Below are 40,969 nucleotides of genomic sequence, written 5' to 3'. Positions count from 1 at the left end.
CCAACCGAGCTGGAAGACCTTGCTGACCAATATGCGGACCTGCAAGCCATGGGCGTTGAAGTATTCGCAGTGTCGACCGACACGCATTTCAGCCACAAGTCATGGCATGACAGCTCGCCAGCGATCAGCAAGATCAACTACCACATGCTTGGCGACCAGAACCACGTCATCAGCAACAACTTCGGCGTATTGCGCGAAGGCCAAGGCCTTGCCGACCGTGCGACCTTCGTCGTTGACCCAGACGGCGTGATCCAAGTTATGGAAATCACCTGTGAAGGCGTTGGCCGCAACGCGGTTGAACTCGTCCGCAAGATCAAAGCTGCGATCTACGTGCGCGAGCACCCCGGTCAGGTTTGCCCTGCGAAGTGGGAAGAAGGCAGCGAAACGCTTGCGCCTTCGATCGACCTCGTCGGTAAGATCTAATATATATTCGGGTGCCGCGTTCTTTAGCGCGGCACCCACCCCGATAGCCGACCAATTTAGCCGCCATCCGTCGCGGCGTGACCGTGCTTGTTTGAAAGAGACCCAAGATGCTTGATGCTGCCACCACTGCCCAGTTGAAAACATATTTGGCAAACCTGCGCACCCCTGTTGAGCTCGTCGCGACACTCGATGACAGCCCCAAGTCTGCGGAAATGCGCGCGCTGGTTGAAACCGTCGTCGAACAGTCAGACCTGCTGTCCGCGCGTTTTGATGGTCATGCAGATCGCGTACCTTCCTTCGCCATCCGCCGCGCCGATGGTACTGCTGAAACGCATTTTGCAGGCCTGCCATTGGGGCATGAATTCACATCTTTGGTTCTCGCGCTGCTGCACATGGGCGGACACCCGCCCAAGGAAGAAGCCGACTTGCTCGATTCGGTGAAGGCGCTTGAAGGCGACTTCCACTTCGAAACTTTCTTTTCGCTGTCGTGCCAGAATTGCCCCGATGTCATCCAAGCCATCAACATCATGGCCGCGCTCAATCCAGGCGTTAGCCATGTGGCAATTGATGGCGCGATGTTCCGCGACGAAGTTGAAACCCGCAAGGTCATGGCCGTCCCTGCCATTTACCTGAATGGTGAACCCTTTGGCCAAGGCCGTATGGACCTCGCGCAGATCATGGCCAAGCTGGACACCGGCACCGTTGCCCGCGCTGCGAAAAAGATCGCAGCCAAGGAGCCGTTTGAAGTTTTGGTCGTCGGCGGCGGTCCAGCCGGCGCAGCGGCCGCGATTTATGCGGCGCGCAAGGGTATTCGCACCGGCGTTGTCGCTGAACGATTTGGCGGTCAGGTGCTCGATACGATGGGCATTGAGAACTTCATTTCGATCCAGCACACCGAAGGGCCAAAACTGGCAGCACAATTGGAACAGCATGTCCGCGAATATGACGTCGACATCATGAACCTTCAGGCCGCGACGGAGCTCATCCCCGCTGCCGAAGGCGGCTTGCATGAAGTGAAGCTCGCCAGCGGTGCAACGTTAAAGGCGCGGACGATCATATTGTCGACAGGTGCGCGTTGGCGCCAAATGGGCGTTCCCGGTGAAGAAGAATATCGCAACAAGGGCGTGGCATATTGCCCGCATTGCGATGGTCCATTGTACAAGGGCAAGCGCACCGCCGTCATCGGCGGTGGCAACTCCGGCGTTGAAGCGGCCATCGACCTTGCGGGCATTGTGTCACACGTAACGCTCGTCGAATTTGACTCGCAACTGCGCGCAGATGCGGTGCTGCAAAACAAACTGCGCAGCCTGCCCAATGTCGACATCATCACGTCGGCATTGAGCACGGAAGTATTGGGCGACGGCGAAAAGGTTGAGGCACTGGTCTACACCGACCGTCTGACCGGGGATTCGCATCGCATCGACCTTGAAGGCATCTTCGTACAAATCGGGCTGGTTCCGAACACCGAGTGGTTAAAAGGACCGCTGCAGCTTTCGCCCCGCGGGGAAATCGAAATCGATGCACATAACGCAACGAATATCCCCGGCGTTTTCGCCGCTGGCGACGTAACGACCGTCCCGTATAAGCAGATTATCGTCGCGATGGGCGAAGGCACCAAAGCAGCCCTGTCTGCGTTCGATCACATCATCCGGCATTGATGGTATTGCCGCTGCGAACCGGGAACACGCGTTCTCGGTTCACGGCGTCGGGATAATGTTTCGCCTTTAGAAGTGCTTTTGTCGAAATCTGCTGTTAATGTCTCTTAACTTCAGTCATCACGCGAACTTCGATATCCATCTCCCCTCACCGGTGAAAAAATGCGCAAGCTACTCATTCTGTCGTTGATGCTATGTGTCGCTGCCTGTGGCGGCGGTGAAGAAAAACGCGACCGCCCTGCGCCATTGGTCACACTGGGTGCCGCAACGGAGCATGTCTTTTCGGACCGCTACGTTGCCGTTGGCACTGCAAACGCCAATGAGCAGGTTTCGGTTCGCGCGCCAGTCACTGAACGCATCACGCAGCTTGGTTTTTCGGACGGCGACTATGTGCGGCAGGGCCAGATGCTCGCCGTTCTGGCGCAAGGGCAGGAAACAGCCTCACTCGCCAGCGCGCAAGCGCGTGCGCGCCAAGCCGATCAGCAACTGGCCCGGATTAGTGAGCTTCACCGCCGCGGCTTTGCAACCAACGCCAATCTTGAGGCGCAAACCGCATCAGCCGCATCGGCTAAAGCCGCTGCCAATGAAGCGCGCGCGACGATTGGCGACCGCGTTGTGCGTGCACCCTTTTCCGGCCAAGTATCGCTGCGGCGCATATCGGTTGGCGCAGTTGTCAGCGCTGGCGACGAAATTGCCGCCATCAGCGACCTGAGTGCAATTAAACTGGATTTCACGATACCCGAAACGATGTTGGCGAACGTCCGCGTTGGCCAAGACATCAGTGCGAAGGCTGCGGCTTTCCCCGATTATGTCGCTTCAGGCAAAATCATTGCGATCGATCCCGTGGTGAACCCGCAAACGCGAACCGCCACGCTGCGCGCGATATTGCCGAACCGCAACGGACAGTTAAAACCGGGAATGTTGCTGTCGGTCACGATCACATCGAAAACGCGCACCGCCCCCGCTATCCCCGAACTCTCGCTCGTCCGTGAAGGCGATGTGAGTTTTGTCTACACGCTGGATGCTGATCAAAAGGCGAAGCGTATTGAGGTTAAGACCGGCACACGCGACGGCAATCTGGTCGAAATCGTCAGCGGAGTTAAAGTCGGCGACAAAATCGTAACCGAAGGCGTCGTGAAGCTGTCGGATGGTGCCAAAGTGCGCACTGGAAAAGCCAAAACTGGCGAAGCCCCCGCAAAAAATAAATGATGCAAGGTTGAGATGACACTTTCCGACATCTCGGTCCGCAGACCCGTATTCGCAGCCGTAATTGCGATTCTGATGGTGCTGGTCGGCATTGTCGGCTTTTTAAGCTTACCCGTGCGCGAATATCCCGACACGGAACCCCCGATTGTGTCGGTTGGAACCGCCTATACCGGCGCTGCCGCCAGTGTCGTCGAAACGCGGGTGACACAGGTGCTGGAAAATGCGCTTGCCGGTATTGAGGGCATTCAAACGATTACGTCCCGTTCGCGCGACGGGCAGTCCGAAATCACCATCGAATTCGCGCCGGGCCGAAGCGTCGACAGCGCTGCGAACGATGTCCGCGACCGTGTCGGCGGGGTGGCGGATGATTTGCCCGAAGAAGTGCTCGCGCCTGAAGTGCGCAAGGTCGATGCCGATGCATCGCCGATATTGTTTCTCGTGGTGTCAAAACCGGGTTGGTCGCGGCTTGAACTCAGCGATTATGTCGACCGCAATCTGGTAGACCGCTTCTCCGCCGTCGATGGCGTCGCGCGTGTGTTTGTGGGCGGCGAAGCGCGGCCATCGATGCGTATTTGGCTGCAGCCAGACCGCCTTGCGGCATTGGGCCTCACGCCGCTTGATGTGGAAAATGCGCTGCGCAGCCAAAATGTCGAACTGCCCGCCGGTCGCTTGGAGTCTACTGATCAAAACGTAACCCTGCGCGTCAGCCGACCATTTGGGAATGAAGCCGAGTTTCAGCAGCTTATCGTCGCACGCGGAGCCGACGGTTCGCTCATTCGTCTGGCGGATGTGGCGCGCGTCGAAACCGGTCCGGAAAATCCCTATGCGGCATTCCGGTTGAACGGCGAATCTGCGCTTGGCATGGGCATCGTTCGCCAGTCGGGCGCGAACACTTTGGCCGTCGCCGAAAGCGCAAAGGCGCTCGCCGAACAAATCAAAGGCGATTTACCGCAGGGAATGACAATTACCGTTGGGTCGGATGACTCGCTGTTCATCAGCAAGGCGATCAGCGGCGTGTGGACCACCTTGGCAGAAGCGGCGGCATTGGTGGTCTTGGTCATCTTCCTGTTTTTGGGCAGCTGGCGCGCAACGCTTATTCCGGCGATCACCGTGCCCATCTGCTTGCTCGCGACCTTTGCGGTACTGTGGATGTTCGGATTTTCCATCAACCTGTTGACGTTGCTAGCGCTCGTGCTTGCGATTGGGCTGGTCGTCGATGACGCCATCGTCGTGTTGGAAAATGTCTATCACCGGATCGAACAAGGCGAGCCTCCCCTTGTCGCCGCGGTGACGGGCACGCGGCAGGTCGCTTTTGCGGTCGTATCAACCACCATCGTCGTCTGCGCTGTTTTCGTGCCCGTCATGTTTCTGGCAGGCCAGACCGGCCTTTTATTCCGCGAGCTTGCCGGCGCCATGATCGCCGCTATCGCCTTTTCAGGCTTTGTCGCGCTCAGCCTTGCGCCGATGCTGTGTTCGAAGCTGCTCAAGCAGGAAAAGCGCGGACGTGTTGCATCTTGGGTAGACGATAAATTCCAACGCATGGAAACGCGCTATTCGGATATGTTGTCCCGCGCGATTGCCAAGCCGTTGGCGGCGATTCTTGGCGTCATGGGCTTTTTAGTTGTTGCAGGCCTTTTGTTCACGACGCTTCAGTCCGAACTCGCACCAGCCGAGGATGTGGGCGTCATAAGCGTCAACATTGCAGCGCCAGAGGGCACTGGCTACAACGCCATGGACAAATATATGTTGGATGCCTCCAAACCGGTTTTGGGGCTGCTCGAAAAGGGTACGGTTCGGTCCATCATTCAACGCACGCCTGGCGGCTTTTCCGCAAGTGATGACTTTAACTCGGGCACCTTCCTTATCTTCCTGAAACCATGGGAAGAACGCACAGAGAAGACCGAAGATGTCGTCGCACAGGTCAATAAAATACTTGCCGATCTTCCCGCTGTGCGCGGCAATGGCGCGGCGCGGTCGTCTATTGGACGCGGCCGGGGTCAGCCGCTGAACTTTGTCATCGCCGGATCCACTTATGAATCCCTTAGCGTTGCGCGTGACCGGATATTGACTGCGGCGCGCGAAAATCCGGGCATTGTGAACCTCGATTCCGACTATAAGGAAACGAAGCCGCAGATGGAGATTCTGGTCGACACGGCACGCGCTGGCGACCTTGGCGTATCCGTTGCCGACGTCAGCCAAGCGCTGCAGTCGCTCTTGGGGTCACGCCGCGTCTCGACTTATGTGGATCGCGGTGAAGAGTATCGCGTGATTGTTCAGGCCGATGCCCAAAACCGCGCAACGGCGGAAAATTTGGCCGCTATCCAGCTGCGGAGCCGCGATGGTTCCTTGGTATCTTTGGCCAACCTCATCACATATAAAGAAACCGCCGGTGCGCGCGACCTTGGCCGTTATAACAAGCTGCGCGCCATTACGCTGTCTGGCGGATTAGCACCTGGCTATTCCATGGGGGAAGCGCTCGCGTTTCTGGAAGAGCAAGCCGCTGCATCGCCAGAAGTACTCGCCGTCGGCTATCGCGGTGAGAGCCAAGCGTTCAAGGAAACGGGCGGTTCCATCATCCTCGTGTTCTTCCTCACAATCCTGTTGGTCTATCTCGTTCTGGCGGCGCAGTTCGAAAGCTTCGTGCACCCTGCGACGATTATCACCACCGTCCCACTGGCCGTCGGCGGTGGCATTATTGGACTTGCGCTGACCGGGATGACGCTCAACCTCTACAGCCAGATTGGTATCGTCATGCTCGTTGGGCTTGCGGCAAAGAACGGCATTTTGATCGTCGAATTTGCCAACCAGCTGCGCGATGAAGGTTTGGAAATTCTGGAATCGATCCAGCAAGCTGCAGCGCGCCGTTTGCGGCCAATTTTGATGACGTCGATCGCGACTGTATTTGGGGCAATCCCGCTGGCTATTGCGGGCGGCGCGGGCGGTGCGGCACGGTCTTCTATCGGGGTGGTCATTGTCTTCGGCGTAACGCTCGCCACGTTGATCACGCTTGTCCTCATCCCGCTGATTTATGCGCGGCTTGCGAAATATACGGGATCGCCAGAAGCGGTCACGCGCCGTTTGAAGCAGGAACTGGCTGAACAGGAAAAAGGCGCAGCCTGACGGTTACCGCATGGGGCTCACAATGGGCCCATCCTTTGACGCTGTGATTTTGTCACTTCTTAACATGTTGGGCTTAGATGGCCACCTGCACAGGCGCATTCACTGCAGGAACCCGACATGCATAAGAATATGGTTATCTTTGGCACGCGGCCAGAAGCCATAAAATTATTTCCTGTTGTCAATGCGTTGGCGGCTTACTCTGACATGCACACTGAAGTTATGGTGAGCGCGCAACACCGCCAAATGCTGGATCAAGTGCTGACCATCAGCGGCATCGCTCCGAATTATGACCTCGACCTTATGCAGCCCGGGCAGTCGCTTGATGCGCTCACGGCGCGCTTGTTGGAGGCGATTGGCCGCGTGCTCGATTCCGCAAAACCCGACCGCGTGATTGTCCAAGGCGATACCGCAACCGCCATGGCTGGCGCGCTCGCCGCTTATTATCGCCAAATTCCGGTGAGCCATGTCGAAGCGGGTTTGCGCAGCAGCAATATCTACCAGCCATGGCCCGAGGAAGTGAACCGCAAGATTATCGGCTCGATTGCGGATCAGCATTTCGCGCCAACCGCTGTGTCTGCGGCAGCGCTTACCGCAGAGGCGGTTTCGCCTAAAAACATCTACGTCACCGGCAACACAGGGATTGATGCGCTGCACTGGGTAACGGATCACATCGCGCAAAACCCGGCATTGGCAGCAAACCTTGCGCCATATGAAGAACGGTTCCGCGGACGCAAGATCATTGGCATCACAACGCACCGGCGGGAGAATTTCGGCGATGCCATGAACAATGTCGCATCGGCCATCCGGGCCATTGCGGCGCGGGACGATGTGGCTTGCATCTTCCCCTTGCATATGAACCCCAACGTCCGCGCTGTGATGAACGCCGCTCTGGGTGATTTACCCAATGTCGCGCTGATTGAACCGCTGGACTATCCGAATTTCGCCCGCCTGCTGTCGATCTCGCACATCATGTTAACCGATAGCGGCGGCGTTCAGGAAGAGGCTCCAGCGCTTGGCAAGCCAGTGCTGGTGATGCGCGACACCACCGAGCGCCCCGAAGGCGTCACAGCGGGCACAGCCAAGCTAATCGGCACTGATAAAGACCGCATCATTTCGGAAATTTTCACGCTTTTAGACGATGATGCCGCTTATTCAGCCATGGCCCGCACGCACAATCCATTCGGGGATGGTCACGCAAGCCAGCGCATAGCGGAGATCATCTACAATGCGCGTCGACAATAAACCTGGCTATTGCGCGGTCGGCTGAACATGCCGACGCAAGACTTGTTCCTGTCATGATAAAGGCATAAGGCGCGAACAATCGGCAGTCGCCTCCAAAAGGGTATCGTAATGAAAATCGCAATGATCGGTTCGGGCTATGTTGGCCTTGTATCTGGCGCATGTTTTGCAGATTTCGGGCATGAAGTTGTCTGTGTCGACAAGGACGAGGGCAAGATAGCGCGCCTGAACGCTAATATCATGCCGATTTACGAACCGGGCCTTGATGCTTTGGTCAAGACCAATGTCGATGCCGGCCGCTTGAGTTTTTCAACCGATGTCATGCAATCGGTCAAAGGGTGCGGCGCAATCTTCATCGCCGTTGGCACACCGTCACGCCGCGGCGATGGCCATGCGGACTTGAGCTATGTCTATGCTGCAGCCGAAGAATTGGCGCGCGCAATTGATCCTGGCACGGTTGTTGTAACGAAGTCCACGGTTCCTGTGGGCACAGGAGACGAGGTTGAGCGCATCATTCGCGAAACCAGCCCTGACCTTGAATTTGCCGTTGTTTCAAACCCGGAATTCCTGCGCGAAGGCGCGGCCATTGGTGACTTCAAACGCCCCGACCGTATTGTCGTGGGCAGCGATGTCGAATGGGCTCGCGATGTCATGCGCGCGATTTACCGTCCCTTGTTCCTGAATGAATCGCCCTTGCTGTTCACCAGCCGCCGTTCGTCGGAGCTGATCAAATATGCCGCAAACGCATTTCTCGCGACCAAGATCACCTTCATCAACGAAATGGCGGATCTGTGCGAGAAACTGGGTGCCAATGTGCAAGACGTCTCGCGCGGCATTGGCTTGGATAACCGCATTGGGCCAAAATTCCTGCATGCAGGGCCGGGCTATGGCGGCAGCTGCTTTCCAAAAGACACGCTGGCATTGCTCAAGACCGCACAGGATAATGAAACCCCCGTCCGCGTGGTGGAAGCTGTCGTTCAGGCCAATGACCTGCGAAAGCGTGCCATGGGCCGCAAAATCATCAACGCCTTGGGCGGTGATGTGCGCGGCATGAAGGTTGGGTTGCTTGGCCTGACGTTCAAACCCAATACCGACGATATGCGCGATGCCCCGTCGATTGCGATTGTCCAGACGCTGCTGGATGCCGGCGCCATCGTGCACGCCCATGATCCCGAAGGCATGGAGGAAGCCGCCAAAATCTTGCCCGACGTGGTGATGACGGCCAGCGCCTACAGCGCAGCGCAAGACGCGCATGCCGTGGCGTTAGTCACGGAGTGGGACGCCTATCGCGCGCTAGACCTTCAAAAGCTGCACGCGGCCATGGCAGGTGACGTTCTGGTCGACCTGCGCAACATCTATCGCCCGGAAGAAGCGCAGGCCGCAGGGTTCAATTATGTCAGCGTTGGCCGCTAAGCCAACGGCCTTAATTTACCTGCCGGTCATATCCCACCCAATAAGGTGCGCGTAAATCCTTGCGCAAAATCTTGCCCGATGCGTTGCGCGGCAGGGCTTCGATGACATCCACCGAACGCGGTACCTTGAACCCTGCGATGCGTTCGCGGGCCCAGTTCATCACGCTTTCAACATCAACCTGCGCGCCGGGTTTGGGCACACAGACAGCCTTCACCGCCTCGCCCCATTTGGCGTCTGGCACGCCGATAACGGCGACTTCCAACACATCGGGGTGGCCATAGATCGCGCTCTCAACCTCCGCAGGGTAAACATTTTCGCCACCCGTGATGATCATGTCTTTGACGCGGTCGTGAATGTATAAATAGCCGTCTTCATCCAGATATCCGGCATCGCCCGTTTTAATCCAGCCCCCGTCGGCGACCGTGCCTTTGGTTGCATCAGGCAAATTCCAATAGCCGATCATATTGTTCGAAGACCGCGTCCACACTTCACCGACGTCGCCCACCGGCATGTCATTGCCTGCGCCATCGACAATGCGCAGATCAACGCCGGGCAAAGGCTTTCCGGCCGAGCGCATTCGCTTGTTGCCATTGGGGTCATGGTCTTCGGGCGGCAGCATGCAGATTGTGCCGGTCGTTTCGGTCATGCCATAGACTTGAATGAACTGCGCGTTGAACACATCCATAGATTGCCGCAGCAGCTCGAGCGGAATCGGCGCTGCGCCGTACAGAATATATTTCAGACGGCTGTAATCGACCGAGCGGCAGCGCGGGTGATTGACCATCATTTGCAAGGCAGCAGGCACAATGAACAACCGCGTCGCGCCGCCTTTTTCAATCGCGTCAAAAACCGCATCCGGCGAAAATTCAGCCTGAACCAACCCCGGCAAGCCAGACGCAAGTGCCATGATGCCAAGCCCCGTCCCGCCAATATGCGCGCAAGGCATGGCGATAAGGACGACTTCATCATCCTCCCATTTGGTATAGGCATGTTCGGAATCTGCCGAGTGCTTGCGCAGGGCAAACAGGTTGCGGTTCGACAGCACCGCGCCCTTCGGATTACCCGTCGTCCCTGAAGTGTAGAGCTGCAGCGCGGCATCATCGGGGCCAGCAGGTTCAAACGCAGCGCGCGGTGTCGCGTCGATCATCCGTCGCGCGTCATCTTCCGCAATGACACGCTCAACACCCGGAATGTCTTCGGCAAGCGCCTGAACGCCCGCGTCAAACCCCTGCCCCGCGAACAAAACGCGCGCGCCAGTGTCTTTCGCAATATACGCCCATTCAGCAGGGGCAAGCCGCCAGCCAATCGGCACCATGACGATGCCAACGCGTGCCGCGCCGTAAAATAACGAAAAATACAGGTCGCTGTTTTTGCCAATCCAAGCAATGCGGTCGCCTTTTTTAAGGCCCATAGCCATCAGCATCGACGCGATTTTCGCAGTGTGCTCTTCAAGCCCGCCATAGGTAAAAGCGTGGTCATCTTGCGATAAAGCGGGCCAATTGGGGCGGTCCTTTGCCCAAAGGGTCAGAAACCCGTCAAAGGTCAGTATGTCAAAATCGGCCACCGCCATGTCATCTCTCCCAAGATCGGGCCGCGTTTGGCAGAGGCCCTGATGCTTTTTGTCGAGAGATTATAGCCACATGTCAACAAACTGATTACGTCTCGGCTTCCCCCTTAGAATGCGAGGATTCTCTCATGCCGAAAATGTTTCAACTGACTGCTATGCTATTGCTGACAGGGGTCAGCTTGCCGGCGGCGGCGCAGAATGAATCCAAGCGTGAAATCGTTGTCACGGCGCGTTCATTGAAGGACACAGAGGCGGATTTAAAAGCCTGCCTTGCGCGCAAATGCCCACCTGATCAGGATATTAAAGCGACGCTGGCGCATGCGGAAAACCAATTTGTCGAAGGCGATTATCGCGATGCGCGTGCGACTTTGGCCAACGCCCTCGGCCGCAATCGCAAACATAAAGAGCAGTTCCCGATCGAAGTTTCCGATCTCCTGCGCGCAAATGGCAATGTGGCTGCACATTTGGGCGAATCCGATATTTATCGGCTGTCCGTGCTCGATATGCGCGACACTTTGAAGGGCGCGCTTAAGCCGAATGACTTTCGTGTCTTCGGCGCGGAAATTGAAGTCGCGGATTCGCGGTTGAAGCTTGGCTATCTGGAAGAAGCCAGCGACAAATATCTGGAAATTGAACGGCGCGCGCTTTCCGCCGGCCTTCCCCAAATTGCGGCGATTGCCCGTCTGCGCGACCTGTCTTTGCGGGTGCAGCGCGCGGAAACCGAGAAGACGGCATTTCGCCGCAAAGACGCCACCGAAGCGATTGACCTATTCTTGAAAGAACCCACCGACGGGGCCGAGCAATTCAAGATTGTGGCTGAGGTCCTAAAATCACGCATGGACCGCAATGGCGGCAACAACGAAACCACCGACAAGCTGATTGCGCGCTATGCGGCGATGGGTGGCACAGAACGGCCCGTTCTGCTGCATTCCAAGCCGATTGAAATGAACGAGGCACAGGCCGCCCGCGCGATGGCCGGTGGCAGCGACCTCAACCGGATCGGCACACAGGTCGTTGAAAAGCGCTGGGTCGATATTGGTTTCTGGATTGGCGCCGACGGCAAGGTCGATGAGCCCGAAATATTGCGCAACCAAGGCGGGACCGATTGGACCGACGTTGTTCTAAAATCGATTAAAACGCGCATTTATGCACCATTAAAGGCGGAGAAAGACGGCGCGACGCCCGGCATTTATGCCATCGAGCGTTATTCGCTCACCGCGCAATATGAAAATGACGTGACCGGAACACGTATCCGTCAGCGCTCACCCATCGCCAGAATCGAGCGGACTGATTTGACTGGCTAGGGTCAGGACCTATTAAATGCATCATCGCGGCGTCAAAATGGCAAAGATATCGAAGTAAAATGTCCGCCGCAGGCAGTTGTTCTGCCTGCAATGGCATTTTGTTTTGAGATCGAAGCCATTTTGGCGTCCTTCGGATTTGAGCCATATTGTCCATTGCTGCGTTGGCAAACTTGGACTTAGAACCACTAAGTCCGGCGCTTACCGCCTCGCACTGAACAATATAGCCTCAAACCGCGAAGGTGCATTTAATAGGTCCTGACCCTAAGCCAATTACAGCGCCGATATCATCCGTTCGGTCGCCTCGGCGGCCAGACGGGCGGCGCGTTTTAAATTGGCCTCAAAATCGCCCGAGCTGTCGCCATTGGCATTGTCGCTCGTTGCCTTGATCGCGGCCCATGGCACGTCCATGCGGGCTGCCGCTTGGGCAACGGCGGCGGTTTCCATATCGATGATGTCGCAGCCAAGGACGCTGTGCAGTCGGCTGCCATGGTCGTCGCTTTCCATGAAGCAGTCATTTGTGATGATCCGCACTTTCGGTAGGCCCGTCTCTGGCATGATTGCGGCGTGATAGGGTTCGGCATGCGCCTCCCCTATCGGCCATGACCCTGCCCGATAATGCACAAATCCGTCGGCACGCGAGGCACCATAATCGCCCTGCACGGCTTGCGTGATCTGGAAACAGTGGCCGTCATGGCCGCTCAATTTCCCCGCAGTGCCGACCACCAAAAGCAAATCCGCATGATAATGTTCGACCAGCATCATCGCCGCCATTGCCGCATTCACCTTGCCAATACCGCTGCAGGTGATGGCGATATTGCGGCCACCGGATTGGACCTGACGGATCATGAAACCGTGCAAGGGCTCACTATTGGCGCTTTGGCCGGGGAACAACGCAGCGGCTTCGGCATCCACGCCGGTAATGATGCCAATGGTTTTGAACATGCTGCGTCCTTTAGAAAATTTCCAACGGGGAAGCCCTTAGCGCAGCATTAACGTAATTATGATGACATAAACGCTCGCGCGGCCAAATTAATGGCTGGCGGCAATCATGTCTTCGATACGGACGAACTTCTCGCGCGGGGCGCCGTCGCGGGCACGGGCAATCTCTGCCTCTTCAATTTTCTTCCAGTCGCTGAATGTGACAATGTCGACCTTGCGCAATGCCAGCAGCGCATCCAGACCGGCACGACCATCTTTGTCGACGCTTATGGCCATATCCTCCGCCACGCTATCAATGATATTGTAACCGTCGGGCCGGTTCGTACCGATGGTGCCGGACGGGCCACGCCGGGCCCAGCCGACGCAATAGAGGCCCGGCAATATCCTGCCGTCCAGATTGGCAAAGCGACCGCGGCCATGCTCATAAGGCACGCCGTCAATGGGCGGCGTTTGATAGCCAATGCAGCTGATGACCATGGAACAATCGATGGTGTAGCTTTCGCCCGTGCCGATGCTGCGATACTGGTCATCCAGCCGCATGCGCTCCACGCGGATGCGCTGCACTTTACCATCGCCCTCAATCGCAATGGGCGCAGCAAAAAAGTCGAAATTGATGCTGATGGCTTTATCCGCGCGAAACGCCTCTGGAATGGCGGCGAATTCGCGCAGATGGGTGACGGACTTGCGAACGCCGGGTTCCAACAGCGCATCTTCGCCGATGTCGGGCAGATCATCCTTGTCAACGCGCGGTGTTGCCCGCTGCAAATGCGCGAGCTCGCCCAGTTCCTTGGGCGTCATCGCAATTTGGTGCGGGCCGCGCCTGCCCAAAATGGTGATGTCCTCAACACCCGAATGATCAAGCCCATCGAGCGCGTGGCTGACAATGTCGGAGCCGTCAAATTCGGTGCGCGTTTTGGACAATATGCGCGCGACATCCAGTGCCACGTTGCCATTGCCGACAATGACGACATGCCGGCCATCCAATGGCGGCCTGAGGTCCGCATAATCAGGGTGGCCATTATACCAGCCGACAAAGGCGGCGCTGCCAAAAACGCCGGGCAGATCTGCGCCAGCGATATCCAGCGGACGATCATTCGGCGCGCCGGTGGCGAGAATGACCGCGTCATATAATGTCTGAAGCTCGTCGATGCTGACGTCTTTGCCGACGGTCACATTGCCGACAAACCGGACATTGTCGGACAAAGCGACTTTTTCATAACGGCCCGCCACCGCCTTGATCGACTGATGATCGGGGGCGACACCAAAACGGATGAGGCCAAAGGGAACGGGCAAGCGGTCAAGGATATCGACCCGCACATCATCGCCAAATTTCTTTTGCGCGGCTTCGGCTGTGTAATATCCCGCCGGACCGGAACCGATGATTGCGATATGCCGCATGCCCTACTCCCCGTCATTGCCTGATTCGGCAGGCTAACGGGTCAGCGCCAAAAAGAAAGCGCGACCTTCACACAGAAGATCAGGCGGCTTTGCGCGCCTTGCGTGCGTCGCGGTCAAGGAAACCCCGGATCGCCTCTATGCTCTCTTCCACATGGCTGAGCAGGAACAAATGCCCGCCATTTTCGACGACGAACAACTCACTGTTCGGAATGAGGAAGTTCAAAAACTTACCATTGGCAAGCGGAACGATCTGGTCATCATCGCCCATCATGATGAGCGTTTCGGTTTTCAGAAATGGCAAAAATGGCGCGCTGGTCCATCCCATCATCGCCATCAGCTGATAAAAATATCCCGTCTTCGACGGCGGCGTAATCCGGCCAATATGCTCCGCCTTGTTGCCCACCATACCGCCGTACAGCGTCTTGAAATGCTTCGCCATGAAATCGGGGTCTATATAGCGGCGCGGGTCAGCCATTTTGACCAGCGCGGCGGGATTACCCGGCACCATCAACATGCCAGCGCTTGTTGCGACAAGGATAAGCTTGTGCGTGCGCGCTCCATTCTGCAGCGCAAATTGCTGCGCCATCGCCCCGCCCCAGCTGACGCCCATGACATCGACCACGGGCATGTCAAACCGGTCAAGCAACAGCGCCGCAATGCGCGCCATCAATAAAGCGTTATAGGGGACCACCGGATCGGGCGAACCGCCAATGCCGGGCATATCAAAAGTGATGAAATCGCGATCATCCAACAGCTCGGCCATCGGCGCCATAGCCTCAATATTCGCGCCAATGCCGTTGAAGAACAATATCGGCAGCTTCTTCGTCGCCTTCGACGCCCGCCAAACCGCAACCCGCAATGTGCGACCGTCAACGGTCTCCATGCTGAAATTTGGGGCGCGGTTTTTGGTCATATGGGTTCCCCTGCCGCGTTTATCGCCGGCGTTGCGCCGAGTTTAGCGCATGGACTCCGCTGTGCAAGGAAGAAAGAGCCGTTTCGGCATCGTGACGACGTTGCGGCTGCGGCGACGCCCCCTCACTCCAAAACATACAGCCCCGGCGCGGCTTCCATTGCTGGATGGGCCTTGCTGCCGAGCGTACCGGGGGCGGCGACTTCTGCGCCTGATCGCGCGTGGAGCCATTCCATCCAATGTGGCCACCAGCTTCCGGCAACTTCTTCGGACCCTTTCATCCATTCGGTGACGTCGGCGGGGGTCTTGCCGTTTGAATGTTTCCAATATTTCGCCTTGGGGTTACCCGGCGGGTTCAGGATCGCCTGCATATGGCCAGCCTGGCTCAGGATGAATTCGACATTTTTGCTGCCGAACAATTGTGTCGAGCGATAGCATGCGCGCCATGGCGTGATGTGGTCCGTCGTTCCGCCCAGAACGAACAGGTCGCCCGTCACCTTGGTCAGGTCAAGCGTATGGCCCGCAATTTCGAACGTGCCCGGCGCGGCGTAGGCATTTGCCTCAAACAGCTCCAAGAAATCACCCATCAGTGCCGACGACAGGTTGGTCGCGTCGGCGTTCCAGAACAGGATATCGAACGCTGGCGGATCATCGCCCAGCAGATAATTGTTGATGACATAGTTCCAGATGAGGTCATTTGGTCGCAACCATGCAAAGCCGCGCGCAAGGCTGCTGCCTTCAATCACGCCTTTCTTCGCCGCGCGTTGCCGTGCCAGCGCGATGCCATTGTGCGACACAAGGCTCGACGCCTCGGTATCGCCGGGCTTGGGTTCAAGCACGCATACCATCATGGTAATCGCGTTGGCGCGGGTGTCACCCATCGACGCAAGCTTGGACAGCAGGACGGACATGGTCTGTCCACCGGAACAGCCGCCCGAAATATTGACCTTATCGCTGCCGGTAATTTCGCACACGACATCCAGCGCCTTGATGCAGCTTTCGATATATTCGGCCATGCCCCACACGCCCATATCGTCGGTGGGGTTGCGCCATGAAATCATGAAGGGCTGAATGCCGTGGTCGGTCTGCCATTTGATGATCGATTTTTCCGGCGACAGATCGTTGATATACATTTTGTTGATCTGTGGCGGGATAGTCAGTTGCGGCGTCGCAAACACCTTGTCCGTGGTGGGCGCATATTGGACGAGTTCGAAACGTTCGTCGCGATAGACCACGGCCCCTTTTGCGGTTGCGACATTCTCGCCAAGCTTGAACGGTTTTTTGTTCACCTGGCTCACCATCATGTCGTTGTGAACCATGTCGTTATAGGCGTTTTTCAGGCCCTTCACGAGGCTGAGCCCGCCGGAGTCCACCAGCCGTTTTTGCGCGGTCGGATTGCCGATCAGCGTGTTGGTCGGTGACATCGCATCAATGATGATCTGCGAGATGAAATTGGCACGGTCGCGCTCAAGTGCGTCGAGTTCCAAATCCTCAATATAGCTTTTGACGCCCTTTTGCACCGCGAGATAATATTGCGCGCCCGCCTTAAAGAACGGGTTAAACGTCCATGCCGGGTCCATGAAACGCTTGTCCTTGGGATCCGGCGCAAGGTCTGACTTTCCGGTGATGATTTTGACGACATCTTCGGAAAAGCTGCTGGTTGCCTTCCACGCCTTGTCGGGGTTGGCGGCGGTCTGGCGGAGCATCAGGCCAATGGCGCCGATGAAATCCTCTCGCGCTAATCCTGCTAACGGGCCAAGCGCCATGGTTGCATCATTGGCGGCGTCAAACGCGCCTGCAACGCCGGAAAATGGTGCGCCTTTCTTTTTAGCACGCTTTGTTCCGGTCTTTTTTCCAGCTCCGCTGCCTGCTTTTGTCGCCATCTGCATCTCCTCTTCCCAAGACGAAGAATTACATGCCCCGCGGCCTGCGTCAATCGCGCATCAACCCGATGGAAAATGGCGCAAAAATCGCTTATACCGAGTGCGCCAGAGCAGAGTACGCATTGTGAACAATTGAAAACAAGCGCTTCTAAACTGGAGGACGGCCGCCGCGCATCTTAATGCGCCCCTTAAGGAGCAACAGTATGAATGCCCGATTTTGCTTTGCTGAATCCTCAACAGGCCGCCTTTCGACGCCAATGGGCAGCGTCATTGGCCAATCCAGCGCACTGATTTTTCTGCGATGACCACAGACATAAAAAAGCTGGAGGGCTTGGGCAAATTGCTGAAGGCTGCAGGCGTTAAGCCCGCTGGCGCTGAGGCGATGGTCCGCGACCATATCGACGAAATTCAAACCGACGCGCGCCAACATCATGCCGAACTCATCGCAACGGTGAAGGCGCTGAAAGAAGAGCTGGTCGAACTGCAGCACAATCATGCATCGTCGGTGTCCGAAATACGCATGGCGACCGATGTGATGCGGCACGAAATAGAAGCGCGCAGCGTTGCGTTCGGCCGAACGCTCCAAATCGCCAAATTCGTGCTCATTATCGTCGTGGCTTTGCAGGTCATCCTTCTTGTGAGCCTACACACGACCACGGGCAGCGACCTTAGCCACTTCATGCCTGCGGCTGAGACATCGAACGACGTGCAAGCCCCTACCCCGGCGCCCAGTCCCCAGGGCGCAGCTACGAAATGAACGAATGATATATATTATGTCCGCTAAGCGACCTTTCCGATTTCCTGAAACACGCAGCCTGATTGGTGGCCTGTGCCTTGCGGCCGCGATCACGGGTATCACGGTGACCGCCAACGCGAATGACCCACGCGCCGAAAAACAAACTGCGGGAAAGCCAAAAGCAGAAAAGCCAAGCACGACAAAAACGGCCCCGGTTAAACCAAAAGCCACCAAAACCGAGCAGAAAAAGCCAAATGTCGCAAAGCCAAGCGCGTCGACATTCACGATCCCCAGCCTCGAAGACAAACCGACCAACGCCCAGACCAACGCTCAGTCCACTGCGGACGAAACGCTGCGCAATGACATCGACACGCTTTGGAAGAAATTCCCCGGTCGTGCGGGCATCGCCATTTACACGCCATTTTCGGATGACATTATCGGTCGGCGGCACACCGAACGCTTTCCACAGCAAAGCGTCTCCAAAATGTGGGTCGCGTTGACGATTTTGGAACAAGAAACCGCGGGCAAGCTGTCGCTCGACAAGAAAATACGCGTGAGCCGCGATGATATCGTGGTGTTTAGCCAGCCGATCAAACAATATCTCAGCGACAAAGATTCCTTTGAAATGTCCGTGCGCGAATTGCTTGCCCACGCCGTCAACGCCAGCGACAATCTTGCAAACAGCGTCCTGATCCGCGTCGCCGGCGGCCCGCAGGCGATCAACCAGATGCTTGACCGGCGAAAGGTGCAATCGATCCGTTTCGGACCTGGCGAAGTGCTTTTGCAAAGCGCGATAGCAGGGCTGAACTGGCAACCTGAATATCGCAAAGGCAATGCCTTTAAGGAACAGCGTTCGCGCATTCCCATGGAAAAACGGCGCGCAGCGCTCGACAAATATCTGGCCTCACCCTTGGATGGCGCTGCGCCGGGCACCATCGCGCTTGTGCTAAAACGCTTTGGCGAACGCGCGCCTGATGATCCGGGGGCAAAGCTTTTGAAACTGATGGCGGGGACCTATACCGGAAGATCACGCCTTCGTTCAGGGCTCGCCCCGGGCTGGAGCCTCGCCCACAAAACAGGGACGGGGCAAGTATTGGGTTCGATTTCGACCGCACTTAACGATGTCGGGGTGATGAAAGCGCCTGATGGTTGTCGGTATCAGGTCGCCGTCATGATTGCCGAAACACACGCCGGAAGAGAGGTCACAAACGGCCTCATGCAAAATGTGGCGCGCGCCGTGGTGCGGCATCACCGCCAAATCCACCCCAAGGCCGAAAAGACGTCCTAAAGCGATAGCTGCCCAAATGTGCCTTCTGCCGAAAGGTATAAGGAATTCAGCGTGTCAAATAATCGCTTGCATGAATATTCGCTCCATTTTGGAGCGACCAAAACGTGCATCCGTGAATTTTGTTCCATAGGACGCGTAAAGTTCACATTAGTTCACAATATAATTGTTACAAAAGTTACATTTGTGGCGTAAAACCAAGTGGGGGTTCGGTCCACTATTTAAGGCATAGTAATGAAGAAATTTCATATAGCTGTGGTAGAAGACGACTTAGCCTTTGCGGCGGAGATGGAGGAATTTCTGGGGGCGGCCGGCTATACGGTTTCCATCTATGACTCATCGCAGAAATTTTTGGCGGCGTTGCGCCAATCGGAATGCGACCTTCTCATCGTCGATTGGTCGATTCCCGATTTATCCGGTATTGAAGTGCTCGAATATATCCGGAAGTTTCATCCGGATATGCCAGCCATCATGCTGACCGCACGCGCGGAAAATACCGACATTGTGCGCGGGTTACAGGCCGGTGCCGACGATTATGTTTCCAAGCCAGTAGATCCCGACGTCCTTGCAATGCGGATCAAATCGCTGTTGCGCCGATCCAAAGGCGACGTGAAAAACGTTTCGGAAAACGTCATCCTCGGTCGCTATTTGCTGCGTCCATCGGCGTCCACGATCTACCTTGGCGACGAAGAGATCGTGCTGCCCAAGCGTGAATTTGACATGGCGATGCTGTTTTTCAAAAATCCGAACCGCCTTCTTTCGCGGCAATATTTGGCAGCAAAATTATGGGGTAAAGTTATCGATTACCAATCGCGGACGATTGACACCCATGTCGCACGGTTACGCAAGAACCTAAAACTCGACCCCTCATGCGGCATCAGCCTGAATGCGTTGTACGGTTTTGGATATACCTTGCAGGCCGATGTGCACGCGATGAGCGCCGCGCACGAACACACCGCCATTTCGGCTTAGGCACACAACCGCGCCGCTAGCCACGCCCGCCGCGTCGGCACTTGCGTCCCTCGGTCATGGCGCTACAGCACGCGAAATGAGCATGATTGAAATCGTCGCCGTTTTGCTCGGCATTGCCAACATCGTCCTGATTATCCGGCGATCGGTTTGGAACTTTCCCGTGGCGATTGTCATGGTTGCTTTATATTTCATCATCTTCCGCGACGCCAAATTGTACAGCGACGCCGGGCTGCAGATCTTTTTTGCGGGCATCAATCTTTATGGCTGGTGGAGCTGGAACCGGAATAAGGGCGAAAGCGGCGTGATTTCCGTCCGCAGGCTTCCGGCAACGGGCTATGCGTTGTGGATTGCAGGTTCGATCATCGCCATTTGGGCATGGGGCGCCATCATGCATGCCGAAACCGATGCCAGCTATCCTTATTGGGATGCGTCAGTCGCGATGCTGTCGATTGTGGGGCAGATTTTGATGACCCGGCGCTTTGTCGAAAACTGGCATTATTGGATCATCGTCAATATCATCTCTATTCCGCTGTATATCGTCAAAGACCTGCATCTGACCGCCGGGCTGTACGGGATGTTTCTGGTGCTGGCGGTTGCCGGCCTTGTCGAATGGGGCAAGGCGGAACGCGCATGAAACGGATTTGCCTGCATGGCCCCGAAAGCACGGGCAAATCGACATTGGGCACGCGGCTTGCGGCGCATTTGGGATGCGAAGTCGTGCCCGAATATGGCCGCGCGTATTGCGAGGCGCATGGCACCGACATCGGCATGGCGCAACTCGTCCACATTGCGCAGACGCAAGACGCCATGAACCGCGCCGCGGCCGCGCGCGCAGCAGAGCTGGGCGCTGGTTATGTATTGTTCGATACAGACCCGCTGATAACGTCAGTGTGGGCGCACATGATGTTTGGCGCAGCAGATGGATATTTCGGCGCCTTTGCCGGTTTTGCCGACCATTATCTGCTGCTCGATATCGACCTGCCCTTTATCGACGATGGCTTGCGCGTTTATGCGCAATCGGCCGAGCGCAAACGCTTTTTCGACCTATGCCGCGCGGAGCTTGATGGACGCGGTGTCCGCTACACGCTCATTCAAGGCGAAGGCGAAGCGCGTTTTACCGCGGCGTTGGCTGCCATCTCAGGCTAAGCCTTCTCCAAAGCTTCGCTTGCCGCGACCCAGCGGGCTTCGGCAGCCTCTTGCGCGGCGACAATCTTCCCGCGCCGTTGCGACAGTTCGCCCATCGTCAGGCTCTTATATTCATTCGCAGCGGACGCCGGATCGAACATCGCCCGGTCAATCGCGCTCAACACAACCTCAAGCTTTGCAAGGTCTGCCTCTGCATCGCTGACTTCGCGCTTAAGCTTGCTTTGCGCCTCACGGGCTGCGGCTTGCGCTTTTTTGTCTTCCTTGCGATCGGCCTTGGATACCTTCTCTTTCGCGGGGCCCTTGCCCAGGATGAAGTCGGTATAATCCTCAATCGTGCCCGAAAATTCGGTTGCGGTCCCGCCATCGACAAGCACCAGCCGGTCGGCCGTTAGCTCCAACATATGGCGGTCATGGCTGACCAGCACTACGGTGCCTTCATATTCATTCAGCGCCTGCACCAACGCTTCACGCGCATCGACGTCCAAGTGGTTCGTCGGTTCGTCAAGGATCAGCATATGCGGCGCATCGCGGGTAATCAGCGCCAGCGCCAATCGCGCGCGTTCACCACCCGACAGCTTGCCAACCTTCGTCGTTGCCTTTGCCCCTGAAAAGCCAAAGCGGCCCAATTGCGCGCGCACCGCGCCGGGGGTCGCGCCCTTCATCTGCTGGGTCATATGCTCCAGCGGGGTATCGTCGCCGTCAAGTTCTTCGACCTGATATTGCGTGAAATAGCCAACGCGCATTTTGCCCGACGCGCTCATCGCCCCGTCCATCGGCGTCAATTGCGCCGCAAGCAACCGCGCGAGCGTGGTCTTGCCATTGCCGTTCCGTCCCAGCAACGCGATCCGGTCATCGGGGTCAATCCGCAGGTTCAACCGCTGAAGTATCGGTTTGCCCGCGGTGTAGCCAACACTCGCCAGATCAAGCGTGACCAATGGCGGCTTCAATTCATCCGGACTTGGAAAGTCAAAGCTTAACGTCGGATCTTCGGCCATCGCGGCAATGGGTTGCATGCGTGCCAGCGCCTTGGCTCTGGACTGCGCCTGCTTCGCCGTGGAGGCACGGGCCGAGTTGCGTGCGACATAATCCTGCAGCTTGGCGCGCTGTGCATCCTGCGAAGCCTTGGCCGCCGCCAGCTGCGCTGCACGTTCGGCACGCTGGCGTTCGAACGAGTCATAGCCGCCGGAATAGAGCGTCGTGGACCCGCCTTCGAGATGCAGGATATTGTCGACGACATTGTTCAACAAATCGCGTTCGTGGCTGATCACCACCATCATCGACGGATAGGATTTGAGGAAGTTTTCCAGCCACAATGTCGCTTCAAGATCCAAGTGGTTTGAAGGTTCGTCGAGCAGCAACAAATCGGGTTCGGAGAACAAGAGCGCGGCCAAGGCAACGCGCATTTTCCAACCACCGGAATAGCTATCGAGCGGCCGGCCCTGCATTTCTTCATCGAAACCAAGCCCGACCAAAATGCGCGCGGCCCGCGCAGGGGCGGTATAGGCATCAATCGCGATCAACCGTTCGTGCAGTTCGCCCAGCCGGTCGGGGTCGGCGCAATGTTCGGCCTCTTCCATCAAAGCCGCACGCTCGACATCACCCGCCAGCACGGTTTCAAACGGCGTTGCCGTGCCCGATGGCGCTTCCTGCGCGATATAGCCGATGCGCGTATTTTTCGGCATATCCATGCTGCCTTCGTCGGCTTCCAGCTCGCCGATCATCACCTTCATCAGCGTGGATTTGCCCGCGCCATTGCGGCCGATAAGGCCAACGCGCGAATAAGGCGGCAGCGTCGCAGTCGCGCGGTCCAAAATAGTGCGGCCGCCAAGGCGCACGGTGATTCCGTTTAAGTTTAACATGATGCCGCGCGCCTAGCAGAGGCGGATGCGTATGTCACCGCATTGCGCACCGCAAATTCCGACTGACGATATGCGCCGATTTCCACAATCGTGACTTTTACAAAACCGCTTTCCCCCACCCGCTTCCGGCAGTCCCCTCTGCGTTGGAAGTCGCGGTCGACATCGGCGAACGATTGCCATCATAAATCAGCTGCTTTTGAAGCACGGATTTATATGCGAGCGATTTGTATACGAAAGCGTTTGCTTGCCGCGCGCCATACAGGCTGCCATCTGTTTGAGGCAGTTGAGGTCAAGATGAATGTAAAGTCAGCCGTCCTACTCTTGTGTGCCTTCGCGTTGCTTGCCGGTTCCGCGGAGCCATTGGCGGCTATGCCCGATCGAATAATGTCTGTCTTGCCGGCTGGTGACAGAGTTATAATTGCCGATCCCAAAGGCGTCATGTGGATACGCGATGTGAAGTCCGCGCCCGAAAGTCAGTGGTCCCCACTGAAACTAACGCCCCCAACCGCAACAATTAGACGGGCGCTGTGTGCGTTGGACGGAAGCGGCGACTGCGCCCTTTTAATCGATGACAAGAAAACAACGACGCTGGGTTTTCTGAGAGCAAATGTTCTTGAGGTTACCGCCACTGGACAGACCGCCAGCAACCTGGTGGGCATATTAACGCCCAATCAGATTTCATTCACTGCAGCAGACGCGACAGGCAAGCGGGCAGTATTTGTTTATGATCTGAGAACGGGACATGCTTCTGCTGTTGGCGCAATTGAACCATCTGAAACGGGCGTACTCGCCAAGGCAAACGGCACAATGCAGATTTTAGCGATTTCCGAAGGCCGGAATGCAAGGCTGTTGTCCGAGGAAAAGCGACGCCCAATCGGCAATCTTGATTTCCCTATCTTCACCCGCTTTGGGTCATTGTATGCGGAAAAATGGTATAGCCAAACCCCCTATAAAATGGGTGCTGCGACATTTGGGATTGGTCAATGGGTCGTCAATGACAACAAGCTTTCTTCCGAGTTTCTTTATTTAAGCACCGCAAACGACGCGGAATTCTCGGCGATACCAGAGTCTTTTACCTCGTCGGCAAACGGCGATATTTTTGCTGTTTATACGGGGAAAGACGGCAAGCGGATTGGCTATTTATGCTCCGAAAACAACGCGGCGACGCCAACATATAGTTTTGGAGTGATCGGAACTGTAGCGTCAGATGAGAGCGTGTCGTTAATCGCCACCGGTGCAACATCGGGGACCTATGCGACTTTCACAAGCCCGCGTTATGGGCAGAGGTTGGTTCATTTAGATCTTGGATCAAGAACGCTTGAATCGATTGCTGACCGTCGATGTAATGGAGCCGCTGTAAACGTGACCTCATTGTTCCACGCACACCAACCTTTGCCACCCGGATGGACAAGCACACAGCGAACGATAAAGACCCAACACGGCACCGTGCTGAATGCGACGATCCTCTCTCCGTCAGATGGGCCGGTTAAAAACGTCATTGTTGATGTTTATGGCGCCTATGGACAACTTCGCACATTCTTTAGACCCGCCGATTCCGTTTTGGCCGCGATGAAATCAAGCGGGACAGCCTTGATTGTTACTACTGTCCGGGGCGATGGCGACCTTGGTTACGAATTTCCAATGGCATCCAAAACGCCAAATCGTCATCGTGCCGTCGAAGATGTGGCGACAATCGGCGAATATGCCCGGGACCGTTTTCTGGGCGCACGCGGCAAAGTCACGGTTCGTGGCCACAGTGCTGGCGGATGGCTGGCCTTTCGCTTAGCGCTGGAACGACCAGACCTTTTTGCCGGGGCGATTGGCTACGCAGGAGCCTATATCTTTGGCGATTACCCGAAAATCGCCAGCAGTGAATTTTTCGGCCCCGGCGATAGCCTCGAGCGGCTGTTTTCATCTGAAATGCTGGCGAAGCAATGCACAGGGCAGCGCTATATGTTCATCCATACCAAAGACGATCCCGTCGCAAGCTTTGCGCAGGCCACGCGCTTTCGTGCAATGATGACAGCGGCCGGATGCAAAACCGACATGATCGCCTTGGAAAAAGGCGGCCACAACATTATCGACGCAAGTATTCCCGATGTACTTCAATGGGGCGGGTCAGGCGTTTTGGCCTATTATACCCCCTTGTGAGAGCTCTCTCGCCATCCACGGCCAAATTCGACCGTTCAAATATTGCACAAAACAGCGAAAAGAACGGAACCGTCGCCCCTTACGCCTCACCCACCGCAACGCCGCCAAAGATCAAAAAACCAATGGCTTGCCCTGCAACAGGTACCGCAATCGCCACGTCGCCAGACAGGCGATTGCGGTGCTTTGCGATAGCCTCTTTGCTAAAAAAGCGTTCAGAGTGTAATCACAGTCTTTTTTGGGCAATTCCCAGACGTTCTTACTACAACAGCCCCATCAGCGGGGTAAGAATATGTTGATACAGATCTACAACCGTTGGCATAGAAAACATCAAAATACTTAAATGCAGAAAACATGGCTGCAGCAGTCAAAACCGCAGATATAATTGCAAATAGAGCAGAACGCCTAGATGAGAGCGCTGCGGTCAATTGCAAACGGTGGTAGATTTTACCAACCGGCCATTGCTATCGTAAGTGTTTTTAGTAGTGCAATCATCACTACGGGTACCGGACGATACCACAGCGACACCGCCGAAGATTAGGTAACCAATGGTTTGCCATGCAACAGGTACCGCAACCGCCACGTCTCCAGACAGGCGATTGCGGTGCTTTGTGATAGCCTCTGATCGAAACAGCATTGGAGATCGCAAAGTAACACTCACCGCTTTTACGGATCGCAGTTTGTTACGGTAGTCTTCGACGTGGTCTTATCCATTTGGATAACCTCAGTGACTTCCGTACAAATCGACTGAAAACGAGTGAGGTAGAACGAAATCAGGAACGCCGTTATGGCCAAGCCGACCATTGCGTATCCATACATCATTCGATCTGTTGTCAAGCGTAACTGCTTCAACTGCATGTCGTGACCGTTCTCGTGGTCGTTGTGTTTCCGTTGACCGTGGTGACGGTCGTTGTCTTACAATCATCTGTAGATTTTGCGGTGATGTACCCAGCTGCTGCCCCAATAATGAGAGGCGCCAATGGCAACAATGCCGGCAAAAGCCCTCCACCTACTTTGTTGATTTCTTCAAAGCTCAATTCCTGAATTCCGCGAGCGGGTGCAAAGGCGGCTTGGTTCATATATGACATAAACTCTCCTCACGTCTTGCGGTTGGTGCCAGCATCGTGCGGGCACAACGCAAAAGGCTGCCCTTCTGCTGCTATGTCAATGGATGAAGGGGCAAATCCGGTTCGTATACGAACCGTTCGTATATCAACTAGGGGAGAAACCGGCTCGTATATGAATCGGCTTATTTGGAAGAATGGGCTGCGCAGATGGCACACCTATTCGATGTGCCCACCCTATCGGCCCCGCGCATCCTTAGTGGCTTCGTGCCTTCGTGCGACACACCGTGATCTTGGAGCCGAAGGGGCGGGACGAACGGAACCGTCGCCCCTTACCCCTCACCCATATCTAGCGCAGCGCCTATACGAACGGTTCGTATACGAAGCGGCAGACTTGGCACGACATGCCGCACGCATCACAACCCAAAAATCGAAACACAAAAAACGTTTCGTGCAGAAGTTTTTGAAAACTGAAAGCCGTGGGTGGTTGATGATGATGAAAGTTACGGGTCTCGCATTTTTCCTAATGACGTTATTCATTCCGGGGCAAGCCTATGCCGAATGGCATGAGGCGAGCAGTGACAATTTTCTGGTGATCGCGGACCAGAATGAAAAGGACACGCGGGAATTCGCCGAACGGTTGGAGCGGTTTCATGCCGCCATGTACTATATTCTCGGGCGCGGAACCCCAAAGGTCAGTCCCTCGAACCGGGTAACGATATATGTGGTGCGGACCTCCAGCCAAGTGCGAAAGCTAGCAGGTGACAAAACCGGTTTCGTTCTGGGCTTCTATCAGCCAAGGGCTGGAGGCTCAGTCGCGTTTACCGCAAGGGTGGACAGTGACGGCGCTAAAGTTTCCCAGAGCGAACAAGTGCTCCTTCATGAATATGCCCACCACGTCATGCACAGCACGAACCAATGGTCGACGCCCCGTTGGCTAAGTGAGGGCTTCGCCGAATTTTTTTCCACCGCGCGATTTGAGAAAAACGGCGGCGTTGGACTGGGGTTGCCAGCACAGCACCGCGCCGCCGAGCTGGCGCTGGCGAGGAATGTTCCTATTCAGGCATTGTTAGACGCCAGCGCTTATAAAAGGCCGAGAAATGGCGTTTATGATGAATTTTACGGCCGCAGCTGGCTGCTGTACCATTATCTGCTGTTGAGCGGAAAACGACCGCGTCAGCTCATCAACTATCAGGTAGCGCTTGCCAATGGCGCGACGGAACTGGACGCTGCAAAAACGGCATTTGGCGACCTTAATCAGCTTGAAAAAGAAATAGATGCCTATCTTAAAAGACCGCGCTTGAGATATGTCCCCATTCCGGGCGAGAATCTGGCAGTGGGTGCAATCACAGTCCGTAAAATGCGCGACGCCGAAGCGGCGATCATGCCAGTCGTTTTGGCATCAAAGCGCGGGGTTGACGCAGAAACGGCCAAGACGCTTCTGCCGCAGGCACAAAGCATTGCGCGCAGCTATCCCAACGATCCATTTGTTTTGGCGGCGCTGGCCGAAGCAGAGCATGACGCAGGAAATGATGCAGTTGCGGTGCAAATGGCCGACAAGGCGCTGGCGGCTGACCCCGCTTCTGTAAACGCGCATGTGCAAAAAATATTTGCGCTGTCGCGCCTTGCAGAAAATGCCGATAATCCGGATGCTGCCTGGAAGCGGACGCGCAAGGCCATCACCGCCCTAAACAAGGTCGAGGTCGATCACCCCATTCCGTTGATCTATTATTACCGTAGCCTGAAATCAGCCGGTGAGGGTATTACCGACGTTGCGACGCGTGGTCTTGATCGTGCATTACAACTCGCGCCATATGACAAAAGCGTGCGTTGGGAGCTCACGCATCAGCTTGTCGCCGAAGAAGATTACGCGACAGCTTATCGGATATTATTGCCGCTGGCCAATGACCCGCATAATCGAAGCGATGATAACCCCGCCATCAAACTGCTTGCGCAGATAAAGCAAGACTGGGAGCAACAGGCGAAGGCGGAGTTACAATAGCAAAGCGGCGTGACCGCCGTGCTGACATTGGCAGCGGCTGGTGCTGCGCTGTTAGGTAAGTAAGGATATGGGGGTCAATTCTATGAGCTTTTTTCGGACATCAGTTTTAATTTCAATACTATTTCTTAGCATATTATCTATTTCTTTTACGTCCGAAATAACAAATATTTTGCTAAATACGTTTAGCAATAACACTAAATTGTTTTTAGTAATATTGATTCTTTGTTTTTCTATTGCTTTTTTGTTACTGATGATATCGAAAATTATATCATTTTTTAAGCGTAGATAAATATAACGATGATGCCGTCATCCTGAACATGGTTCAGGATCTTACTTTTGAAGGGTGCTGGTATTAAGATCCTGAACCAAGTTCAGGATGACGAAGGGACGGGACGAACGGAACCGTCGCCCCTTACTCCTCACCCATCCGCAACGCCGCAATAAACGCCTCCTGCGGGATGCTTACGTTACCGTACTCCCGCATCCGCGCCTTGCCCTTTTTCTGCTTTTCCAGCAGCTTTTTCTTGCGGCTGATGTCGCCGCCATAGCATTTGGCGGTTACGTCCTTGCGCATTGCGGCGATGGTTTCGCGGGCGATCACTTTGCCGCCGATGGCCGCTTGGATGGGGATTTTGAACAGATGGCGCGGGATCAGGTCTTTTAGACGCTCGCACATGCCGCGGCCGCGGGATTCGGCGGTGCCGCGGTGGACGATCATGCTCAGCGCGTCGACCGCGTCGCCATTGACCAGCACGCTCATTTTCACAAGGTCGCCTTCGCGGTGGCCGATCTGGTGGTAATCGAACGAGGCATAGCCGCGCGAAATGCTCTTTAACCGGTCGTAAAAATCGAACACGACTTCGTTGAGCGGCAGTTCATAGACGATCTGCGCACGGCCACCGACATAGGTCAGTTGCTTTTGCACGCCGCGCCGGTCCTGACACAGTTTCAATATGCTGCCCAGATATTCGTCGGGGCAGTAAATCGTCGCCTCAATCCACGGCTCCTGAATTTCCGCGATGCGGTTAATGTCGGGCATGTCGGCGGGGTTGTGCAGCTCCATACTGCGCGCATCTTCGGTCTTCGACCGGCTTAGCTCCAGCTTGTACACAACCGACGGCGCGGTGGTGATAAGGTCCAGGTCAAACTCGCGCGTCAGGCGCTCCTGAATGATCTCAAGGTGCAACAGCCCCAGGAACCCGCAGCGAAAGCCAAAGCCCAACGCCGCGCTGCTTTCGGTTTCGAAACTGAATGATGCGTCGTTCAGGCGCAGCTTGCTGATGCTTTCGCGCAGTTTTTCAAAGTCCGCGGCGTCGGTGGGGAACAGGCCGCAGAACACCACTGGCTGCACTTCCTTAAACCCGGGCAGCGGCTCTGCGGCGGGGCGCTTTGCATCGGTGATGGTGTCACCCACGCGGGTCTGCGCGACTTCTTTAATCTGCGCGGTGATAATGCCGACTTCGCCCGCCGCGATTTCGGACAGGATTTCCAGCTTTGGCCGCATACAGCCGACGCGGTCGACCAAATGCTTTGTGCCGGCGGCCATGAATTGGATTTCCTGACCTTTTTTGATCACGCCGTCGATGACGCGGATCAGGATGACGACGCCCAGATAGGGGTCGTACCATGAATCGACCAACATCGCCTTCAACGGCGCGTTGCGGTCGCCCTTTGGCGGGGGAATGCGCGTGACCACGGCCTCCAACACCTCATCAATGCCGATGCCCGACTTCGCCGAAGTCAGCACCGCATTGTCGGCGGGCAAGCCAATGATTTCCTCAATCTCGGCCTTCACCTTGTCCACCTCTGCCGCGGGCAGATCGATCTTGTTGATGACGGGCACGATTTCATGGTCATGCTCAATGGATTGGTAAACGTTGGCCAGCGTCTGCGCCTCAACACCTTGCGCGGCGTCGACGACAAGCAACGCGCCTTCGCACGCGGCGAGGCTGCGGCTGACTTCATAGGCAAAGTCGACATGGCCCGGCGTGTCCATCAGGTTCAGCTGATAGGTGATGCCGTCCTTCGCGGTATAATCCAGCCGCACCGTCTGCGCCTTGATCGTGATGCCGCGTTCTTTTTCAATGTCCATATTATCAAGGACTTGGCTCGTCATCTCACGCGCCGTCAGGCCGCCCGTTTGCTGGATCAGCCGATCCGCAAGGGTCGACTTCCCGTGATCTATGTGCGCGATTATGGAAAAATTACGGATAAGCGAGAGTTCGGTCATGCAGCCGCCCCTAGCAGGGCTGCCCCGCCCCTTCAAGCATGGCGGAACGCCTGTATCACGCTATGTGAATTGGCATAATGGATGGGGGTGTGTGAAGGAAAGTGGTTTTTGCGTAAATCAGCAAATTCTCTCGCCCATTTTTCCTATGCACTTCGGTCGAGCGCCTTCATCGCTTCGGTGATAGCCACCGTGTCCACGCTGACTTTCACGACCTTACCAAGCAATTCGATGCAGCTCTCTTTATAATCGGCAAAGCGGTAGGTGTTGAATTTTTCGCGGATGGTCGGGTCGCGCGGGGTTTTTTCCTTGTGTTGGTCAAGCACCCAATCGATCGCGCTGCGGTTGCCAAGGCGATATTGCCAAGCCTGCACGGGCACACCGGTTAATTGCGTGTCGTCGTCGATGACGATGTTGCCGGCCTCCTGATTGCTTCTCAGCTTGGGCTTGGGATGGGTCCCCTCGGCGCGCTTGGGCGCTGGCGTATCGATGCGGGTCAGCTTGGCTGGCTTCACATTTTCATAGTCGATATGCAGCTTCAACAACGCCTTGCCCCATTCTACCCACTGGTCGAAATCCGGATAGAAAGGAATACGCGGAAATTCGCGTTTCAGGTTCAGCGCATATTTGTCACGATATAGCGGGTCGTGCAGCACGGCATAGCAGTAGGCAAAGATCGCGTCCTTGGTAATGGCGAGGTCGGAACCATAGTTCGCCGCAAACTGCACTATCGCCCAATCGGTGATGTTATCCACCCGCTCGCCAGACTTGGTGTAGCGGAAGCGAGACAGGCATTCGGTCTTTTCTAAGGTGTCGTATGACGGCACCATGTCTGAAGCCAAAATTTGGGCAGGTTTTGCAGCTGGCACACCGGAAACCATAAGAGTTGGGTTCGATACACCTACGAACAGCCGATGGGTTTGGTACTGCATCTCATTCAACCGTGCCCAATAGTGCATTTGTTTAGCAACGAAAGGCCGATACAGCGATTTGCGATTTCGCTTTTCGTCGTATTCGTAAGGAATATTTGCAGCGAGATCGTTTTTAACTGCACGTGTCAGCTTTATATCGGTTTCCGCAATTGCTTCGCGGCGCTTAGCTTTGCTTAATTTTTCATCCTTAGCCAGCGCAGCAAGACGTTTTCGTTCTCCTTCGTACTTTTCAATAAACCACGGTAGACGATTATCTAACTCGGAACTTTGCCAACCATAAACCCAATCATCACGAGCCGTCACGACCCCAAGCGAATAGAGCTTGAATATCGCTCTTTCGTCTCGCTTATCTGATGCAGCTTTGGTTTCACGATTTGCGATGGGCAAAAAGTCATCCCATTCGCTTTTTTCGCGTTGACTGATCCAATCATGCCTCGCATCGGGCTTAATTTGTATCATCGGCAACGACTTCAAATCAGCGCCGCCCAGCCAGCTCAGTTTATCTTCCGCTGTGTCATCTTCTGGCCGCCGGATGTAACGGATGGTGCAGCCCTCAACGCGTTTCTTCCGCACCAGATAGCAGATCGCCACACCGGTTTGGATACCGAACACATTGTGCTTCGTTCCTGACAGCTTGGGATTAGCGCGCACGTCGCCGCCTAGGTCGATCACCCAGATTTCATTGAAATCCTGCGCCACCATCTTTCGGAAACCGTCGAAGGTCCGGCTCTCGATAAAGCTACGGTTGGTGATGAACGCGATGATGCCATCGTTCTCACCCAACCGATCAGTAGCCCAGCGAAAGAAGCGTGCGTACATGTCATACAGCTTCGTTTTCTGGGCCGTACTCTCTTTGATATAAGTGGCTTTGATGTTCGCATCGATGAACGGATATGTAAGATTTTTGTTATTGTCGTTCTCGTTTTGCTGGTTGGCATTGTATGGCGGATTGCCGATGAACACACTTATCTTGCGTTCATTCTGACGCTTTATCCTTTCCATATTTTCGGTACTCATCCCACCGAACAAATCACCAACGTGGGTCGCGTCTTTTATGCCCTTGACCGACTTCACATTATCCAGCGTATCGACGAAGCAAAGATTGGGATATTCTGCGAACTGTCCCGTAATCGCTGCGTAAGTTGCCTCGATATTTAGGTTCGCTACATAATATGGAAGTATCGCCACTTCGTTAGCGTGCAGCTCATTTTTATATTTGAATCTTAGTTGCTCTTGACCGCCACCGGTTCGGAAGCTTTCAAGCAATTCGACTATGAATGTCCCCGTCCCTGTCGCCGGGTCCAGTATTTCAACGCCTTTGTCGATCAGGTTCCTGTCAAAATGCGTTTCGCACAGCCAGTCGGCACTCTTGATCATGAACCGCACGATTTCGCCCGGCGTGTAGACCACGCCCAGCCGGTCGGCGGCCATAGGGTTATAAACCTTATAGAAGTTCTCGTAGAGACCTTTCAGAAACCCCTGTTTCTCGGTGTGGCTGTCGATCACCGCAGCGGTAGCGCTGATCCCAGCATAATAAGGCTGCAATGCCTTTAGCAGGCGTTGCTTCTCGCCATATCCGAATAACTTGTCTTCCAGCGCATAGAGCGCGGCGGCAACGTTGTTCTGCCGGTGGAAATCGGGATTTTCGAATACCTTGGCAAAGATGTCCTCGGTCAAGATATGCTGAATCAACATTTCCTGCACATCAGCATCCGTTACCGCTGGGTTGATGGTATCGCGCGCATGTTTTAAAAAATCGTCCTGCGCGCGGGCGAAATCTTTGCTCTCCTTGCGCTTCTTTTGGATGATGTCGCGCAGCGCCGTCAGTATATCTGGCAGATCAATCGCAAATTGCCGCACCGCCTTTTTGAAGTCGCGAACCTCCGGCCGTTCGCGCCCAAAGAAACGCGCGAGCAATGGCAAAAGCGCATCGCTGTCATCCATCGCCGCTCGCATCTGCTCATGTCCATCTTGAAATAGGACGGCGGTTACATCATCGGAAAAAAGAATATTTGTTTTAGGATAGCCTTTGCGGAATTTGTCCGTGATTTCGCGATCCAGCTTATCGTCTTGGTCCTTCGCTTCCCAATAACCAAAAGGCACGCCCAATCGGTGTAGCAACGCACCGTCGGTATAGATGCGGTTGCCCTTTGGTGTGACTATGGCATGTTCGGCAACGAAATGCAGATCTTGGCTTTTGCCCCAGCGCTTCAACAATTCCTTAAACGGTTCGCGCACGACGCTTTCACGGCGGCTACCGGATACTTGGCGAAGCCTATCAAGGTCTGCGCGGTATTCGTTGATAAGCTGGCGGCTCATGCCAGCTCTCCAGCGAAAATTTCAAAGCCGTTTCCTGGATGCCTTTTGGCAACGTCCCGGATTTGCCCCAAATAGCCATGTATATCCAAATGAATTGCCCTCCCCGGAACCCATAAGACGTTATAAAGTTCACCTTTTGTGACATTTCATTTTATGTGTGTCTATGGCTATTCTGGATTTTATTTTGGCGGGGTTGTGGGGGTTGCGGATAAGCGTTTTGGCGCTTGCACGTGCGGTGTTCGTCATCCTGAACGTGTTTGACCGCCCGCGCCCGTCATCCTGAACTTGTTTCAGGATCTTAATTTTTATCTTCGGCGTCGGAAGTAAGACCCTGAAACAAGTTCAGGGTGACGAATGGAGGACGTCGAAAGTAACACCCTGAAACAGTTGTGCTCTGCACGCCTTCGGCTCCAGGGTGACGAATGGGAAATGGCGTTTGGGGGTCATTCCGGCACCGACCCCCCCTTGAAATGTAGGATTTGCCCTGCGATCATCGGCGCGGTCATCGGTAACTGCCCCTCTGGCTGATCGGGGTTCGCACAACAGCCGCCTCAATCGTTAAAGCGACAAAGGGGACAATCATTTCATCGTTGCAGGTGCCTTTTGTATCCTTAAGGGCCAAATCCTGCCCTCTTGCGGGTGCTGCGCCGCCGCGGAATTGCCTGTAATTGGCGCAGGCCGGGGTTGACCCTCACCGCCTGCGCCTCTATACGACGTCCAACATCTGCCCCATCGGGATTGGCCTTGTCGTCGCGCAACTTGGCTAAAGCATTGAAGGGTCTGGATTTTCACATACGCGAAACGGCTGCACGGCAGGACCCGAATCTTCGGACCTTTGCCATGCGGCCTTTTCTTGTCTGGTGAAAACGAATTTAGCGCGTTTGACATTTCTAACTGAGGCAAAGCACCTTATGGCAACCCGTACCGCTCCTGCGACACTCTCGCGTCAAAAGCGTATCCGCAAAATCTTCGGTAACATCCACGAAGTTATCGACATGCCCAACCTGATTGAGGTTCAGCGCGAAAGCTATGAGCAATTCCTGCGCTCTGACCCGTCCATTGGTTATGTATCCGGCCTCGAAAAAACGCTGCGCAGCGTTTTCCCGATTAAGGATTTTGCCGGAACGTCGGAACTCGACTTCGTCCATTACGAACTCGAAGATCCCAAATATGACGTTGAAGAATGCCGTCAGCGCGGAATTACCTATGCCGCACAGATGAAGGTGACATTGCGCCTCATCGTGTTTGAGGTTGACCCCGACACCGAAGCGCGCTCGGTCCTCGATATTAAGGAGCAGGACGTATATATGGGCGACATGCCGCTCATGACGCATAACGGCACCTTCTTCGTCAACGGTACAGAGCGCGTTATCGTTTCGCAGATGCACCGTTCGCCAGGCGTTCTTTTTGACCATGACCGCGGTAAAACGCACTCGTCGGGCAAATATCTCTTCGCCGCGCGCGTGATTCCGTACCGTGGTTCGTGGCTCGACTTTGAATTTGATGCCAAGGATATCGTCAACGTCCGTATCGACCGTAAGCGCAAGTTGCCGGTCACGACCTTGCTCTACGCGCTGGGTCTGAACGACGAAGAAATCCTGAGCCACTTCTACGACCGCGTGACATTTGAACGTGGCACCGGTGGCTGGAAAATTCCATTCAACGCGGAACAATGGCGTGCGTCGAAACCGATGTTCGACATCGTCGATGCAAAGACCGGCGAAGTCGTGTTCCCTGCAGGTACCAAGGTTACGCCACGCGCCGCGAACAAGGCGGTCAAGGATGGCCTGACGCATCTGCTGATCCCGACCGAAGAAATCTTTGGCCGTTATTCGGCGTTCGACCTGATCGACGAAAAGACGGGCCGGATTTATGTTGAAGCCGGTGACGAAATCACCGCTGAAAACTTGGAAGCATTGGACAAGGCCGGCATCGACAGCCTTGAGCTGCTCGACATCGACCATGTCATCACCGGCGCTTGGATGCGCAACACGTTGAAGGCTGACAAGGCCGAGAACCGCGACATGGGCCTCGATGCGATCTACCGCGTCATGCGTCCTGGCGAGCCGCCAACGCGCGAAACCGCAGAAGCATTGTTCGCTGGCCTGTTCTTTGACCCAGACCGCTACGACCTCAGCGCCGTTGGCCGCGTGAAGTTGAACATGCGTCTGCAGCTTGACGTTGAAGACACGCTCACCACCTTGCGGACGGAGGATATCCTCGCCGTGGTCAAGGAACTGGTGAACCTGAAAGACGGCAAGGGCGAAATCGACGATATCGATAACCTCGGCAACCGTCGTGTCCGTTCGGTCGGCGAATTGCTGGAAAACCAGTATCGCGTCGGTCTGCTCCGTATGGAGCGCGCCGTGAAAGAACGTATGAGCTCGGTTGACGTATCCACCGTGATGCCAAACGATCTGATCAACGCAAAGCCAGCGGTTGCTGCGGTGCGCGAATTCTTCGGCAGCTCGCAGCTGTCGCAGTTTATGGATCAGACCAACCCGCTTTCGGAAGTCACCCACAAGCGCCGTGTTTCGGCCCTTGGACCAGGTGGTCTGACGCGTGAGCGCGCTGGCTTTGAAGTCCGCGACGTTCATCCAACGCATTATGGCCGTATCTGCCCGATTGAAACGCCAGAAGGTCCGAACATCGGTCTGATCAACTCGCTGGCATCATTCAGCCGCGTCAACAAATATGGCTTTATCGAAACGCCGTACCGCAAGGTCATCGACAATAAAGTCACCGATGACGTGGTCTATCTGTCCGCCATGGAAGAGCAGAAGAACACCATCGCGCAGGCGAACGCCGAACTGAACGCCGATGGCAGTTTTGCCGAAGACCTGATTTCGTCACGTGAAGCTGGCGAATTCCTGATGGCACCGCGCGACCAGATCACGTTGATGGACGTTTCGCCAAAGCAGCTGGTTTCGGTTGCTGCGTCGCTCATCCCGTTCCTGGAAAACGATGACGCCAACCGCGCATTGATGGGTTCGAACATGCAACGTCAGGCCGTGCCTTTGCTCCGTGCAGAAGCACCGTTTGTTGGCACCGGCATGGAAGAAACCGTTGCCCGCGATTCCGGCGCTGCTATCGCTGCACGCCGTACCGGTATCGTCGACCAAGTCGATGCGACCCGTATTGTTGTCCGCGTGACTGGCGACGTTGAACCCGGCAAATCGGGCGTCGACATCTACACGCTGCAAAAGTTCCAGCGTTCGAACCAGAACACCTGCATCAACCAAAAGCCATTGGTGAAGGTTGGTGACGTCATCGAAGCTGGCGACATCATCGCCGACGGTCCTTCGACCGAACTGGGCGAACTCGCACTGGGCAAGAACAGCCTCGTCGCGTTTATGCCTTGGAACGGTTACAACTACGAAGACTCGATCTTGATCTCCGAACGCATCGTGAAAGACGATGTCTTCACGTCGGTCCACATCGAAGAATTCGAAGTTATGGCCCGGGATACAAAGCTTGGACCTGAAGATATCACCCGCGATATTCCAAACGTAGGTGAAGAAGCGCTTCGCAACCTCGACGAAGCGGGCATCGTTTACATCGGCGCAGAAGTGCACCCCGGTGACATTCTGGTCGGCAAGATCACGCCAAAGGGCGAAAGCCCAATGACGCCGGAAGAAAAGCTGCTGCGCGCCATCTTTGGTGAAAAGGCAAGCGACGTACGCGACACATCGTTGCGTCTGTCGCCTGGTGTTGCTGGTACTGTTGTTGAAGTGCGCGTGTTTAACCGCCACGGCATCGACAAGGACGAGCGTGCGATGGCCATCGAACGCGAAGAAATCGAGCGTCTTGCGAAGGATCGCGAGGACGAACGTTCGATTTTGAACCGTGCGACCTACAACCGCCTGAAAGACATGCTCATTGGTCAAACTGCAGCCGCAGCGCCAAAGGGCATCAAGAAGGGCGACAAGATAACTGAGGAAAATCTCAGCGAAGTCGAGCGTCACGAATGGTGGAAAATCGCGGTTGCCGATGACAAGGTTCAGGGCGACCTCGAAGCAGTCAAGGTTCAGTATGACGACGCCGTCAAGCTGATCGTTGAGAAGTTCGAAGATCGTCGTGAGAAGCTGGAGCGCGGTGATGAACTCGCACCTGGCGTGCTCAAGATGGTCAAGGTGTTCGTCGCGGTAAAGCGCAAGCTGCAGCCAGGCGACAAAATGGCCGGACGTCACGGAAACAAGGGTGTTATCTCGCGGATTCTTCCGCAAGAAGACATGCCATTCCTTGCCGATGGTACACCTGTCGACATCGTGCTCAACCCGTTGGGCGTTCCATCGCGTATGAACGTCGGGCAGATTTTCGAAACCCACCTTGGCTGGGCCGCACGCGGTCTGGGCATGCAAATTGGTGAGGCTTTGGAAGAGTGGCGACACAATAACCCGAACCCCGAAGCCGCAGCACCGCCAGCAATCGTGCGCGAGCGTTTGGCGAAAGCCTATGGCGAAGATTATGCCGACGAGATCAAGGACCGCAGCGACGCGGACATCATTGAACTTGCAAGCAATGTCGTCACCGGCGTTCCAATGGGCACACCTGTGTTCGATGGCGCACGTGAAGCGGACGTTACGACCATGCTCCAGCTCGCTGGACTTGACGGTTCGGGTCAATCCGACCTGTTCGACGGCCGTACCGGTGACAAGTTCGACCGTAAGGTAACTGTAGGCATCATCTACATGCTGAAATTGCATCACCTTGTTGATGACAAGATCCACGCCCGTTCAATCGGACCGTACAGCCTTGTTACGCAGCAGCCACTCGGTGGTAAGGCGCAATTCGGTGGTCAGCGTTTCGGGGAAATGGAATGCTGGGCACTTCAGGCATATGGCGCGGCCTACACCTTGCAGGAAATGCTCACGGTCAAATCCGATGACGTTATCGGGCGTACCAAGGTTTACGAAGCGATCGTCAAGGGTGACGACAGCTTTGAAGCCGGTATCCCCGAAAGCTTCAACGTTCTGGTTAAGGAAATGCGCTCATTGGGTCTGAATGTTGACCTGAAGGCGCTCGACTTGATCGAAGGTGACGAGGGCTTTGCCGAGGCAGCGGAATAAGCAGAGCCGGGCGGGCTTAGGTCCGCCCCCTGCCCCTGCCCTTAGGTTTTCATGGGCAAAAGCCCAATGAGGAAAAGATTATGAACGAACTGAGCAAATTCAACAATCCCATCGCCAAGGTCGAAACTTTTGACCAGATCCAGATCGGGATCGCATCGCCGGAAAAAATCCGCAGCTGGTCTTTTGGTGAAATCAAAAAGCCCGAAACCATCAACTACCGTACGTTCAAGCCAGAGCGTGACGGCCTTTTCTGCGCACGTATCTTCGGACCTGTGAAGGACTATGAGTGCCTTTGCGGCAAGTATAAGCGCATGAAGTATAAGGGCGTCGTCTGTGAAAAGTGCGGCGTTGAAGTCACCGTTACCAAAGTGCGCCGTGAGCGCATGGGCCACATCGAGCTCGCTGCGCCTGTTGCCCACATCTGGTTCCTGAAGTCGCTGCCTTCGCGCATCGGCCTGTTGCTTGATATGCAGTTGAAGCAGCTTGAGCGCGTGCTGTATTTCGAAAACTACATCGTTACCGAGCCCGGCCTGACCGCGCTTGAGAAGTTCCAGTTGCTGAGCGAAGACGAATTGCTCGACGCGCAGGACGAATATGGCGAAGACGCTTTCACCGCCAGCATTGGTGCAGAAGCCGTCAAGACCATGTTGATGGACCTCGACCTTGAGCAAGAGCGTACTGACCTGCTCGACGAGCTTGCTGTTACCAAGTCGGAACTCAAGCCCAAGAAGATCATCAAGCGTTTGAAGGTCGTCGAAAGCTTCATCGATTCAGGCAACAAGCCCGAGTGGATGATTTTGGACGTCATTCCCGTCATTCCACCAGAATTGCGCCCATTGGTGCCGCTGGATGGCGGTCGTTTTGCAACGTCCGATCTGAACGATCTCTATCGCCGCGTTATCAACCGTAACAACCGTTTGAAGCGCCTGATTGAGCTTCGCGCGCCAGACATCATCGTCCGCAACGAAAAGCGCATGCTGCAGGAAGCTGTTGACGCGTTGTTCGACAATGGCCGTCGCGGCCGTACGATCACCGGTGCCAACAAGCGTCCGTTGAAGTCGCTGTCCGACATGCTCAAGGGCAAGCAGGGCCGTTTCCGTCAGAACCTTTTGGGTAAGCGCGTCGATTATTCGGGTCGTTCGGTTATCGTGACCGGTCCTGAATTGAAATTGCACCAGTGCGGCCTGCCAAAGAAGATGGCGCTCGAACTGTTCAAGCCTTTCATCTACTCGCGTCTGGATGCGAAGGGTCTTTCGATGACCCTGAAGCAAGCCAAGAAGTGGGTCGAAAAGGAGCGCAAGGAAGTTTGGGACATCCTCGATGAGGTTATCCGCGAGCATCCTGTGTTGCTGAACCGCGCACCGACGCTTCACCGTTTGGGCATTCAGGCGTTCGAACCTGTCCTGATTGAAGGCAAGGCTATCCAGCTTCACCCGCTCGTCTGCTCGGCCTTTAACGCCGACTTCGACGGTGACCAGATGGCTGTTCACGTTCCATTGAGCCTTGAGGCCCAGTTGGAAGCACGCGTTTTGATGATGTCCACCAACAACATCCTGTCGCCTGCAAACGGTAAGCCAATCATCGTTCCTTCGCAGGACATGGTCTTGGGTCTATATTATCTTTCGATGGATCGCCGCGGTGAGCCAGGCGAAGGCATGATGCTGTCCGACATGGCTGAAGTGCATCAGGCGCTTGAGGTTGGTGCGGTCACGCTCCACTCCAAGATCATCGCTCGCGTCCCACAGACCGGTGAAGATGGCGTTGAGCGCATGGTTCGCTTTGACACCACCCCTGGCCGTATGTTGCTCGCAGAAACGCTGCCAAAGAGCCACCGCGTGCCATTCGAAACCGTCAACCGCCTTCTCACCAAGAAGGAAATTGGCGACGTTATCGATCAGGTTTATCGTCACACGGGTCAGAAAGACACGGTATTGTTTGCCGACGCCATCATGTCGCTTGGCTTCAAATATGCGTTCAAGGCCGGTATTTCGTTCGGCAAGGACGACATGATCATTCCGGAAGAAAAGACGGAAATGGTGGCTGAAACCAAGGCAATTGTTGCCGACTTTGAGCAGCAGTATCAGGACGGTCTGATCACGCAGCAGGAAAAGTACAACAAGGTCATCGACGCCTGGTCCACATGTGGTGACAAG

At 55.5% G+C, this 40,969-nt stretch carries 25 protein-coding genes; 16 read left to right on the top strand and 9 right to left on the bottom strand.

Going from position 1 to position 40,969, the window contains the following annotated elements; translation table 11 throughout:
* The 6 genes from ACILQA_RS00750 to ACILQA_RS00725 all read left to right on the top strand — a co-directional run.
* Window positions 1-423 (top strand): redoxin domain-containing protein (locus ACILQA_RS00750; RefSeq protein ID WP_395627962.1); only part of this gene is annotated, 423 nt, incomplete at its 5' end.
* A 107-nt stretch (window positions 424-530) separates the two neighbouring features.
* Window positions 531-2,081 carry an alkyl hydroperoxide reductase subunit F gene (ahpF, locus tag ACILQA_RS00745; RefSeq protein ID WP_395627961.1) on the top strand — a complete coding sequence of 517 codons (1,551 nt, stop codon included), beginning with the start codon at window positions 531-533 and terminating at the stop codon, window positions 2,079-2,081.
* A 159-nt stretch (window positions 2,082-2,240) separates the two neighbouring features.
* Window positions 2,241-3,287 carry an efflux RND transporter periplasmic adaptor subunit gene (locus ACILQA_RS00740; RefSeq protein WP_395627960.1) on the top strand — a complete coding sequence of 349 codons (1,047 nt, stop codon included), beginning with the start codon at window positions 2,241-2,243 and terminating at the stop codon, window positions 3,285-3,287.
* Between the two features lie 12 nt (window positions 3,288-3,299).
* Window positions 3,300-6,404, top strand: coding sequence for an efflux RND transporter permease subunit (locus tag ACILQA_RS00735; RefSeq protein ID WP_395627959.1), 3,105 nt, complete (start codon window positions 3,300-3,302; stop codon window positions 6,402-6,404).
* 117 nt (window positions 6,405-6,521) lie between these two features.
* On the top strand, window positions 6,522-7,646 hold the full coding sequence (wecB, locus tag ACILQA_RS00730; RefSeq protein WP_395627958.1) for a non-hydrolyzing UDP-N-acetylglucosamine 2-epimerase: 1,125 nt from the start codon (window positions 6,522-6,524) through the stop codon (window positions 7,644-7,646).
* A gap of 108 nt (window positions 7,647-7,754) precedes the next feature.
* Window positions 7,755-9,056, top strand: coding sequence for a UDP-glucose dehydrogenase family protein (locus ACILQA_RS00725; protein WP_395627957.1), 1,302 nt, complete (start codon window positions 7,755-7,757; stop codon window positions 9,054-9,056).
* A gap of 10 nt (window positions 9,057-9,066) precedes the next feature.
* On the opposite strand, the gene ACILQA_RS00720 is transcribed toward ACILQA_RS00725, so the two are convergent.
* On the bottom strand, window positions 9,067-10,626 hold the full coding sequence (locus tag ACILQA_RS00720; protein ID WP_395627956.1) for a fatty acid--CoA ligase: 1,560 nt from the start codon (window positions 10,624-10,626) through the stop codon (window positions 9,067-9,069).
* A 125-nt stretch (window positions 10,627-10,751) separates the two neighbouring features.
* On the opposite strand from ACILQA_RS00720, the gene ACILQA_RS00715 reads away from it, so the two are divergent.
* The gene (locus ACILQA_RS00715; RefSeq protein ID WP_395627955.1) at window positions 10,752-11,927 is read left to right on the top strand and encodes a hypothetical protein; all 1,176 of its coding nucleotides are present in this window, start codon (window positions 10,752-10,754) and stop codon (window positions 11,925-11,927) included.
* A gap of 270 nt (window positions 11,928-12,197) precedes the next feature.
* Here ACILQA_RS00715 and ACILQA_RS00710 read toward each other — a convergent pair whose 3' ends face one another.
* From ACILQA_RS00710 to ACILQA_RS00695, 4 genes are all read right to left on the bottom strand, one after another.
* Window positions 12,198-12,869, bottom strand: a complete 672-nt coding sequence (locus ACILQA_RS00710) for a purine phosphorylase (protein WP_395627954.1) — start codon at window positions 12,867-12,869, stop codon at window positions 12,198-12,200.
* An 87-nt stretch (window positions 12,870-12,956) separates the two neighbouring features.
* A complete protein-coding gene (locus ACILQA_RS00705; RefSeq protein WP_395627953.1) occupies window positions 12,957-14,264 on the bottom strand; it encodes an FAD-dependent oxidoreductase in 1,308 nt (435 codons plus the stop codon).
* 79 nt (window positions 14,265-14,343) lie between these two features.
* Window positions 14,344-15,177 (bottom strand): alpha/beta fold hydrolase, encoded by an 834-nt coding sequence (locus ACILQA_RS00700; protein WP_395627952.1) that lies wholly within the window; start codon window positions 15,175-15,177, stop codon window positions 14,344-14,346.
* Window positions 15,178-15,299: 122 nt separating this feature from the next.
* Window positions 15,300-17,057: an alpha/beta fold hydrolase gene (locus ACILQA_RS00695; protein ID WP_395627951.1), complete on the bottom strand. Its 1,758-nt coding sequence runs from the start codon at window positions 17,055-17,057 to the stop codon at window positions 15,300-15,302.
* 301 nt (window positions 17,058-17,358) lie between these two features.
* Here ACILQA_RS00695 and ACILQA_RS00690 point away from each other — a divergent pair, with 301 nt between their 5' ends.
* From ACILQA_RS00690 to ACILQA_RS00670, 5 genes are all read left to right on the top strand, one after another.
* Window positions 17,359-17,814, top strand: a complete 456-nt coding sequence (locus ACILQA_RS00690; protein WP_395627950.1) for a hypothetical protein — start codon at window positions 17,359-17,361, stop codon at window positions 17,812-17,814.
* A 16-nt stretch (window positions 17,815-17,830) separates the two neighbouring features.
* Window positions 17,831-19,081, top strand: a complete 1,251-nt coding sequence (locus ACILQA_RS00685; RefSeq protein ID WP_395627949.1) for a serine hydrolase — start codon at window positions 17,831-17,833, stop codon at window positions 19,079-19,081.
* Window positions 19,082-19,312: 231 nt separating this feature from the next.
* Complete coding sequence (locus ACILQA_RS00680) at window positions 19,313-20,050, top strand: response regulator transcription factor (RefSeq protein ID WP_395627948.1); 738 nt, start codon at window positions 19,313-19,315, stop codon at window positions 20,048-20,050.
* Window positions 20,051-20,126: 76 nt separating this feature from the next.
* On the top strand, window positions 20,127-20,684 hold the full coding sequence (gene pnuC / locus ACILQA_RS00675) for a nicotinamide riboside transporter PnuC (protein WP_395627947.1): 558 nt from the start codon (window positions 20,127-20,129) through the stop codon (window positions 20,682-20,684).
* The gene (locus tag ACILQA_RS00670) at window positions 20,681-21,196 is read left to right on the top strand and encodes an AAA family ATPase (RefSeq protein ID WP_395627946.1); all 516 of its coding nucleotides are present in this window, start codon (window positions 20,681-20,683) and stop codon (window positions 21,194-21,196) included. Before pnuC ends, ACILQA_RS00670 begins: the two co-directional genes overlap by 4 nt.
* Here ACILQA_RS00670 and ACILQA_RS00665 read toward each other — a convergent pair.
* Entirely contained in the window at window positions 21,193-23,055 is a 1,863-nt protein-coding gene (locus ACILQA_RS00665) for an ABC-F family ATP-binding cassette domain-containing protein (RefSeq protein ID WP_333568793.1), read from the bottom strand. The genes ACILQA_RS00670 and ACILQA_RS00665 overlap by 4 nt on opposite strands.
* A gap of 534 nt (window positions 23,056-23,589) precedes the next feature.
* Here ACILQA_RS00665 and ACILQA_RS00660 point away from each other — a divergent pair.
* Entirely contained in the window at window positions 23,590-25,206 is a 1,617-nt protein-coding gene (locus tag ACILQA_RS00660) for an alpha/beta hydrolase family protein (protein WP_395627945.1), read from the top strand.
* Between the two features lie 845 nt (window positions 25,207-26,051).
* Here the strand turns inward: ACILQA_RS00660 and ACILQA_RS00655 are convergent.
* The gene (locus ACILQA_RS00655; protein ID WP_395627944.1) at window positions 26,052-26,282 is read right to left on the bottom strand and encodes a hypothetical protein; all 231 of its coding nucleotides are present in this window, start codon (window positions 26,280-26,282) and stop codon (window positions 26,052-26,054) included.
* A gap of 475 nt (window positions 26,283-26,757) precedes the next feature.
* Between ACILQA_RS00655 and ACILQA_RS00650 the strand changes: the two genes are divergently transcribed.
* The gene (locus tag ACILQA_RS00650) at window positions 26,758-28,269 is read left to right on the top strand and encodes a hypothetical protein (protein WP_395627943.1); all 1,512 of its coding nucleotides are present in this window, start codon (window positions 26,758-26,760) and stop codon (window positions 28,267-28,269) included.
* 412 nt (window positions 28,270-28,681) lie between these two features.
* Here the strand turns inward: ACILQA_RS00650 and lepA are convergent, their stop codons facing one another.
* Together lepA and ACILQA_RS00640 are read right to left on the bottom strand one after the other, a co-directional pair.
* Entirely contained in the window at window positions 28,682-30,499 is a 1,818-nt protein-coding gene (lepA, locus tag ACILQA_RS00645) for a translation elongation factor 4 (RefSeq protein ID WP_333568790.1), read from the bottom strand.
* Window positions 30,500-30,642: 143 nt separating this feature from the next.
* Entirely contained in the window at window positions 30,643-33,747 is a 3,105-nt protein-coding gene (locus tag ACILQA_RS00640; RefSeq protein WP_395627942.1) for a type ISP restriction/modification enzyme, read from the bottom strand.
* A 911-nt stretch (window positions 33,748-34,658) separates the two neighbouring features.
* On the opposite strand from ACILQA_RS00640, the gene rpoB reads away from it, so the two are divergent.
* Together rpoB and rpoC are read left to right on the top strand one after the other, a co-directional pair.
* Window positions 34,659-38,816 (top strand): DNA-directed RNA polymerase subunit beta, encoded by a 4,158-nt coding sequence (gene rpoB / locus ACILQA_RS00635; RefSeq protein ID WP_395627941.1) that lies wholly within the window; start codon window positions 34,659-34,661, stop codon window positions 38,814-38,816.
* A gap of 80 nt (window positions 38,817-38,896) precedes the next feature.
* Window positions 38,897-40,969: DNA-directed RNA polymerase subunit beta' (gene rpoC, locus ACILQA_RS00630; protein WP_395627940.1), on the top strand; the 2,073-nt coding region annotated here is incomplete at its 3' end.

Origin of the sequence: Sphingorhabdus sp., from assembly GCF_044239005.1 — a bacterium.
Taxonomy (GTDB): domain Bacteria; phylum Pseudomonadota; class Alphaproteobacteria; order Sphingomonadales; family Sphingomonadaceae; genus Sphingorhabdus_B.
Note: the sequence above shows the minus strand (reverse complement) of the source record. Positions and strands in the feature narration are given on the sequence as shown.

Bases quoted from the DNA above. Each gene is read 5' to 3' on its own strand.
- ahpF (WP_395627961.1), top strand. From the start codon at position 531: ATGCTTGATGCTGCCACCACTGCCCAGTTGAAAACATATTTGGCAAAC.
- ACILQA_RS00740 (WP_395627960.1), top strand. From the start codon at position 2,241: ATGCGCAAGCTACTCATTCTGTCGTTGATGCTATGTGTCGCTGCCTGT.
- ACILQA_RS00735 (WP_395627959.1), top strand. From the start codon at position 3,300: ATGACACTTTCCGACATCTCGGTCCGCAGACCCGTATTCGCAGCCGTA.
- wecB (WP_395627958.1), top strand. From the start codon at position 6,522: ATGCATAAGAATATGGTTATCTTTGGCACGCGGCCAGAAGCCATAAAA.
- ACILQA_RS00725 (WP_395627957.1), top strand. From the start codon at position 7,755: ATGAAAATCGCAATGATCGGTTCGGGCTATGTTGGCCTTGTATCTGGC.
- ACILQA_RS00720 (WP_395627956.1), bottom strand. From the start codon at position 10,626: ATGGCGGTGGCCGATTTTGACATACTGACCTTTGACGGGTTTCTGACC.
- ACILQA_RS00715 (WP_395627955.1), top strand. From the start codon at position 10,752: ATGCCGAAAATGTTTCAACTGACTGCTATGCTATTGCTGACAGGGGTC.
- ACILQA_RS00710 (WP_395627954.1), bottom strand. From the start codon at position 12,869: ATGTTCAAAACCATTGGCATCATTACCGGCGTGGATGCCGAAGCCGCT.
- ACILQA_RS00705 (WP_395627953.1), bottom strand. From the start codon at position 14,264: ATGCGGCATATCGCAATCATCGGTTCCGGTCCGGCGGGATATTACACA.
- ACILQA_RS00700 (WP_395627952.1), bottom strand. From the start codon at position 15,177: ATGACCAAAAACCGCGCCCCAAATTTCAGCATGGAGACCGTTGACGGT.
- ACILQA_RS00695 (WP_395627951.1), bottom strand. From the start codon at position 17,057: ATGGCGACAAAAGCAGGCAGCGGAGCTGGAAAAAAGACCGGAACAAAG.
- ACILQA_RS00690 (WP_395627950.1), top strand. From the start codon at position 17,359: ATGACCACAGACATAAAAAAGCTGGAGGGCTTGGGCAAATTGCTGAAG.
- ACILQA_RS00685 (WP_395627949.1), top strand. From the start codon at position 17,831: ATGTCCGCTAAGCGACCTTTCCGATTTCCTGAAACACGCAGCCTGATT.
- ACILQA_RS00680 (WP_395627948.1), top strand. From the start codon at position 19,313: ATGAAGAAATTTCATATAGCTGTGGTAGAAGACGACTTAGCCTTTGCG.
- pnuC (WP_395627947.1), top strand. From the start codon at position 20,127: ATGAGCATGATTGAAATCGTCGCCGTTTTGCTCGGCATTGCCAACATC.
- ACILQA_RS00670 (WP_395627946.1), top strand. From the start codon at position 20,681: ATGAAACGGATTTGCCTGCATGGCCCCGAAAGCACGGGCAAATCGACA.
- ACILQA_RS00665 (WP_333568793.1), bottom strand. From the start codon at position 23,055: ATGTTAAACTTAAACGGAATCACCGTGCGCCTTGGCGGCCGCACTATT.
- ACILQA_RS00655 (WP_395627944.1), bottom strand. From the start codon at position 26,282: ATGAACCAAGCCGCCTTTGCACCCGCTCGCGGAATTCAGGAATTGAGC.
- ACILQA_RS00650 (WP_395627943.1), top strand. From the start codon at position 26,758: ATGATGATGAAAGTTACGGGTCTCGCATTTTTCCTAATGACGTTATTC.
- lepA (WP_333568790.1), bottom strand. From the start codon at position 30,499: ATGACCGAACTCTCGCTTATCCGTAATTTTTCCATAATCGCGCACATA.
- ACILQA_RS00640 (WP_395627942.1), bottom strand. From the start codon at position 33,747: ATGAGCCGCCAGCTTATCAACGAATACCGCGCAGACCTTGATAGGCTT.
- rpoB (WP_395627941.1), top strand. From the start codon at position 34,659: ATGGCAACCCGTACCGCTCCTGCGACACTCTCGCGTCAAAAGCGTATC.